The 56,356-nt window shown below is 64.0% G+C and carries 49 protein-coding genes and 10 pseudogenes (2 of these 59 cut by a window edge); 33 read left to right on the plus strand and 26 right to left on the minus strand.

Annotated features, from left to right (window positions below; genetic code table 11):
- Positions 1-1,919, minus strand: partial view of an FAD-binding monooxygenase gene (locus ACTGJ9_RS26720; RefSeq protein ID WP_456678633.1) — the 5' portion only. The gene continues 4 nt to the left of window position 1, outside the view; the window shows 1,919 of its 1,923 coding nt (coding positions 1-1,919); its start codon is at positions 1,917-1,919; its stop codon lies off the left edge, out of view.
- A gap of 95 nt (positions 1,920-2,014) precedes the next feature.
- Between ACTGJ9_RS26720 and ACTGJ9_RS26725 the strand changes: the two are divergent.
- Positions 2,015-2,472 (plus strand): annotated as a pseudogene (locus ACTGJ9_RS26725) (MarR family winged helix-turn-helix transcriptional regulator).
- Positions 2,473-2,656: 184 nt separating this feature from the next.
- Complete coding sequence (locus ACTGJ9_RS26730; RefSeq protein WP_456673520.1) at positions 2,657-3,091, plus strand: COG4315 family predicted lipoprotein; 435 nt, start codon at positions 2,657-2,659, stop codon at positions 3,089-3,091.
- Positions 3,092-3,128: 37 nt separating this feature from the next.
- On the opposite strand, the gene ACTGJ9_RS26735 is transcribed toward ACTGJ9_RS26730, so the two are convergent.
- Together ACTGJ9_RS26735 and ACTGJ9_RS26740 are read right to left on the minus strand one after the other, a co-directional pair.
- The gene (locus ACTGJ9_RS26735; RefSeq protein ID WP_456678634.1) at positions 3,129-3,725 is read right to left on the minus strand and encodes a L,D-transpeptidase; all 597 of its coding nucleotides are present in this window, start codon (positions 3,723-3,725) and stop codon (positions 3,129-3,131) included.
- A gap of 96 nt (positions 3,726-3,821) precedes the next feature.
- On the minus strand, positions 3,822-4,202 hold the full coding sequence (locus tag ACTGJ9_RS26740) for a hypothetical protein (protein WP_456673521.1): 381 nt from the start codon (positions 4,200-4,202) through the stop codon (positions 3,822-3,824).
- 194 nt (positions 4,203-4,396) lie between these two features.
- On the opposite strand from ACTGJ9_RS26740, the gene ACTGJ9_RS26745 reads away from it, so the two are divergent.
- From ACTGJ9_RS26745 to ACTGJ9_RS26760, 4 genes are all read left to right on the plus strand, one after another.
- Entirely contained in the window at positions 4,397-5,254 is an 858-nt protein-coding gene (locus tag ACTGJ9_RS26745) for a hypothetical protein (RefSeq protein WP_456673522.1), read from the plus strand.
- Positions 5,255-5,444: 190 nt separating this feature from the next.
- Positions 5,445-5,690: a DUF6894 family protein gene (locus ACTGJ9_RS26750; protein WP_456673523.1), complete on the plus strand. Its 246-nt coding sequence runs from the start codon at positions 5,445-5,447 to the stop codon at positions 5,688-5,690.
- Between the two features lie 173 nt (positions 5,691-5,863).
- Entirely contained in the window at positions 5,864-6,256 is a 393-nt protein-coding gene (locus ACTGJ9_RS26755; RefSeq protein ID WP_456673524.1) for a hypothetical protein, read from the plus strand.
- Positions 6,257-6,359: 103 nt separating this feature from the next.
- A complete protein-coding gene (locus ACTGJ9_RS26760; protein ID WP_456673525.1) occupies positions 6,360-6,611 on the plus strand; it encodes a hypothetical protein in 252 nt (83 codons plus the stop codon).
- A 49-nt stretch (positions 6,612-6,660) separates the two neighbouring features.
- Here the strand turns inward: ACTGJ9_RS26760 and ACTGJ9_RS26765 are convergent, their stop codons facing one another.
- The 5 genes from ACTGJ9_RS26765 to ACTGJ9_RS26785 form a co-directional block, all read right to left on the minus strand.
- Positions 6,661-6,846, minus strand: coding sequence for a hypothetical protein (locus tag ACTGJ9_RS26765; RefSeq protein WP_456673526.1), 186 nt, complete (start codon positions 6,844-6,846; stop codon positions 6,661-6,663).
- Positions 6,847-7,028: 182 nt separating this feature from the next.
- A complete protein-coding gene (minE, locus tag ACTGJ9_RS26770; protein WP_247388779.1) occupies positions 7,029-7,310 on the minus strand; it encodes a cell division topological specificity factor MinE in 282 nt (93 codons plus the stop codon).
- A complete protein-coding gene (gene minD / locus ACTGJ9_RS26775) occupies positions 7,307-8,122 on the minus strand; it encodes a septum site-determining protein MinD (protein ID WP_456673527.1) in 816 nt (271 codons plus the stop codon). The genes minE and minD overlap by 4 nt, the downstream gene beginning before the upstream one ends.
- Before the next feature lie 21 nt (positions 8,123-8,143).
- The gene (minC, locus tag ACTGJ9_RS26780; protein ID WP_456673528.1) at positions 8,144-8,842 is read right to left on the minus strand and encodes a septum site-determining protein MinC; all 699 of its coding nucleotides are present in this window, start codon (positions 8,840-8,842) and stop codon (positions 8,144-8,146) included.
- 287 nt (positions 8,843-9,129) lie between these two features.
- Complete coding sequence (locus tag ACTGJ9_RS26785; RefSeq protein ID WP_456673529.1) at positions 9,130-10,134, minus strand: ABC transporter substrate-binding protein; 1,005 nt, start codon at positions 10,132-10,134, stop codon at positions 9,130-9,132.
- A gap of 100 nt (positions 10,135-10,234) precedes the next feature.
- Between ACTGJ9_RS26785 and ACTGJ9_RS26790 the strand changes: the two genes are divergently transcribed.
- From ACTGJ9_RS26790 to ACTGJ9_RS26815, 6 genes and pseudogenes are all read left to right on the plus strand, one after another.
- The gene (locus ACTGJ9_RS26790; RefSeq protein WP_456673530.1) at positions 10,235-10,882 is read left to right on the plus strand and encodes a TetR/AcrR family transcriptional regulator; all 648 of its coding nucleotides are present in this window, start codon (positions 10,235-10,237) and stop codon (positions 10,880-10,882) included.
- A 77-nt stretch (positions 10,883-10,959) separates the two neighbouring features.
- A complete protein-coding gene (locus tag ACTGJ9_RS26795; protein WP_456673531.1) occupies positions 10,960-11,733 on the plus strand; it encodes an ABC transporter permease in 774 nt (257 codons plus the stop codon).
- 18 nt (positions 11,734-11,751) lie between these two features.
- Entirely contained in the window at positions 11,752-12,789 is a 1,038-nt protein-coding gene (locus tag ACTGJ9_RS26800) for an NAD-dependent epimerase/dehydratase family protein (protein WP_456673532.1), read from the plus strand.
- The gene (locus ACTGJ9_RS26805) at positions 12,776-13,597 is read left to right on the plus strand and encodes a GNAT family N-acetyltransferase (RefSeq protein ID WP_456673533.1); all 822 of its coding nucleotides are present in this window, start codon (positions 12,776-12,778) and stop codon (positions 13,595-13,597) included. The genes ACTGJ9_RS26800 and ACTGJ9_RS26805 overlap by 14 nt, the downstream gene beginning before the upstream one ends.
- Positions 13,598-13,603: 6 nt before the next feature.
- Positions 13,604-14,659: a dihydrodipicolinate synthase family protein gene (locus tag ACTGJ9_RS26810; RefSeq protein WP_456673534.1), complete on the plus strand. Its 1,056-nt coding sequence runs from the start codon at positions 13,604-13,606 to the stop codon at positions 14,657-14,659.
- 86 nt (positions 14,660-14,745) lie between these two features.
- A pseudogene (locus ACTGJ9_RS26815) lies at positions 14,746-15,428 on the plus strand (ABC transporter ATP-binding protein).
- Positions 15,429-15,613: 185 nt separating this feature from the next.
- Here ACTGJ9_RS26815 and ACTGJ9_RS26820 read toward each other — a convergent pair.
- Positions 15,614-16,132 carry a MarR family winged helix-turn-helix transcriptional regulator gene (locus ACTGJ9_RS26820; protein ID WP_456673535.1) on the minus strand — a complete coding sequence of 173 codons (519 nt, stop codon included), beginning with the start codon at positions 16,130-16,132 and terminating at the stop codon, positions 15,614-15,616.
- Positions 16,133-16,649: 517 nt separating this feature from the next.
- Here ACTGJ9_RS26820 and ACTGJ9_RS26825 point away from each other — a divergent pair.
- The gene (locus tag ACTGJ9_RS26825) at positions 16,650-18,506 is read left to right on the plus strand and encodes a tannase/feruloyl esterase family alpha/beta hydrolase (protein WP_456673536.1); all 1,857 of its coding nucleotides are present in this window, start codon (positions 16,650-16,652) and stop codon (positions 18,504-18,506) included.
- Positions 18,507-18,670: 164 nt separating this feature from the next.
- A complete protein-coding gene (locus ACTGJ9_RS26830; RefSeq protein ID WP_456673537.1) occupies positions 18,671-19,834 on the plus strand; it encodes an IS110 family RNA-guided transposase in 1,164 nt (387 codons plus the stop codon).
- A gap of 581 nt (positions 19,835-20,415) precedes the next feature.
- Here the strand turns inward: ACTGJ9_RS26830 and ACTGJ9_RS26835 are convergent.
- Positions 20,416-20,673 carry a hypothetical protein gene (locus ACTGJ9_RS26835; RefSeq protein ID WP_456673538.1) on the minus strand — a complete coding sequence of 86 codons (258 nt, stop codon included), beginning with the start codon at positions 20,671-20,673 and terminating at the stop codon, positions 20,416-20,418.
- A gap of 64 nt (positions 20,674-20,737) precedes the next feature.
- Positions 20,738-21,688: a DUF2778 domain-containing protein gene (locus ACTGJ9_RS26840; protein ID WP_456673539.1), complete on the minus strand. Its 951-nt coding sequence runs from the start codon at positions 21,686-21,688 to the stop codon at positions 20,738-20,740.
- A 189-nt stretch (positions 21,689-21,877) separates the two neighbouring features.
- Here ACTGJ9_RS26840 and ACTGJ9_RS26845 point away from each other — a divergent pair, with 189 nt between their 5' ends.
- Positions 21,878-22,318, plus strand: a complete 441-nt coding sequence (locus ACTGJ9_RS26845) for a DUF1810 domain-containing protein (protein WP_456673540.1) — start codon at positions 21,878-21,880, stop codon at positions 22,316-22,318.
- 97 nt (positions 22,319-22,415) lie between these two features.
- The gene (locus tag ACTGJ9_RS26850) at positions 22,416-24,497 is read left to right on the plus strand and encodes a methyl-accepting chemotaxis protein (protein ID WP_456673541.1); all 2,082 of its coding nucleotides are present in this window, start codon (positions 22,416-22,418) and stop codon (positions 24,495-24,497) included.
- Positions 24,498-24,506: 9 nt separating this feature from the next.
- Here ACTGJ9_RS26850 and ACTGJ9_RS26855 read toward each other — a convergent pair whose 3' ends face one another.
- Positions 24,507-25,097, minus strand: coding sequence for an NADPH-dependent FMN reductase (locus ACTGJ9_RS26855; RefSeq protein ID WP_456673542.1), 591 nt, complete (start codon positions 25,095-25,097; stop codon positions 24,507-24,509).
- Between the two features lie 51 nt (positions 25,098-25,148).
- Complete coding sequence (locus ACTGJ9_RS26860) at positions 25,149-26,096, minus strand: helix-turn-helix domain-containing protein (RefSeq protein ID WP_456673543.1); 948 nt, start codon at positions 26,094-26,096, stop codon at positions 25,149-25,151.
- A 300-nt stretch (positions 26,097-26,396) separates the two neighbouring features.
- On the opposite strand from ACTGJ9_RS26860, the pseudogene ACTGJ9_RS26865 reads away from it, so the two are divergent.
- From ACTGJ9_RS26865 to ACTGJ9_RS26875, 3 genes and pseudogenes are all read left to right on the plus strand, one after another.
- Positions 26,397-27,506, plus strand: a pseudogene (locus tag ACTGJ9_RS26865) (DUF2336 domain-containing protein).
- Positions 27,503-27,820, plus strand: a complete 318-nt coding sequence (locus ACTGJ9_RS26870) for a PilZ domain-containing protein (RefSeq protein WP_456673544.1) — start codon at positions 27,503-27,505, stop codon at positions 27,818-27,820. Before ACTGJ9_RS26865 ends, ACTGJ9_RS26870 begins: the two are co-directional and overlap by 4 nt.
- 49 nt (positions 27,821-27,869) lie before the next feature.
- Positions 27,870-28,991: an HD-GYP domain-containing protein gene (locus tag ACTGJ9_RS26875; RefSeq protein ID WP_456678635.1), complete on the plus strand. Its 1,122-nt coding sequence runs from the start codon at positions 27,870-27,872 to the stop codon at positions 28,989-28,991.
- 381 nt (positions 28,992-29,372) lie between these two features.
- Here ACTGJ9_RS26875 and ACTGJ9_RS26880 read toward each other — a convergent pair.
- Positions 29,373-30,049, minus strand: a pseudogene (locus ACTGJ9_RS26880) (nitroreductase).
- Positions 30,050-30,193: 144 nt separating this feature from the next.
- On the opposite strand from ACTGJ9_RS26880, the gene ACTGJ9_RS26885 reads away from it, so the two are divergent.
- The 3 genes from ACTGJ9_RS26885 to ACTGJ9_RS26895 all read left to right on the plus strand — a co-directional run bounded on the left by ACTGJ9_RS26885 (position 30,194) and on the right by ACTGJ9_RS26895 (position 33,044).
- Positions 30,194-31,156 (plus strand): alpha/beta hydrolase, encoded by a 963-nt coding sequence (locus ACTGJ9_RS26885; protein WP_456673545.1) that lies wholly within the window; start codon positions 30,194-30,196, stop codon positions 31,154-31,156.
- 249 nt (positions 31,157-31,405) lie between these two features.
- Positions 31,406-31,654 carry a hypothetical protein gene (locus ACTGJ9_RS26890; RefSeq protein ID WP_128952136.1) on the plus strand — a complete coding sequence of 83 codons (249 nt, stop codon included), beginning with the start codon at positions 31,406-31,408 and terminating at the stop codon, positions 31,652-31,654.
- Between the two features lie 298 nt (positions 31,655-31,952).
- Complete coding sequence (locus ACTGJ9_RS26895) at positions 31,953-33,044, plus strand: type II asparaginase (protein ID WP_456673546.1); 1,092 nt, start codon at positions 31,953-31,955, stop codon at positions 33,042-33,044.
- Positions 33,045-33,081: 37 nt separating this feature from the next.
- Here the strand turns inward: ACTGJ9_RS26895 and ACTGJ9_RS26900 are convergent, their stop codons facing one another.
- On the minus strand, positions 33,082-33,957 hold the full coding sequence (locus ACTGJ9_RS26900; RefSeq protein WP_456673547.1) for an MBL fold metallo-hydrolase: 876 nt from the start codon (positions 33,955-33,957) through the stop codon (positions 33,082-33,084).
- A 145-nt stretch (positions 33,958-34,102) separates the two neighbouring features.
- Here ACTGJ9_RS26900 and ACTGJ9_RS26905 point away from each other — a divergent pair.
- Positions 34,103-35,079, plus strand: a pseudogene (locus tag ACTGJ9_RS26905) (glycerophosphodiester phosphodiesterase family protein).
- Here the strand turns inward: ACTGJ9_RS26905 and ACTGJ9_RS26910 are convergent.
- The 9 genes and pseudogenes from ACTGJ9_RS26910 to ACTGJ9_RS26950 form a co-directional block, all read right to left on the minus strand.
- Positions 35,076-36,698: an ABC-F family ATP-binding cassette domain-containing protein gene (locus ACTGJ9_RS26910; RefSeq protein ID WP_456673548.1), complete on the minus strand. Its 1,623-nt coding sequence runs from the start codon at positions 36,696-36,698 to the stop codon at positions 35,076-35,078. The pseudogene ACTGJ9_RS26905 and the gene ACTGJ9_RS26910 sit on opposite strands and share 4 nt — an antisense overlap.
- 119 nt (positions 36,699-36,817) lie before the next feature.
- Positions 36,818-37,841: pseudogene (locus ACTGJ9_RS26915) on the minus strand (SDR family oxidoreductase).
- A 5-nt stretch (positions 37,842-37,846) separates the two neighbouring features.
- Positions 37,847-39,547: pseudogene (locus ACTGJ9_RS26920) on the minus strand (GMC family oxidoreductase).
- Complete coding sequence (locus ACTGJ9_RS26925) at positions 39,537-40,187, minus strand: gluconate 2-dehydrogenase subunit 3 family protein (protein ID WP_456673549.1); 651 nt, start codon at positions 40,185-40,187, stop codon at positions 39,537-39,539. The pseudogene ACTGJ9_RS26920 and the gene ACTGJ9_RS26925 overlap by 11 nt, the downstream one beginning before the upstream one ends.
- Positions 40,180-40,566: a hypothetical protein gene (locus ACTGJ9_RS26930; protein ID WP_456673550.1), complete on the minus strand. Its 387-nt coding sequence runs from the start codon at positions 40,564-40,566 to the stop codon at positions 40,180-40,182. Before ACTGJ9_RS26930 ends, ACTGJ9_RS26925 begins: the two co-directional genes overlap by 8 nt.
- Positions 40,563-40,934, minus strand: a complete 372-nt coding sequence (locus ACTGJ9_RS26935; protein ID WP_456673551.1) for a hypothetical protein — start codon at positions 40,932-40,934, stop codon at positions 40,563-40,565. Before ACTGJ9_RS26935 ends, ACTGJ9_RS26930 begins: the two co-directional genes overlap by 4 nt.
- A gap of 208 nt (positions 40,935-41,142) precedes the next feature.
- On the minus strand, positions 41,143-42,249 hold the full coding sequence (locus ACTGJ9_RS26940) for an enolase C-terminal domain-like protein (RefSeq protein WP_456673552.1): 1,107 nt from the start codon (positions 42,247-42,249) through the stop codon (positions 41,143-41,145).
- Positions 42,249-44,023, minus strand: a pseudogene (locus ACTGJ9_RS26945) (thiamine pyrophosphate-requiring protein). The gene ACTGJ9_RS26940 and the pseudogene ACTGJ9_RS26945 overlap by 1 nt, the downstream one beginning before the upstream one ends.
- A 330-nt stretch (positions 44,024-44,353) precedes the next feature.
- A pseudogene (locus ACTGJ9_RS26950) lies at positions 44,354-44,814 on the minus strand (GlcG/HbpS family heme-binding protein).
- A 59-nt stretch (positions 44,815-44,873) separates the two neighbouring features.
- Here ACTGJ9_RS26950 and ACTGJ9_RS26955 point away from each other — a divergent pair.
- Positions 44,874-45,802: pseudogene (locus tag ACTGJ9_RS26955) on the plus strand (LysR family transcriptional regulator).
- 597 nt (positions 45,803-46,399) lie between these two features.
- Here ACTGJ9_RS26955 and ACTGJ9_RS26960 read toward each other — a convergent pair.
- Complete coding sequence (locus tag ACTGJ9_RS26960) at positions 46,400-47,599, minus strand: IS91 family transposase (protein WP_456673553.1); 1,200 nt, start codon at positions 47,597-47,599, stop codon at positions 46,400-46,402.
- Positions 47,600-47,609: 10 nt separating this feature from the next.
- The gene (locus ACTGJ9_RS26965) at positions 47,610-48,485 is read right to left on the minus strand and encodes a tyrosine-type recombinase/integrase (protein ID WP_456673554.1); all 876 of its coding nucleotides are present in this window, start codon (positions 48,483-48,485) and stop codon (positions 47,610-47,612) included.
- Between the two features lie 440 nt (positions 48,486-48,925).
- On the opposite strand from ACTGJ9_RS26965, the gene ACTGJ9_RS26970 reads away from it, so the two are divergent.
- From ACTGJ9_RS26970 to ACTGJ9_RS27010, 9 genes are all read left to right on the plus strand, one after another.
- On the plus strand, positions 48,926-49,837 hold the full coding sequence (locus tag ACTGJ9_RS26970) for a hypothetical protein (protein ID WP_456673555.1): 912 nt from the start codon (positions 48,926-48,928) through the stop codon (positions 49,835-49,837).
- A gap of 301 nt (positions 49,838-50,138) precedes the next feature.
- On the plus strand, positions 50,139-50,807 hold the full coding sequence (locus ACTGJ9_RS26975) for a lipocalin-like domain-containing protein (RefSeq protein WP_456673556.1): 669 nt from the start codon (positions 50,139-50,141) through the stop codon (positions 50,805-50,807).
- 241 nt (positions 50,808-51,048) lie between these two features.
- Positions 51,049-52,062 carry a SphA family protein gene (locus ACTGJ9_RS26980; RefSeq protein WP_456678636.1) on the plus strand — a complete coding sequence of 338 codons (1,014 nt, stop codon included), beginning with the start codon at positions 51,049-51,051 and terminating at the stop codon, positions 52,060-52,062.
- A gap of 254 nt (positions 52,063-52,316) precedes the next feature.
- Complete coding sequence (locus tag ACTGJ9_RS26985; protein ID WP_456673557.1) at positions 52,317-53,852, plus strand: hypothetical protein; 1,536 nt, start codon at positions 52,317-52,319, stop codon at positions 53,850-53,852.
- Positions 53,783-54,379 (plus strand): hypothetical protein, encoded by a 597-nt coding sequence (locus ACTGJ9_RS26990; protein ID WP_456673558.1) that lies wholly within the window; start codon positions 53,783-53,785, stop codon positions 54,377-54,379. The genes ACTGJ9_RS26985 and ACTGJ9_RS26990 overlap by 70 nt, the downstream gene beginning before the upstream one ends.
- Positions 54,380-54,577: 198 nt before the next feature.
- Entirely contained in the window at positions 54,578-54,916 is a 339-nt protein-coding gene (locus tag ACTGJ9_RS26995) for a DUF3302 domain-containing protein (protein ID WP_456673559.1), read from the plus strand.
- On the plus strand, positions 54,913-55,347 hold the full coding sequence (locus ACTGJ9_RS27000; RefSeq protein WP_456673560.1) for a hypothetical protein: 435 nt from the start codon (positions 54,913-54,915) through the stop codon (positions 55,345-55,347). Before ACTGJ9_RS26995 ends, ACTGJ9_RS27000 begins: the two co-directional genes overlap by 4 nt.
- The gene (locus tag ACTGJ9_RS27005; protein ID WP_456673561.1) at positions 55,310-56,092 is read left to right on the plus strand and encodes an HlyD family secretion protein; all 783 of its coding nucleotides are present in this window, start codon (positions 55,310-55,312) and stop codon (positions 56,090-56,092) included. Before ACTGJ9_RS27000 ends, ACTGJ9_RS27005 begins: the two co-directional genes overlap by 38 nt.
- Before the next feature lie 56 nt (positions 56,093-56,148).
- On the plus strand, positions 56,149-56,356 hold the 5' portion of the coding sequence (locus ACTGJ9_RS27010) for a hypothetical protein (protein ID WP_456673562.1). The gene runs 419 nt beyond the window's last position; only the first 208 of its 627 coding nucleotides appear in the window; its start codon is at positions 56,149-56,151; its stop codon lies beyond the right edge, outside the window.

A 56,356-nucleotide genomic window follows, 5' to 3' on the forward strand; every position in this document is an offset into this window, starting at 1 on the left:
TTCGCCTGCAACATGAAGGCGTCGAAATACGCGGCGAGCGCCGCGAAATCGTTGAGCGGCAGCAGCTGTGCAACGTATTGATCGGGACGCACCACGACCATGCAGCCGACCTTCCGGTCGATGCCGCGCATCTCGAAAACGTCGTGACCGTTTTTGAGGTCCGGACAAAACATCTTTTCGTAGTCGAGCAAGCCGTAGCGCCCTTTGCGCGGCAGCAGCAAGGTCGGCATCGCTTCGATCGCGAGCGCGCGATGGTCCTGCTGAAACACCGCACGAAGATCGATCACGGCATCGATGTCGGCACCGGCTGGCGTATATCGTCTGAGCGGCGATTCCCTCGCCTCGGCCATGAAATTGCACAGCGCCCGAATGGCGGAGCCAGCAGCGGCCGGGTCTTCGGCGCCGGAGAACGCGTAGATGCGAAAACGGCCATCGGCCTGCGCCGCGTGGCCGAGATGAACAGGCTTCGCGTCCCCGAGCCGGATCACTGGCGCCGAATGGAAGCGTTGGCCGATGACGAGGCCCCGCGCGAGATGCTGATGCGAGGCTTCGCCCGTGAGGATCGACGGCGTGTAATGCGTCGCCGTGCCCGCGGTGTAGCGGCCGTGCCTGACAAAATAGTCTTGCGTCTTCGCCGCATCGGCGCCGCCGGTTCTGGCCGCAGAAGCGAGAATGCCCGCCCATTCGCGATCGAAATCGATCAGCTCCTTCGCAACCGCCTGGCGTTCGGCCGAATAGGAATGCAGCAGGCTCGGCGCGCTCTGCTTGCGAAGGACGGCGGCGAGCTTCCAGCCGAGGTTGAAGGCGTCCTGCATCGAAACGTTCATGCCCTGCCCCGCCTTCGGGCTGTGGGTGTGACAAGCATCGCCGGCGATGAAGATGCGCGGCAGACGCGTGTTGATCTCGGTTTCGGGCACGTCGTCGAACTTGTCGGTCAGGCGCTGGCCGATCTCATAGACCGACCACCAGGCGATTTCCTTCACCTCGAGCGTATGCGGCTTCAGGATCCGCTGTGCTTTCGCAATCACGTCGTCAGCCATGATGTTGCGATTGGCGACGCGCTCGCCGACATCGAGCTTTGCCAGTTCGACATAGAGGCGAACCATGTAGCCGCCTTCGCGCGGAATGATGAGAAGGCTGCCGTCCTTCGCCGACTGGACCAGGGACTTGAAACGGATATCAGGAAAATCGGTCACCGCCAGCACGTCCATCACGCCCCAGGCGTGGTTGGCGGAATCGCCATGCAGTTCGCGGCCGATCGACTTGCGCACCGTGCTGCGCGCGCCGTCGCAACCGACGACGTAATGCGCCCTGATGGTTTCGACCTTGCCCTCGTTCGCCGCATCGACGCGTTCGAGGCGCACCGTCACGGCATGGTCGGCAGGCCCCGCGGCCGCATCGACCTGGAGGTCGAGCAGGCGCCTGCAATAATAGGGCTCGAGCTTGGCCGGCGACCTTCGCATGACGTCGAGAAAGCCGTCATGGATGCGCGCCTGGTTGAGGATGACGTGCGGAAATTCCGACAGCCCGTCCTCGACGTCCTGCACCCGGCCGCTGCGGACGATCTTCTCCGGCGCCTGCCCGTCCGGCTTCCAGAACGTGGTCTCGTTGACCCAATAGGCCTCCTTCAGCACGCGCTCGCTGAAACCGTAGGCGTGGAACATCTCCATGGTGCGGCAGGCGATGCCGTCGGCCTGGCCGACCGCGAGCGGGCCCGGCTTCTGCTCGACGATACAGGTCTTGATATCAGGGAATTGCGCGAGCTGGGCCACGAGCGTCAGGCCCGCGGGGCCACAGCCGACGATGAGGACATCGACCTCGTCGGGCACGGCTCCCGCAGCGCCGGAGGCCTGAACGCGTTCGGCGGGATCGGCAATCTCGGGGTCGCCCGGCTGGAATCCATTGAGATGGAATTGCATGAGCACCTCTCCGTTGACGTCTCGTTCGACATTGATCAGTATGCTGACCATCAGTATACTTGTCAATGATCGCCCGCCGTTCCACGGAGAATTCGGTGAAAGACAACAACGATATGCCCGGCCATCTGGCGCGGCGGTTCCAGCAGATCGCGGTCGCCGTGTTTCTGGCCGAGGTCGGCGAGGCCGGGTTCGATCTCACCCCGGTGCAGTACGCGGCCCTCTCGGCCATCAAGGCCAATCCGGGACTCGACCAGGTCACGCTCGCAGGATTGATCGCCTATGACCGGACCACCATCACCGGCGTGATCGATCGCCTCGTGCAAAGGGCCTCACCGAGCGTCGCGCCAGCAGCCGCGACCGCCGCGCCCGCGAGCTCGAGATCACCGACGAGGGCCGCCGCACGTTGCGCAGGATCACGCCCGCGGTCGAATCCGCGCAGCAGAAAATGCTGCGCGGTCTCGGCGCGAAGGAAGGCGAGGACTTGATGCGGCTGCTACGCAAGGCCATCGCCGCCGCCAACGAGCTCAGCCGCGCTCCCCTGCGCGAGGCCTGAAGCACTTTCGAGCGAACTGGGTACCGGTTCGCGTCAAGAAGACGCGACAGGCAAAGAGCCATACCCCGTCGTTTTGTCCATATTTGTCGCGGTGCCGCGAAACCTGGAGCTAACCTTCCGTTGCTACCGTCGCCTCCAATTCTGCGCTTAACGCGCGATTAACTTTACCGATTTGGAGTTTCGGATGTTCAGGTTCGTCATTGCCGCCGCGGTCATCGCGGTGTCCACCGGTCACGCGCTCGCGAATGGGCATGGCGGCGGCGATTCCCCTGCTCCGGCAAAGCCCGAGGCGGCGCCCGCACCTGCGCGCTACGTTCTGACCAAGCAGGGCCCCAAGCTCGTCGATCTCAAGGGCATGACGCTCTATTTCTACGAGCGCGACACCAGCGGCAAGTCGTCGAGCTGTGACGGCAAATGCGCCGAGGCCTGGATTCCGCTGGCTGCACCCGCCGATGCCCGGGCGAACGGCGATTTTACGCCGATTACCCGCAACGACGGCAGCAAGATGTGGGCCTTCCGCTACCGCCCGCTCTACACCTCAGTGGCCGACAAGGCGCCGGGCGAAGCCAATGGCATAGCCACGACGTTGCAATGGCGCATCGCTCGGCCTGAGGATTAACGCCAGAACGGCGCGTCCGTCACCCGAGGCGCCCGCCTCACCCGCGCCAGCTCGGCCCTGCCTCGACCTGCGCGCTTTGTCCGGGTGGCAGCACCACGACCGTTGCGTTGAGCTTCACCCGGTCGAACAGATCGATCACGTCCTCGTTGCGCATCCGGATGCAGCCCGACGAGATCGCCTGCCCGATATATTCCGGCTGATTGGTGCCGTGGATACGGTAGAGCGTGTCCTTGTTGCCGACATAGAGATAGATGCCCCGCGCGCCCAGCGGATTGGCGGGACCACCGGGCACGCGCGCCGGATATGGCCCAAGCCGCGCCTGGATCTCCGGGGTCGGCACCCAGTCCGGCCATTCCGCCAGACGGCCGACGCGCGCGATGCCCGAGAAGGCCATTGCCTCTTCGCCGACCGCGACGCCGTAGCGGATCGCCTTGCGGTCGGGCAGCACGTAGTAGAGGTAGCGCGCATCGGTATCGACCAGGATCGTACCCGGCTGCTCCTTGCGCGGATAATCGACGATATGACGGAGATATTGCTCGGGCACGTTGGCCTGGGCGTAAGGCGTGTGCGCGAGCAACTGGCGGTCGCGCGCAGTCATGCTCGCATCCGTCGATGGCGAGAGAGTCGTCTGCATGCAGCCGCCGAGCGGCAGCAAGGCAAGCACGAACAAAGCGAGTAGAGATTTTGGCACCGCCGGCCCCCGATAGCGGATAGCAGCGCCCCCAGCGCCTTAAGAATGCTGCCCAAATCGTGCTGAAAACAAGGCAGGGCGGAACACGTGGGCGTGTTCGGCACAGCTGGTTCCATAAACATAAAGGCGGAAGACCGTCGCGATGTCTCCACCGCCTCGCCTTGCTTTGGTCAAACCCGGCTGGACTCGTGCGACATCGGGCCGGCCCTGATTGATTTGGGGTGAGCTCACGCAACAGATCGGCTCGCGCCAATGCGAACGACCAGCCTTCAGAGGAGCTGCGATGCTCGCGACGTTGAACAGCCGGCAGATCGTCGATGAGATCGTGAAAGACACGGTCAACAACAACGATCCACACGACGCCGTCCAGATTTCACCGGAAATGGTGCGGGCCTCGCGCGTGAGCAGCGAGGCGCCCACGCTGGCACTCGAGTTCACGGCCCGTCCTGAGCCGAAGTTCGCGCCGGAGCCCAAGATTACTCGAAGATTAATCTCGAGCCGAAATTCATCCCCGTCTCGGAGCCGCAAGCGGCAGCGCCCCGGTCGACACGGCCCTCCGGGTCACGGCCAACGATGCTCTCGGCCGGCCGAAGCGGTCGGCGGCCGGCAAGTGGTTGCGCGGGGCGTTCGTCACGTTCCTGTTTGCAGGTGGCAGCGCCGCGGCCACGATGGCTTGGGAGAAGCACGGCGACACCGCGATGCAGATGCTCGCGGAATGGACACCGGCTCTGACCTCGCTGTTGCCATCCACATCGCAGACAGCGTCGGTCGCAGCCGCGCAGGCAGCCCCGCCCGCGGCACAGGATCAGGCCGCCGACCAGACTGCGGCAACGCCCGCAGCACCGACTGTCGCGGCCGCTGCCGCGCCCGCCGCGACACAAACCGATGCCACGCAAACAGTGGAGTCAATGACGCGCGACATCGCCGCGATGGCGCAGCAGATCGATCAGCTCAAGACCAGCATCGCCGAGTTGAAGGCCGGTCAGGAGCAGATGGTCCGCGAGATGGCGAAGCCGCCGACGCCAAGGCCGATCGCCGAGGCGAAACCGCCGGGCGATCCGCGCGCGCGTGTGTCCGCGCTGCCGCCGCGCGCTCCGGCGCCGACGGTTCGCAAACCGAAGCCGGTCGTCTCGCACACCTACATGCCGACCTATTCGCCGCCGCCGATCGCACCTCCGCCGCCGCCGTCGCAGGCTGCCGCGGTCCGCCGCCGGCGGCACCACCGGTCCCGACAACGCAAGCGGTTGCCGATGATGACGGACCAGTGGTGCGTCCGCCGATGCCGGTGCACTAGGTCCGCGTCGAACGACAAGGCAAGCTGTCCGACTCGATACGATGATGTGAGTCCGTGTAACTACGGTGATGCGTGGATCGGCGCAAAGAGAAAAGGCCGTCGGGATCTATGCCGCCGGCCTTCTCTTGCAGCTGCCGGTTCCCGGAGCCCGGTTCTGCTGCAATTCCATGCCTCATGATCAGGTCGACATATTTAATAAAACCTTAACGCACCTGGATGCTGCACATCATTTCTGCGCCATAAGCACAGAGATTGCGCGCTCCGTTCATCGGATAGATATCGACTCAGTGCTATGATCACTCCTGTCTTCAAGACTACCGTTGAAGGCTTGGTTTAAGGATTTGGGTCGTCACACCGGGGGAATTCGGATGCCGTACTACTCCTTCGATCTCGTGGTTGGTGAAGAGTTCAAGAACCAGGGCGGAATCATCCTCGAGGACATCGAGGTCGCCTCCGATCGCGCCGTTCAATTGGCCACCGAGCTGTCACAGGTGAAGCCTGAGTTGCAGCGAAAAGGTTGCGCGGTGCGCGTCACCGATCGCGATCACAATGAGGTCTACCGCACGCCGCTCGATCCGGTGCCGGCCTGGCGCCGCCAGTTGGGCCGCCGCTAGTTAGGCCTTAGCGTTTTTGAGCGAAGTGGACATGCCGGTTCGCGTGAAGAAAGCGCGGCAAAAGAGGTGTCCGCACGGTCGCTCCGAACCTGCTCGTCAGCGAGAATGCGCCGGCGACCATTGCGCAGCGGCGCGCCGGACGCTAGCCTCCCAAAAAACCTGGAGGACCTAAGGTGCGCACCCCTTTCCTGATAGCAGGACTGTTGCTGATCGCAGCTCCAGCACAAGCGGCTGACGACCATACGCGTTCGACCTATGTGACGCTGGTCTTGCAAGCCTTCGCGGCAAAGGTCCAGTGTCCGGGTACGGACGTCGTCTATCAGGATCTGGTGCAGAAGGCGCAGCAGATGCAGCTGCCCGATGGCACCACCGAGCAGGTGCGCAAGGCGATCGCCTTCATGCATACCGGCGGCAAGATGGGCGAGAAGCAGGCCGACGACATCATGGCCGAGGTCGCGGTGGCGACGCAAGCGACCGATCTCGACCAGCGCCGGCTGGGCATGAGCAATTGGTGCGAAAAGCAGAAGACGAACCTTGCCGGCCTGATCCGCAGCAAGGGCGGCTAGCCGGGGACGTGCCCCGTTAAGCACGCCGCGACGGAACCCTGGCCGCGGCAAATAATTGTCACAATCCTCACCAGCATGCGGCTTCTTCGAACAGGAGATCCCCATGCGAATTGCCCAACTCTTTTTCGCCGGTGCTCTCGCGATCAGCCCCATACTGACCGCCCCGGCCATTGCGAAGAATTCCGATGCCCAGAAGGGCGAGGACAAGGCGACCTCATCGTCCTGCAGCGCCTATCAGCAGGCGGCGGACGGCTCCTGGGAGCAGCTCCCCTGCAAGGAAGCCGGCGGCGAGCGCGCGCAGCCGCAGACGCAGCACAAGCCGATGACCCAAGGCGCCGACCAGGGCGAGCGCTGAGCCTTTGACCGAGCGGGAACCGCCCGGTCTTAACCGGGGTGATCGCGAATTAGCTGTGAGCCGGCCCGCGCATGATCTTCATGGCATCGGCGATATGACGCCACTCCTTGGCCTCGTCGGCTTCGCCGCGCCCCTCGCAAACCTGCGCCTGCTCCGCGGCCTTCGCGATCGCAGCAAAGCCATGCCGCTCCAGCATCTGCCGCGCGACGGTGTGGACCTGGACCTCGGACATCATGAGCGCTCTCCCGTTTGAGGTAGCCCCGGCGCGTCGCCCCCGGATTGCTGACAACGATCGAGCCGCGTGTCGCGTTCCGCTCACGCGGCCCGCAAAAACAAAGGCGGCCCGCCATGCCCAGCGGACCGCCTTCTCACCCACCCCAAATCACCACCGCAAACGAGCAGTTTCAGTCGCGTCCCCTACGCGACCGCCACGCGCTTGCGCTCGAAATCGTTGGGGACTTCGATATCGACCTCGAGGGTCGAGACCTCGTCGCCGCGATCGAGCCGCACGATCACCTTGGTCGGATCCAGCGTGACGTGCCTGGAGACGACGGCGAGAATTTCCTCGCGCAGCACGCCGAGCAGATCGGGCTGGCCGCGCTGGCCGCGTTCATGGGCAAGCAGGATCTGCAACCGTTCGCGAGCGACGGGTGCGGACGCCTTGTTGCCACGGAGAAGCCGGAGCAGACCCATGCTCATGCAGCCCTCCGTCGCAGCAGACGATCCATGAAGCCCTTGCGCTCGGTCGGCACCTGCATCGGCACGGTGTCGCCGCACAGCCGCCGCGCCGCGTCGATATAGGCCCGCGCGGGTGCACCTTCCGCGTTCGACAGCGTCACCGGCGTGCCGACGTTGGAGGCTTTCAACACGTCCTGGCTCTCGGGGATGATGCCGAGCAAGGGCGTCGCGAGGATCTCGAGGATGTCGTCGATGGTCAGCATCTCGCCGCGCGCGGCGCGCGAGGGATCGTAACGGGTGATGAGAATGTGCTTCTCGACGCGCTCGCCCTTCTCGGCCCGCACGGTCTTGGAATCGAGCATGCCGATGATGCGGTCGGAATCGCGCACCGAGGAGACTTCCGGATTGGTGACGATCACGGCCTCATCGGCAAAGCGCATCGCCATGGAGGCGCCGCGCTCGATACCGGCCGGGCTGTCGCAGATCACCCAGTCGAAACGGCTGCGCAGGTCGGCGATGACCTTGCCGACGCCCTCTTCCGTCAACGCATCCTTGTCGCGGGTCTGCGAGGCCGGCAGCAACCAGAGATTCTCCAGCCGCTTGTCCTTGATCAGCGCCTGCGGCAGCTTGGCCACGCCCTGCACCACATTGATGAGGTCGAACACGACCCGGCGTTCGGCGCCCATCACGAGGTCAAGGTTGCGCAAGCCGACGTCGAAATCGACGACGACGACCTTGTCGCCGCGTTGCGCAAGCGCAGCGCCCAGCGCGGCGGTCGTGGTCGTCTTGCCGACGCCGCCCTTGCCTGATGTCACGACCAGTACCTTACTCATCTGAAATGTCTCCTTTGCTGGTCAGTTCAGTGCTGTAATTCGCATGGTATTCCCCTGCAGCCAGGCCTGCGCCGGCTTGCCGCGCAAGGCGGCGTCGATGTCGTCCGCAGTCTGGTAAAACCCATCGATTGCAAGCAGTTCGGCCTCGATCTTCTGGCAATAGATGCGCGCGCTCGTGTGACCGTTCACGCCCGCCATGGCGCGGCCGCGCAGCGCGCCATAGATATGGATGGAACCACCGGCGACGATTTCGGCCCCCGAGCCGACCGAGCCCAGAATGGTGACGTCGCCTTCGGGAAAGATCACGGTCTGGCCGGAGCGCACGGGGGCGTCCAACAGCAGCGAGGTCGGCTTGGTCTCCGCCTTAACTTCGGCCTTCTTCGACGCGGTCGGCTCGACCACACAACTGCGCCCGCCCGAGAGCAGCGGCGGCATCATGGGGGTCAGCCGGCCCTCGTCCACGCCCTCGATCCCGAGCACGCGGATGTTGCGCTCCTGAAGGCTGGTGAGGAGATGCCCGATGCCGGCCTGGCTGAGGTCGACCGAGGACAGGTCGATAACCACAGGCCGGCCGGCAAAGAACCCCGGCGAGCGCGCGATGGTGGCGTCGATCTCCAGCAGCCAGTCCTGGATCGGAACTGTCGGCACGAAGACGAAGGCCACATAGGAGCGCCCGCGCAGGCGCACCATCTGGCGTTGAGGTTTTGCTAAGGCCTCCATGGCGGCCGACTCGTTCCCCGTTATTGAATGGTTAACGATGCGACCGATGTGGTTAACGGCCGGTTAATTTCTCCTGGAGGCTACGTGGTCGGGATGGCTGGGCTGGGCGGGCGCTCGTTCCCAGCACAATGCTGTCGTCGCCCGGCTTGACCGGGCGATCCAGTATTCCAGAGGCCAGCCTTGGAGACCTCGCTCTGACCACATCCGCCGCGGCGTACTGGATGCCCCGCCTGCGCGGTGACGACACCGGTGTACGAGGTGTAAGGCGAGCGCGACGACCGAAGCTCCTACTTCTTCACCTTGCTCGCATCCATCTTGATCGCGGGATCCAGCATCTTCGTCGTGAACGCAGTGGTCACGTCGAACGGCTTCTCCATGCCCAGATAGGTCTGGACCAGATCATAGTCCTTCTTCATCCGCTCGCCGTCGATCCAGCCGAGCGAGTTCGTCGTCGTGAACTCGTCGGTCATCAGGTATTTGATGCGCTCCCACTGGCGCTCCTGGTTCTCCTTGTCGAGACCGGAGACCTGGTCGAGCAGCGCTTTCAGGCACGGCGCGACATCGGCAACGCAGGCCGCAAAGGCTTTCTGCGAGATGCGCACGAACTCCTCGACGAGCTTCGGGTTCTTCTGGAGGTAGGCACCATTGACGATCAGTGAGTTGCCGTAGGGGTTGAGGCCGATATCCTTCCAGTTGACGTAGCCGAGGTCCTGTCCGAACTCGATCACCTTCAGGTCGTGCTCGTTGTAGAAGTCGCTGATGATATCGACGGTGTGGCTCTTCAGCGCGGCGATCTTCGCGGTCGGCCCGATATTGACAAAGCTGACGGAGTCGGGCGCGAGACCGGCGGCCTTCGCAAAGGCCGGCCACATCACGCGCGAGGCGTCGCCGGGCGGATTGCCGATCTTGTGGCCGGCAAAATCCTTCACGCCGTTCACGCCATAGCTCTTCAGCCAATAGAACGTCTGGCCGGTGTTGGCGTAGATGCTCATCAGCGCGACGTCGTCGGCGCCCTTGCTCCTGGCGACCAGCATGGTGGCGAGATCGGCAATGCCGAAGGGCGAGCCGCCGGAGCCGACCTTGGCGGCGGACACGCCGGAGCCCTTGCCGACCTCGATGGTGAGGTCGATGCCGGCCTTCTCGTACCAGCCCTGCGCCTTGGCGTAATAGAACGGCGAATGGTCGGCCGTCGGCGTCCAGTTCAGGATCAGATTGACCGCCTCGCCCGCGCTTGCCGGCATTGCCGGCATTGCCAGCGTCAGAGCCACAATCGCCGCCTGCAAACGCTTCATCGCCTGTCTCCTCATTGCCGCGACCCGGCTTGTCGCTCTCCCCGTGCGAGGCTACCAATGCAACAAGCCCGCCCTCAACTTGTCAACTGTTTGGTTGGAAATGCCCGCAAAGCGATCAGGCGACACCGTGCCGCAGCGCCGCGACCCCGTCGCCACCCGCAAGAAACTGCTCACCGCGGCGCGACTGGAGTTTGCCCGGCACGGTTTTGCGGGCGCCCGCGTCGACGAGATCGCGGAGCGCGCCGGCGTCAACAAGCAGCTGGTCTATCATTACTTCGGCGACAAGGACGCGCTCTACCTCGCCGTGCTCGAATGGGTCTATGAGGACATCCGCGAGCAGGAGCGCAAGCTCAATCTCGAGGGCCTGCCGCCGGACAAGGCGATCCGCCGGCTGATCGAGGCCTCGTTCGACCATCTCGCGGAAAACCCCGATTTCATCGTGCTTCTGAACGACGAGAACCGCGGCGGCGCCCGCCACGTCCGCGGCTCCACGCGGCTGGAGGCGATGCATTCGCCGTTGGTGAAGAGCGTCTCCCACATCCTCCACGAAGGCGTGCGCGCCGGGATATTCCGCAAGGGAATCGACCCCGTCCAGCTCTATATCTCTATCGCGGGCCTCAGCTATTTCTTCTTCTCCAACACGCCGACGCTGTCGGCGATCTTCGGCAAGGACCTGTCGAGCCGCACCGCGCGCCGCGCCCGCCGCCGGCATGTCGCCGATCTGGTGCTGCAGTCGCTCCGGCCATAATCAACCAACTGGTTGAAACTTGGCGCTGGGGCGGTTAGGCTCGACATTTGCGGCAGTGAGGCAACAGGGAGCAGACGGTGGCAGGTAACGGAGCCAACAGTCCGGCGCGCAGCGTTGCGATCATCCTGATCGTGCATCTGGCCGTGCTCGTGCTCTGGCAGGTCCTGGTCGATGCCTTCCACGTGCCGAAATTCATCCTGCCCTCGCCGCTCGCGACCATTCAGACGCTGGGAACCGCGAGCTATGCCTGGGGCGCCAACACGCTGATCACCGCGGTCGAGATCCTCGGCGGCTTCGCGCTCGGCGCCTTCGTCGGCGTGGCACTCGCGGTGATCTTCAGCTGGGCGCCGCTGCTCAGTCTCGTGCTGTTGCCGCTGTTCGTGACCTTGAACATGATTCCGAAAGTCGCGCTCGGGCCGCTCTTCATCGTCTGGTTCTCCTACGGCATCCTGCCGAACATCCTGATCGCCTTCAGCATCTGCTTCTTCCCGATCCTGCTCACGACAGCGCGGGGCCTGCGCGAGGTCGAACCGGATCTGCTCGATCTCGTCAAATCGCTGCGCGGCTCGCGCTGGACGCTGTTCCGCAAGATCCAGCTGCCGGGATCGCTGCCTTACGTGTTCTCCGGCATGAAGGTCGGCGCCATCCTCGCGGTCGCCGGCGCCATCGTCGGCGAGTTCATCGCCTCCGAGCGCGGGCTCGGCTACCTCATGATCCAGGTGCAGTCGTCGCTCGACACGCCCGCGATGGTGATGGCCGTCGTGCTGCTGACCTTGCTCGGCGTCGCCCTCTACGGCCTGGTGCTCGTCCTCGAACGCATGTTCGTCGTGGGCGATGCCAGGCAGACCTGAAGATTAAGGACGAAATTCATGCTGCTCATCCGCCAGACGCTACCGAAGACGATCCCTGATATCGCAGCCCTCGACGATCTGCTCTGCCGTCCGACCCAGGCGCTGATCGACGACCTCGAGAAGGTCGACGGCGACATCATGATCCTCGGCGTCGCCGGCAAGATGGGGCCGACGCTGGCGGGGCTTGCCAAAGCCGCCGCCCCCGAACGCCGCGTCATCGGTGTGGCGCGCTTCAGCGAGCCTGGTGTGAAGGAGTGGCTGCACGCGCGCGGCGTCGAAACCATCAACTGCGACCTGATGGACGAGAGCGCGATTCAGGCGTTGCCGAAGACGCCAAATATCGTTTTCATGGCCGGCCGCAAGTTCGGGGCCGAGGGCGATCTGTCGCTGACCTGGGCCATGAACGCGCATGTACCGGCGCTGGTCGCGCAGGCCTTCTCATCGTCGCGCATCGTGGCGTTCTCGACCGGCTGCGTCTATCCGTTCGTGCCCGTCGACGGCAAGGGCGCGACCGAAGACATGGCGCCGAACCCGCCCGGCGAATACGCCCAATCCTGCGTCGGCCGCGAGCGCATGTTCGAGTATTTCTCGCATAAGTTTTCAACGCCGGGCCGCCTGTTCCGGCTCAATTATGCCATCGACATGCGCTACGGCGTGCTGCACGACATCGCGACCAAGGTGCTCAGCGGCACCCCGATCGACGTCAGCATCAGTCACGTCAATTTCATCTGGCAGGGCGACGCCTCCGCGCAGGCGCTGCGCTGCCTCGCACACGCCACGGCGCCGACCTCACCGATCAATGTCAGCGGCCACGAAATTCTGGCGGTGCGCGATCTCGCACAAAAGTTCGGCGCCCGCTTCGGCCGCGCTCCGGTGCTAACGGGCAAGGAGGAGCCGACGGCATGGCTGACCGACACGTCGAAGGCCGTCGAGCTGTTCGGCCTGCCCGTCGTCGACACCGAGCAGCTGATCGCCTGGACCGCCGACTGGGTCTCCCGCGCCATGCCGAGCCTCGGCAAGCCGACCAAATACGAGGTGCGCGATGGCCGTTACTGACGGGCCTCCCGTCCTCAAGCTCGACCTGGATGATGCCATGGCCGGGCTCGTGCTCTCGACGGAGGCCCACTGGAACCAGACCGAAGAGGACTGGCGCATTTTCCTGCGCGACGGCGTCGTGTTCGGCATCCGCACCGGCGTGCTGCTGGTCGCGACGGCCGCCCTGCTGCCCTACTCCGGCAACAACGCCTGGATCAGCATGGTGCTGGTGACGGCCAGCCATCGCCGGCGCGGCCTCGCCACGCGCCTTGTCGATGCATGCCTGGAGACCGCGCGCAAGAACGGCCTGACCAGTTGGCTCGACGCCACGCCGGAGGGGGTTGCGGTTTACGGGCCGCTCGGCTTCACGCCGACGCTGCAATTGCGGCGGTTGAAGCTGGCCAAGCCGACGCGGGCCGAAGCGCCACCATCGTCATCGGCGAGCATCGATGCGCTTCGCGCGCGCGACCGGCGGTCTACCGGGTTCGATCGCTCCGCCCTGCTCTCCGCCTTCGCACAGCGCGCCGGCTCACGCATCGTCTCCGCGAACGGAGCCATCGCGCTGGTTCGCGACGGCCGGACCGCCCGCCACATCGGCCCGATATTCGCCGACGATGCCGCGGCAGCGCTGGCCCTGGTTCAAACGATCGTACGCTCCGAGACCGGACCGCTGCTGATCGATGCCGTCGCCCCGCAGGCCGCGTTCCTGGAGGGATTGACTGCATCCGGCTGGACCATCGAGCGGCCGTTCCAGCGCATGCGGTTCGGCCCCGCCACCGCCATCGCTGAGGAACTGCCATTCGCCGTCGCCGGCCCCGAATTCGGATAGGACATCATGCACCACAGCCAGATCGACAGCGACATCCGCAAGCTGATTGCCGAGGGCACCGTGCTGCCGGCGCATCCGCTCGCGCTCACCGCCGAGCGCCAGCTCGACAAACAGCATCAGCGCGCACTGACGCGCTATTATATCGACGCTGGCTCCGGCGGCCTTGCGGTCGGCGTGCACACCACGCAATTCGCGATCCGCGAGGTCGGCCTTTACCGACCCGTGCTGGAGCTTGCCGCCGAGACCGCCGCAAACTGGACCAAGCGTCCGCTGGCGATGGTCGCGGGGCTCGCTGGTCCGACGAAGCAGGCAACGGCCGAGGCACGCACCGCGCGCGACATCGGCTATCACGCCGGCCTGCTCAGCCTCGCCGCAATGAAGAGAGCTTCCGAGGACGAGATCATCGCGCACTGCGCTGACGTGGCCGCCGAGATTCCGCTGATCGGGTTCTACCTTCAGCCGGCGGTCGGCGGCGTCATCCTGTCGAGCCGGTTCTGGCAGCGCTTCGCCTCGATCGACAATGTGATCGCGATCAAGATCGCGCCGTTCAACCGTTATCGGACGCTCGATGTACTGCGCGGCGTCGCAGCCGCCGGCGCGCTCGATCGGATCGCGCTCTACACGGGGAATGACGATCACATCCTGCTCGACCTGATGCTCCCGTTCGACTTACGCGACAACGGCCTCACCACGCGCACCTACTTCAGGGGTGGCCTGCTCGGTCACTGGTCGGTGTGGACGGCGAGCGCCATCCAACAGTTCGAGCGCTGCAAGGCGGCCCGGCACAAGGACAGCGTGCCCGCCGATCTGCTCGCGCTCGATGCTCGCGTCACCGACTGCAACAGCGCCTTCTTCGACGTCGCCAACAATTTTCACGGCTGCATCGCCGGCTGCCACGAAGTGCTGCGGCGCCAAGGCCTGATGCAGGGCCTGTGGTGTCTCGATCCGAACGAGGGCCTGAGCCCGGGCCAGAAGGACGAGATCGACCGCGTCACGCGCGAGCACGCCGACCTCAGTGACGATGCCTTCGTCGCAGCCAATCTGGATAAATGGCTGGCATGAGCTCGAACCCCTTCATCAGCCTGCAAGGCGTCCGAAAGGTCTATCGCAGCGGGGGCGCGGAGTTTCTCGCGGTCTCCGACGTCACGATGGATGTGCAGGAAGGTGAGCTGGTGTCGCTGGTCGGCCCGTCCGGCTGCGGCAAGACCACGGTGATGAAGATTCTTGCGGGCCTGCACGGCGCCGACGGCGGCACGGTGACGATCGGCAACGCCAGCAGCCCGTTCGATCCGACCCGCGATATCGGCATGGTGTTCCAGCAGGCGCTGCTTCTGAAATGGCGCACCATCCTGGACAACGTGCTGCTGCCGGCCGAGATCGTGGGACTGCCGATGAAGGCTGCGCGCGAGCGCGCGCGCGACCTGCTCAATCTGGTCGGACTTGCCGGCTACGAGCAGAAATATCCGCAGAGCTGTCCGGCGGCATGCAGCAGCGCACCGCGATCGCGCGCGCCTTCATCCACGATCCAAAACTGATCCTGATGGACGAGCCATTCGGCGCGCTGGATGCGCTGACGCGTGAGCAGATGAATCTGGAGATGCTGCGGATCTGGCGCGAGAGCGGCAAGACCATCATCTTCGTCACCCACTCGATCCAGGAAGCCGTGTTCCTGTCTTCGCACTGTGCCGTGCTGACCGCGGGCCCGGCGAAGATGGCCGACTACTTTGCGATCGACCTGCCCTTCCCGCGCGACCTGCCGCTCAAGACCACGGACGCATTCGGCGTCTATGCGCGGCGGATTTATGCAAAGCTGGGGCTGGGCGCCGCGTGATATTCGATAGCGCCTCCGCCGTCATTCCGGGGCGCGACGAAGTCGCGAGCCCGGAATCCATCGCGGCGGCAAGACGGGCGGTGAAATGAATTCCGGGTTCGCGCAAGGAGGCGCGCCCCGGAATGACGGCGCCCTCGGCCCTATCGCATCTTGCTGAGCAGATAGTTGTCGGCGCCGCGGATTGCTCAGGCGTCCCCGACAAAGACCGACAGCGCCCGCTGCAATTCCTTGTAGGCGCGCGGCCCGATCTTGGCCGCAAGCGCCTTGTCGCTTGCGGCGGCCGCCGGCCTCAGCCGGCCCAGCAGCGCCGAGCCGGCCTCGGTCAAATAAAGCACGTAGTAGCGGCGGTTGATGGCCGAGGCGGTGCGCCGCACCAGGCCACGGCCCTCCAGATGATCCACCAGCCTGCCGAGCCCGGCCCGCTCGATCGACAGAAGCTGCGCGACGGCGAGCTGGTTGACGCCGGGGTTGGCGTCGATCACGCAGAGCACGGAAAATTGGGCAGGACTGATCTCGAAGGCCGCCAACTGCCTGCTGAATTCTTTGAAGATCCAGAGCTGCGCCCGGCGAATGCCGTAGCCCAGCAGCTGCGAGAGGCCCCCGAGGTCAAGCGGTTTCACCTTGGCGGCCTTCGTGCCGGATACCACTCGCGGCGCCGGTCGCGACGGCTTCGTCACACGTACCGCCGGCCGCGGCCGCGCCATCCGTTTCCTGACCCGTGCCTTGCCTGGCTGCATCACCGCGCATCTTTCGCAAAAGCCGGCGTAGGCGCACCCGGCGGAGTCCCTGAGGATTCGGACAGGGAGTCTAACGCAAAGCAGCCGGATCGAGAAGCCGAGTGGATCCCAAGCCGAGTGGCATCCCGCCCTCGCGCGTACAGCTTCTACGACAGGTTGCACGGCCATATCGCGCAATGCGTCATGTTGACACGGCAACATGGCTCGCTTAAGGATCGTGAAAGCCTGCCGTATCGCGAGCAGGTTCAAGGGGAGCGAACGTCCGTGCCGTCATCAGGGGTGGGCGACGATCCGCGTGCCACGGCGCATCGCGGCAGAATGGTTTTGCGCGCAACCGCAACTGCGTCGTGGCTCATTGCCGGCGCACGCGCGTCTCTCCCGACAGCGATTCAGAAAACGTCTCTGACCACGCGACGCCACGTCAGTTTGCGGCGCGTCGGGTGCTTTCGTTCAATCATCAACGTTGAAACCGGGAGGGCATGACATGAAACGATTTTTCCTCGCCTCGACGATCGTCGCCACATGGGCGTCTCTCGGCCCGCAAGCGGCCGCACACGGCCTGCCGCCGGGCGGCGTGGCCCCGCGCTCGTCCTGTACCGCCCTCACCGGGCTCACTCTCCCGAACACGCAGATCCTGAGCGCGACCCAGAAGTCGGGCTATTGCAACGTGGTCGGCATCATCAACAAGCGCGTCTCCACGCAGGATCCCGATCACTTCACCTACGGCATCGGATTTGCGCTCAACCTGCCCAACACCTGGCATGGCCGCTTCGAGATGATGGGCGGCGGCGGCACCGACGGCAGCCTGCAAAGCGATCCGCAAGGCGCGGCCGGCGTCGAGCTCGGCCAGGGCTGGGCGGTGGCCGTCGATGACGGCGGCCACGAGGACAGTGCGACCAACGTCCTCGGCGGTTATCAGGACGACGACGCCAATGCCGGCGGCTCCGCGCATTTCGCCATCGATGCGCAGGCGCGCCGCGACTACGGCTATAACGCCATCGAGAAGACCGCGACGACTGCCAAGCAGATCATCTCCTATTTCTACGGCCTCGACACCGTCTACTCCTACATCATGGGCTGCTCGAACGGCGGCCGCGACGCCATGGTCGCCTCGCAACGATCGCCCTGGCTATTCGACGGCGTGATCTCGCAAAATCCCGGCTTCAACCTGCCGCAGGCGGGCCTTGCGGAGGCCTGGAACGAGCAGGTGCTCGGCACGCTTTCGACCAGCAAGGACGTCAACCACCAACCGTATATTCCCGACACATTCCCGCAGCAGGACCTTCAGGTGGCATCTGCTGCGATCCTGAGCGCCTGCGACGCGCTCGATGGCCTCGTCGACGGCATCATCGACAATTACCACGCCTGCACGGCCAGGAAGGTGTATCCGGCACTCGCGAGCTACACTTGCGGCACCGGCTTGCACGGCAGCACGCCGCATGGCGGCACCTGTCTCACCGGCGCACAGGTCGATGCGCTCAAGAAGATTTACGCCGGACCGGTCAATTCAAAAGGCGAGCGGCTCTATTCGAACTGGTTCTGGGACGCCGGCATCTGGACGCCGCTCGCCGCACCCGGCGCAGGCTGGCAATTCTGGAACGTCGTCACCGCTCCGGTGCCTGGTGTCAACACCGCGATCAACCTGACGCTCGGCGCCGGCGCAATCCCGATGATCTTCCAGACGCCGCCCGTCGTCACGCCGGTCGACGGACCGAACGGCCAGGAAGCCTTCGTGTTCAAGTTCAACTTCGACACCGACGCGCCGAAGATCTTCACGAAGACCGCGGCCTATCCGGAAAGCGCGATGGACTTCATGGCTGCGGTCGCAACCGATTTGCGTCCGTTCAGGTCCCGCGGCGGCAAGCTGATCATCTCGTCCTCGGTTAATGACGGCATCTTCTCGGGCGCCGCGATCGCCCGCTGGTACCGCAAGATGAACCAGCGCATGGACAATCACGCGACCGATTTCGCGCGGTTGTTCATGGTGCCCAACATGGCCCATTGCGGCGGCGGCGCAGCGACCACGAGCTTCGCGACCAACGAGCTCAAGGCGATCACGGACTGGGTCGAGAACGGCGTCGCGCCGGAACGCATCGTCGCGGCCAATACCAACACCGCCTCGCCCTACCCGACCGGCGGCGTGTTCGATCCGCGCATTGCCCAGAACTTCCCGACCGGAGGCACGCGGCCGCTCTGCGTCTATCCCAGGATTCCCGCCTACAAGGGCAGCGGCCTGACCAGCGACGCGGCGAACTTTGCGTGCGTCGATCCCGGCTTCAGTCGAGGCGGCGATCATGACTTCCATGACGATGACGACGGCCACGGCGACGACAGGCATTAAGCCGCCTGCCCTCGTGCCCTAGGCGCCGCGCATCCGGGGCACGAGATTGTTCAAGCCGGCGCTCTAACTTCGTCATTGCGAGCGCAGCGAAGATTCCATGGGGAGTGGATAGCAGCCAAGTCTGAGGCCAGACTGAGGTTGCTGAAACACTCAACCTGGAGACAATGATGTTGCTCGATCATCCTTCCGACGGACTGGCCGCTATCCGCACGCAGTTTGGCGCAATTTTCGTGTCATTGGAACTGAGCCGCTCGACATGGCTGGTGACCTCGCTGTCGCCCGGCAAGGGCGAGAAGATGTCGAAGCGCAGCGTGGAGGCCGGCGATCTTGCGGAACTCTTGAAGCTGTTTGCGGAGCTGAAGCGCAAGGCACAGGCGCGAACGGGTGAGAGCTATCCGATCATCACGATCCAGGAGGCGGGGCTGGACGGGTTCTGGCTGCACCGCGCCTTGCAGCAGGAAGGCATCGAGAGCCACGTGGTCGATCCGGCCTCGATTGCGACGCCGCGCCGGCGCAGGCGGGCCAAGACGGATCGGCTCGATGGCGAGACGCTGTTGCGGGCGCTTCTGGCCTATAAGCGCGGCGAGCCGCGGGTCTGCGCGATGGTGGTGGCGCCCTCTCCGGAAGCGGAGGACCGCCGCAGGCTTTGCCGCGAGCGGCGGACATTGATCGCCGAGCGGATCGAGCATGTGAACCGGATCAAGGGCGTTCTGTTCGCGCAAGGGATATTCGGCTACGTGCCGCTGCGGCGCGATCGACGGGCACGGCTCGAAGCCTTGCGGACCGGAGATGGGCGCATGCTGCCGGCGCATCTGAAGGCCCAGATCAGCCGCGAGCTCGATCGTCTCGAACTGCTGCTCGACCAGATCGCGGCGGTGGAGCGCGAGCAGGAGGCGTTGCTGGTCGTGAGCAAGCCAGCCGGGGAGAAGGCGGATCCCGTCACGATGCTGCTCGCCCTGAAGAGCATGGGCCCGAACTTCGCGGCCGTTCTCTGGACGGAGGCGTTCTGGCGGCAATTCGCCAACCGCCGTCAGGTTGCGTCCTATGCCGGTCTTGCGGCCACGCCATGGCGGAGCGGCGGCATCGAGCGCGAACAAGGGGTGTCGAAGGCCGGCAATCCGCGGCTGAGGACCACGATGATCCAGCTCGCCTGGTTGTGGATACGCCACCAGCCTCAATCGGCACTGACCCAGTGGTTCAAGGCCAACAGCCAGCGCGGCCGCAAGCGCACGATCGTGGCGCTGGCCCGCAAGCTGCTCGTGGCCTTGTGGAAGTACGTGACCGCCGGCGTCGTGATCGAGGGAGCCGTGATGAAGACCGTCGCCTGATGCAACGCTTCCCGCAGCCTTAAAACCAATCAGCCGAGGAACGATCAGCCTCGGCCGATCCGGGGTGGACGAACCGATGGATTGCATGGCTTCAAACGCCGCAACGAAGAATGGTCCCGTCCTCTCGAGCCTGCCCGCCGCAAGCGGAATGTTGGTGCAGTCGCTACCGCGCGACGACCGGATGTGAGTTTGATCTGGCACGCAAAACCAGATTGTCAAAACCGGCTCGACCCTGAGATCGCTGAACCATAAGGAGGAGTTCGCCCGCGGCCTCCCGACCACACAAGCCTGATGGCGTGCTCGATCACGTCAAGGTCAAGCCGCTGCGCGGCGGCTCTAACGAGCCGACCTTGACGCGATCTCCGCGCGCCATCGAAACATCCCGCGGTCGGGACGAAGAGCTGGCCTGCAATCGAACAAAGAGCTGAACAACCGCCTTGACACACCTAATCCCCATGTGAGCAATCCAGAGCCCCTCCGCGGAAAGATTCTGGATTGCTTCGCTGCGCTCGCAATGACGGAGTATGGGCGCCGGCTTACGCCGTCAATTCGCATCTTCGAGCGCGGATGCATAGGCCCGCTCAGAGCAGCTTCGCGCTCACGAACAACGCGCGTACGGCGCTTGTCGCCTGCACCACGAGCATGGCGTTATCGGCGGCGCCCTCCAGCGCATGGACGGCGTCCTCATGCAGCGAGCGGAATTCCATCCACTCGACCGATTTGAAGTTGGTGAGGAATTGATAGGCTTGGCCGACGGTCGCGATCGCCAGCGTGTCACCGTTCAGCTTGATCTTGAACGTCGTGCGCAACGGGGTCTCGGAGCTTGCTGGATCACTCATCGGCTGCTTCTGGAGGACAACGGCTTAACGAAGGGAAAACGGCAGCCCCGCCGTCCGGCGAATATCAGGAATCGGTGCTGGCGCGCTGCGCGACAGTTGCCGGCCTGCTCAGGCTCGGCACCACGACCAGGCGGTTGAACTCGCCATTGTCGTAGGCCTTGAGGAAGCGATCATAGTCCTTGATCGAGACGCAGCCGTTGGAATCGCCGCGCGGCCCGAGCATGTAGGTGTGGGTGAGCAGGCCGACACGACCGAGCGCGCTGGTGCCGTCCGTCGGCGTCATGCGCAGCGCCCGAACGCCGTGGAACAGTTTTTCGCGCGGCTTGAGGTCGTAGGTCGCAGGCGGGGTGGCACCGACCATGCGCTGGTCGACATGGTCGGGATCGTCCATCAGCGCGCCCATGCCCGAATGCGCCTCGATCGTGACGCCGCTCGGCAGATAGAGCGCCTTGGCCTTGATGTCATACACCGCCGTCCGCGAATCGTAGCCGAGCGCGGCGAGATCCGGCGCCTTGCCGAACAGGCCGCTGTCGGGCGTCAGCGAGGCCAGCTTGATCTTGTCGGTGAATTTTTCGAAGAAGTTGCGGTTGTCGACCCTGGGCGTGGTATCGGCATAAGCCTGGCTGGAGGCGATCTGGGCGCTGAAGTCCGCCTGAACCGGCCGCGAGCGCGGCACCGGCACGGCGTCGGCACGTTGCGAGGGACGCCTCTCGTCAACCGCGGTCCGGTCGTCATCGGTCAGGGACGAACGCCAGTCATCGCCCTGAAGCTTTTGGGCGAGCATCGCCTTGGCATCGCGCAGCTTGAGCTGGACCGCACTCAGGGCGGAGCGCTCCATCGCCCGCAGGCCGAGGTCACGGGCCGGCGGGCTGCCGGACAGCGAGGCGAAACGGTCGTCGAACGAGGGAGAATTGGCCGGCGGCAGCGCGGCGGTGACCAGCGGGGTGGAATCGCCGATATCAGCGACCCAGGCGGCGGCGCCCAGCGCCAGCGCGATGGCAGCCATAGACAACAATGTTGTCTCGGCTCGCCCAATTCGGCGGCGCGGCAACAGCCTCTCGGCGCTTACGCGGTCGGAAACCATCAAATCCCCAAATCGACCCCCGGGGGACCCAACCCCCACCCGGAGACTCTCTACCAGCTACCACATTGGGAGCCAAAAGTTAGGCATAATCGCGGCCGGCAATCGCTCCTGAGGTATCCAATGACCGATCCTTTCGATCTAGAGCGCTTCCTCGGGACCCAGGACCCGGTTTTTCGCGACGTTTTGGCGGAGCTGGCCCGCGGCCGGAAGCAATCGCACTGGATGTGGTTCGTCTTCCCGCAGGTCGCCGGCCTCGGCTTCAGCGCTATGTCGCAGCGTTACGCCATCGGTTCGCGGGCGGAGGCCGAGGCCTACCTCGCCCACCCCGTGCTCGGCCGGCGCCTGGTCGAATGCACCCGCCTCGTGCTTGCCGTCAACGGGCGGACCATCAACGCGATCCTTGGCGCGCCTGACGATGCCAAATTCCGCTCGTCGATGACGCTGTTCGACGCGGTCTCCGACGAGGCAGTTTTCGACGAGGCGCTCGCCCGGTATTTCGCCGGCGAGCCGGACGCGGCGACGCTGGAGATCCTCGCTGCGCTTGACCGAAAGGCCAGGTGAGCGCGGCGGCCGGCCGCCAGCAGCGTAAACCCGGGATTAACACCGCCTGCCTATCTTCCGTGCAAATAATTCTCCCGCGCCAATTGCCGGACAGATCATGAAAATCGGTACGCTCCTGACCACCGCCATCGTCTCGCTCTCGACCGTCGGCGGCGGCCTCGCCGTCTACGTCGCCGTCACGAAGTACCAGACCATGGAGCGGATCACCGAAGCACAGGGGCGGCTTGCAATCGTCCGCGCCGTCAGCGACATCCCGCGCTATCTCAACCCCGAGCGCGGTTTTTCCACCAACATTCTCTATGGTCCCGCCACTGTCGACCCGGCGCTGCTCGCCCAGCAGGACAAACTGCGCAAGCAGACCGACGGCGCGCGCGACAAGATGAACGCGCTGCGCAAGGAGCTGCCCGGCTCCTTCGACGACGGCAACGCCATCGGCAGCAACATCGACGGCATCAACTCGAAATTCGCCAGCTTGCGCGACGCCATCGACAAGGCGATTGCGGGACCGGCGGATGCGCGCAAGGACGCCGCCCGGAAGATCGTCGCCGACAATGCGGTACTCAACGCCGGCGTCACCGCGCTGCTCAACGAGCAGGTCCGCCGCATGGCGATCCTCAACGGCGATGCCTATCGCCAGTCCAGTTACGCCAATATCGCGATGACGCTGCGTGACATCGGCGGCCTCAATGCCAGCGTGCACAAGAACCTCGTCGGCGGCAAGAAGCTCGCGACCGATGCCGAGAAGGCCGACGTCGCCCGCATGCAGGGACGCAACGACCAGATCGTGATGTCGCTGATGGAATTGCGCGGCAATCCCGCGACCCCGGCCAATGTCGGCGCCGCGCTCGAGACCCTGAATTCGGGCTACATCGAGGAATTCGGCCGCGAACTCAAGCTCGTCAAGGAAGGCGCCGCCAGCGGCAAGTACGAGCACGACGTCGAGACCTACTACGCAGCCTCGCAGCGCGGCCTCGGAACGATCATCGGCGTCCGCGACGCGCTCTACGACAACGCCGAGCAGATCCTCTCCGGCGCGTCCGCCGCCGCGCGCGCCAGCTTCACGATCGCGCTCGCAGGCCTGCTCGCCGTGCTGATCGCCAGCGCCGGCCTCATCGTAATGGTCCGCCGCCGCGTCTGCGCTCCCATCGTCAGCCTGACGACCCGGATGTCGCGGCTCGCCGACGGTGATGTTGCGGAAGAAATCCCCGGCGCGGAGCGCTCCGACGAGATCGGGGCGATGGCCGCGGCGGTGCAAGTGTTCAAGGACAACATGATCCGGGCCGACCGGCTCGCGGCCGAGAAGCAAGCCGAGAACGACGGCAAGATGCGCCGCGCCCAGGCGCTCGACGGGCTGACCCGCGCCTTCGAGGCCAAGGTCACCGAGCTCGTCGGCGGCCTGTCGCAGGCCTCCTCCACCATGGAGACGACGGCGCAATCGATGACCTCGACGGCCGCCCAGACCAACAGCCAGGCCGCGGTCGTGGCCGCCGCCTCCGAGCAGACCTCGAGCAACGTGCAGACGGTCGCAAGCGCGACGGAAGAGCTGACGTCCTCGATCGCGGAGATCGGCCGCCAGGTTGCGCAATCGACCGAGATCGCGGCCCGCGCGGTCGACAACGCCCGCCGCACCGGCGACACGGCCCGTGCGCTCGCCGACGGCGCGCAGAAGATCGGCGACGTCGTCACGCTGATCCAGAGCATCGCCGAACAGACCAACCTGCTGGCGCTCAATGCCACCATCGAGGCCGCCCGCGCCGGCGACGCCGGCCGCGGCTTTGCCGTCGTCGCATCCGAAGTGAAGTCACTGGCCGGCCAGACCGCCAAGGCGACCACCGAGATTTCCGAGCAGATCACGGCGATCCAGTCCGCCAGCGACGAGACCGTCACCGCGATCCGCAACGTCGCCGACGTTATCGCCGAGATCGACCAGATCGGCACCGCGATTGCGGCCGCGATCGAGCAACAGGGTTCGGCCACCCGGGAGATCTCCCGCAGCGTCCAGGAGGCCGCCCGCGGCACCCAGGAGGTCAACACCAACATATCGGGCGTGCAGCGCGCCGCGGACGACACCGGTGCGGCCGCGCGCGAAGTCCTTGGCGCGGCCGAACAGCTCTCGACGCAGTCACGCGATCTCGCCGGCCAGTTCGACCGCTTCCTCGGCGAAGTCAGGGCGGCGTAAGGAGCGCGTCTAATAAGGCGGCGCCTTGCGCGCGCGCTGCACCTTGGCCGCCTCGATCCACCAATTGAGGTCATCGGCGAAGCGCGGAAAGGAGCGTTCCAGCGCCTTGCCGCCCTCGCCGATCGGCTCGCTCTCGGCTGACAGCGTCTGCGCGATCGGCCCGACGCCGATGGTGCTCGAGATCACCACCATGCCCATTTCCGACAGCGTGCCGTGCCACGCGGTCGAGGCGCGCGCGCCGGACAGCCGGCCGGCGGAATAGCTCACGATCGCGGCCGGCCGCCAGAACCACTCTTCCAGGAAGTGGTCGGTGAGGTTCTTCAGGCCGGGCTGGATGCCCCAATTATACTCGCCGGTGACGAAGACGAAGCCGTCGGCCCCGCGGATCTGTCCGGCCAGCTTCTCCAGCGCCTCCGGCGCGGCGCCCGCAGGATATTCCTTGTACATGCGGTCGAGCATCGGCAGGCCGATCGCCTTGGCGTCGATAAACTCGACTTCTTCGCCGCGACTGCGCAGGCGATCGACGACGAAATTCGCAAGGCGGATGCCCATGCGGTCGGAGCGGTAGGACCCGTAGAGGACGAGGATGCGATTGCGCATGGCCGGCAGGTTAGCACGAAACGGCGGGACGGCCCCAACCGGTTTGCCGCGCTACCGTTTTCGTCCGAATTCCAGCGTCTGCGACGGCGTCTCGCCGAACTGATCGCGATAACCTCGGGAAAAGTCGCTGAGATGCCAGAAGCCGAACGCGAGCGCGACGGCCTTGACGCTGTCGGCACCGGCAAGCAGCCGCCGGCGCACCAGCCACAGGCGGCGCAGGCGCAAATAGCGGTGCAGGCTCATGCCGCGATAGCGGCGCACGACGTCGTGCAAGGTGCGGACGGACAGGCCGAGCTTGCGCGCAATCTCCTCGCTGTAGATCGGCTGCGAGAGATCGTCGGACAACAATGCGCGGATGTCCTGGAACAGCTTGAACTGCCGCTCGTCATTCGGCCGCCGGGTCCAGCGCGCGGGCACGATATTGGCGAAAGTGGCATCGACCGCACCCAGCAGGGACTCCTTCATCGCCGCCGCCTTCAGCGGCACCTCGGCAGGATCGAGCGGCTCGGACGCAGCCGCCAGCACTTCCCTGACCACCTTCCGCAGCCAATGCAGCGCCAGGGGACTGGTCTCGAAGATTTTGAAGCTGGAGTTCGTCTCGGGCCAGCCGCGATCCCTCACCTCGGGCTGGAATACGACTGAGGCGATTTGCCGCTGCACTTCCTCGATCATGTTGTAGGCCGCGCCGCTGCTGCCGATGACGACCGCGGCGCGGTCGCGCTGTGCGCCGTTGAAGCGGATCGGGATCTCGAGGTCGTCCATCGCGAAGCCCACCGCCGTGCAATCGGCAACGAGCTGCGCGTCCACGACGCGCGGGAATGCCCGCGTCATATTCACGTCGCAGCCGGGCAATTGCAGAATGATCTGCTCCGTCGCAATCCTTCGCACAAGCGGCGTGAACTCGAAATTCACGCCGCGGATCGCGTTGCGAAACTCGTCGGCGTCTGCAAACCGAAATATCTTGGGCGCCAGCGCTGGCGCATCATCACTGTTGTTCATGGCAAATGAAAAACCGCGTCAGGAAACGACGCGTGCCCGGCACTACGCCGGTCTGAATTTCCCCTTTCGGTTTCCCCTGAGACCGGGAGACTCATGCGAGCCTGCCTCGATCAGTTGGCGAGCGTCCAATGCAAAGGACAAGGAGGGCGGACGCCCCCTGCCAAATTTCGATAGCGTTTCCAGTAAAACAGGCGGTGCGGTGGTACCCGGAGGTGTGGGGTCTAAACTTGAAATTAACGCGTGTGGTGCGGAATGGAGGGTGTTGCTTAGTCTAATTTTATTTGAGTACAGGCCCCTGCCATGATGGCAAATTCGCCTGCTGATATTCTGGTCGAATTGGAAGAGTCGGTCGCAACGTGTCCGCTGGACCGCTGCGCGCGCATTCTCTCCGGCATCGTGCAGTTGCTCACCGGCAGCCGCGACCGCTCTCAGGAAGTGCTGTCGGAGTGGTCGATGGCGTACTGCTGCGACTGACGGAACGGGTCGAGGCCAGGGTGCTGATTCAACTCAGCGCGACGCTTGCCGACCTTAAGATAGCTCCGCCGGAGACGTTGCGGCGCCTTGCCTCCCACGACAACGCCGACGTGGCGTGCCCTGTGCTGCTCAGATCGCAAGCACTCTCCACGACCGATCTCACGGCAGTCGCGGCCTCGTGCGGCAAGCGGCATCTACGCGCGATCGCGGCGCGCGACTGCATCGAACCTGCTGTGGCCGAGGCGCTGATCAAGCGCGGTAAGGAGATCTGCCTGGCGCTGATCAAGAATCCTGGAACAAAATTCTCCGACGCAGCTTACGCCGCCCTCATCGCTCTGGCCGACCAGGAGAGCGAGATTGCGAAGGCGCTGGCGCTCCGGCCCGGTACTCCTGACCTGATCGTGCGGAAGCTGCTCTCCACCCGACCGGCCTCGACCAAGACCCCGCCGGCCAAGCCCGGCGCCTCCGCCATTCCGCCCCCGCAAGCAGCCGTACCGATTCCGCCAAAGCCGCCCTCCTCGGCCGATTATGCGAGCGCGAGACCCGAGATCGTGGCGCTCAACCGCGTCGGCAAGCTCAACGATTCCACCGTGAACCGCTTCGCGATCCGCGGCGAGACCGCCAATCTGTTCACCGCGCTGTCCGTGCTGTCGGGGACTCCGATCGAGATCATCGAGCATGTCATGCGCGATGACGATTGTGAGGACTGGTGATGGCCTGCCGGGCTTCGCGCCTGAACTGGACGACCACGCTCGCGATCGTCAGCAATCGTGGTGGTACGCGCCTCTCCTTCGCCCAGCGCGAACGCGCGCAACTGATTTTCGAAACGCTGCTGTTGTCGACCAGCCAATGGACGGTGCGCTGGGGGAAATTGCAGCCAGCACAAACACGAGCGATCCGGGAAATCGCGCCGCGAAAATGGGGGTTAGCCGATGAAGTTCGACGGTCGCAAGGCGCTTCGCGTCAGGATGGATCACAAGCAGGCCGTCAACCTGATGGGCTCGGACGGCACCTGGCGGCGCAGCTGCGTGCTGCTCGACGTGTCGCAGACCGGGGCCAAGATCGAGGTCGAAGGCACTCTCGACGTGCTGCAAGCCAAGGAATTCTTCATGCTGCTGTCCGCGACCGGTCTCGCCTACCGGCGCTGCGAGCTGGTCTGGATCGATGGCACCATGGCCGGCATTCATTTCGTCAACGCGGACAGCAAGAAGAAACCGGCCGCGGCGCAGAACACCGCGCAGAGTAAGTAGGCTCGAAATTTCATCAACCAATTCAACTGCAGTAAAGTCCATGTCGACCGTGCAGAATGCGCGAACAATCGCCAGCCCCGTTAAAGGCGACGGCGGCATCCGAGCGGCGCAATCGGCGCGCCCTTTCGTGCATGTGCTGGCGGATACCTCCGACAAATTGTCGGGCATCTGCGCGACGCTCGAACAGCAATTCACCGTCGCGGGCGAACGGCTCGACGCGGAAGCCAGGCTGACGCAGGCACCGTTTGCCATCGTCATCCGTGCGGAGCTGCGGGACGTCGACAACATCGCCGCGATCAAGAGGCGGTCCGCCAGGCTTGCGAAGGCCGCCAAGCGCATCTTCCTCGTCGAGCACGCTTCACACATCTGCATCTCGCAAGCCTATGCGCTCGGCGCGACGCTCGTCCTTCCCGGCCCACTCAACAAGACCAAGCTGCTGGCGGTCCTGGCGGATCCGACCGAGCGGGGATCGGACGCATCGGGCAGTTCGCCTCAGCCGGACAACGCCGTCGAGACGGCAGCCACCGCGATCGCATCGATGTTCACGGCCGTCACGCTTGGCCAGCCCCTTGACGTCGACGGCACCAAGGAGGCCGGACGCCAGATTGCCGACCGCATCACCCAGCATGGCCTGTCGGAATGGCTCACCACGGTGCGGCGCCATCATGAGGGAACATATCAGCACTGCTTGCTCGTGACTGGAGTTGCCATCGGCTTCGGGCTGAGTCTCGGGGTCGGAAGAGCCGATCTAGAGCGCATGTCCTCGGCCGCCATGTTCCACGACATCGGCAAGGCGCGGATCCCGCTCGCGATCCTCGACAAACCCGGCCGTCTCGATCCCGACGAACGCGCCATGATCGAGTCCCATCCGGCGGCGGGTTACGAGTTCTTGAAGAACCACGAGCAGATCACGCCGGAAATTCTCGATGCCGTCCGACATCACCACGAATATCTCGACGGCAGCGGCTATCCGGATGCGCTATGCGGCGAGAGCATCAACGACATCGTGCGCATTCTCACGATTTCGGACATCTTCGCCGCGCTGATCGAGCACCGGCCCTACAAGGCGACGATGCCGCGCACAGAGGCCTATCATGTTCTCTGCGGGATGACCGGAAAGCTGGAGAAGGCGCTGGTCGCATCCTTCAAGGAGGTCGCACTCTCACGCTGAGCGCGCGCCAAACCAACCGGAGGGCAACGACGTCACGGGTGCGCCTAGTGCGTCGCCCGATATTTGATGCGCCGCGGGATCGAGCGACAAGCTAGTCCTTCGGCGAGCAGCTTCATGTCCTCATGCCGGCCGCTGCGGACCAGCCTGCTGAACTCTTCAGGCGTAAAAGGAAGGCTGGGATCATCATCGATCGGACGCCGCATCCGCGGGCCGAAGAACCACCGAACCAGGCTAGCCAGCCGCCGCATGTCAATTCCCTCGCGCCAGCATCAAACCTTCGAGACCGCCTATTGTTCCTCCTGCCCGGTAGAGATTGCAAGAGGCCGTAACGAGTCCGCACGAAAAATTCGCGGAGAAATAATCTCCTCCGGCCCGTCGGCATCAGTCGGCGAAGCCGACGTAGCGGACGAACTCCGCGTTGCCCTCGCGATCGGAGCGAACGGCATTCGCGGCAAAGTTGTCGTCGGGATAGCCCATCGCAACGCAGGTCATGATGACCTCGTCCTCCGGAATCCTTGCGACCTCGCGCACGATGTCGGAGCGCATGATGCCCTGCCCGTTGATGACGGAGCCGAGCCCGCGATCCCAGGCTGCCAGCACGATGCCGTAGCAGAGTGCGCCGAGATCGAAATGGCAGACGGCGCCCGGATCGAGCACGCGATCATAGGTCAGCACCAGCGAAACCGGCGCGTCGAACTGACGGAAGCCGCGCAGCACCCAGTCCTGCCGCATCGGCTTGTCATCACGCGCAATCCCCATCGCGCCGAACAGTTTCTTGGCGACGTCGACCTGACGGGTGCGATGCACCCCTGGTACTCGCCATGGCTGATGATGTCGCGCTTGACCTTGGCGCCGCCGATCATCTCCTCCATGTTGCGGCGTCGCACATCTTCCAGCGGCGCGCCTGTGAGCACGTGAACATGCCAGGGCTGGGTGTTCATCGACGACGGTGCGCGCTTGGCGCTCTCGATGATCGCTTCGACCACGGCGCGCGGCACCGGCTGCTGCTTGAAACCGCGCACGCTGCGGCGCGACTGGACCAGCGTTTCGAACTCCACTTCAGGACCTCCCTGCCCGTTCATTCATCTGCACGACATCCGCAACACGCTCGCCTGTTGCCGATGCGGCGCGCGAAATCTATGCTAACCCGCGAGCAAGACCAAGAACCCCTGTGGCCACGCCACACCGGTAAGGACCCGATCATGGCCGCTCCGCTCGATCCCGTCATCGCCCAGATCATTCCACTGCTGCCGCTGCGCGATCCCGCGACGATGACGCCACAGAGCGCCCGCGATTCCTTGCGCGCACTGGCTGCCTCGCGCGCCGCCGTACCGCCGCCGCCCGTCGATGCCGTACAGGACATCGACGTCAAGGGCGGCGCCGGCCCGCTGAATGCACGCGTTTATCGCGTCGGCAGCGCGCCCGCGCCGACCGTGGTGTTCTTCCACGGCGGCGGCTGGGTCGCGGGTGACCTCGAGACCCACGACCGGCAGGCGCGCAATCTCGCGATCGAGACCGGCGCGGTCGTGGTCTCCGTCGACTATCGCCGCCCGCCGGAAACGCGCTTTCCCGGCGCCTTCGAGGACGCCTTCACGGCTGCGGGCGACGTGTTCAACCGCGTCGCGGAATTTGGCGGCGATGCAAAACGTCTGGGCGTTGCCGGTGACAGCGCCGGCGGCAATCTCGCGGCCGCGACCGCAATCGCCTGCCGCGATGCCGGCATCAAGCTCGCCGCACAGCTGCTGGTCTATCCCGTGACCGACGTCGTGGGCGGTTACGCCGACGCGCGCGAGAACGCGCGCTATCCGTCACGGGCAGAGAATGCGGAAGGTTACTTCCTGTCGCGGGCGGTGATGGAATGGTTTGCCGGTCATTATCTCGCCGATCCCGGCCATGCCGCGGACTGGCGCATCTCGCCGCTGCGCGCGGCTTCGCTCGCCGGCGTTGCGCCCGCCATCGTGACCACCGCCTGGTTCGATCCGCTCCGCGACGAAGGCGCAGCCTATGCGCGGGCGCTGGAGACCGCCGGCGTGCAGGTGAGGCATCACGAGGGCGCCGGCCTGATCCATGGCTATTTCGGCCTCGGGGACGCCTCCGAGGTCGCCCGCGCCGAAGCGCAGCGTGCACGCGCCGACTTCAAGGCGCTGCTCGCGCGCGGGATCTGATCGCTTTGCGGCCCGACGGATTCAAATTGCGACCTCGGCCCGTCCGTACCGTCGGCCCTGATCGCAGCCTTGCTGCTTTCGATGCAGGCCGTCGCGTCCGCGCCACGACCATGCGATGGTCAACCCCGCTGGCATCCTCGACCGCCGGAAAAAATGAAGCGAGGACCGATACCGCGCTGCGATCCTGCTTGATTGCGCCACGATTCCGCGCTCCAATTCCTGCGCCATCTTTGGCTTAGGGAGACACCCATGATGAAGCGAATTTTCCTGGCTGCGATCGTTGCCACCTTCGCAGCAGGCTCGGCGCTTGCAGACGACACCTGCGAGAGCAAGGCGGTCGGCAAGGACGGCAAGGCGCTCGCCGGCGCGGCCAAGACCTCGTTCATGAAGAAGTGCAAGGAAGACGCCTGCACGCCCAAGGCCGTCGGCTCCGACGGCAAGCCGCTCGCCGGTGCCGCCAAGAACAGCTTTATGAAGAAGTGCGAGATGGGCGCGTAAGGCGCTACGAATTCGCCGCTTCTTCAACGAGCAATCGCTCCATCAAATCGTCATGCCCGGGCAGAAGCGCGTCTTCGCGCCAGATGTCCGGGCATCTGCGTTCTTGCTTCCGAACGACATTCTTGCTTCCGAACGACGGAGGCAAAGACCTTTGGCTGCCTCCCCGCGCGCGCCGAGCGCCCAAACATAATCATCCCTGAGCATCACAACCCTAGACAGAGGCCGTCGGCTGATGGATCATGCAGCGCTGAGCGAAATGGGGTGCGTCGACGAGGCCTTCCAGGAAAGGGACGTCAAGATGCGGCAACTTCGAGTGCGTCATGAGATATTGGCGACAGTGAGCTTGCTGTTCGCGCTGCTCATCAGTTTTGACGTCGCGAACGCGAGGGGCGTCGGTCTGCCCAACGTCATGGTTCTGGCAACAGGCGGCACGATCGCCGGCTCCGGGACGAGCAGCACCACGGTGGTCGGGTACACCGCGGCGACGGTGGGCATCGAGACCCTCCTGAATGCAGTCCCCGAGCTGAAGACGGTGGCCAACGTCAAGGGCGAGCAGGTCTTCCAGATCGCCAGCGAAAACATGAACAATGACTACTGGCTCAAGCTCGCCAAGCGCGTCAACACGCTCCTTGCGCAGGACGACGTCGACGGGATCGTGATCACGCACGGCACCGATACGATCGAGGAAACCAGCTATTTCCTGAACCTGGTGGTCAAGAGCAAAAAGCCTGTCGTCGTCGTGGGCGCGATGCGGCCGTCGACAGCGATCAGCGCGGACGGGCCGATCAACCTCTTCAATGCGGTGATCCTCGCAGGCAGTGAGGAAGCGGTCGGCAAGGGCGTGCTCGTCTCTCTCAACGATCAGATCAACGCGGCGCGCGACGTCACCAAGAACAACACCTCGACAGCAGACACCTTCCGCACACCTGAGCTCGGCTTTCTCGGCTACATGCAGGGAAATAAGCCGTACTTCTATCGTCAATCGACCCGCCGGCACACGGCGGACTCCGAGTTTGACGTCTCCAACCTCGATACCCTGCCGCAGGTCGATATCGTCTACGGATACGCCAACATGAACCGGGTCGCAGTCGACGCTTTTGTCGCCGCCGGCGCCAAGGGCATCGTGCATGCCGGCACGGGTGACGGCAGCCTTGCCCGGCCCGCGGTCGAGCCGGCTCTCGACGAGGCGCACAAGAAGGGTGTCGCGATCGTTCGTAGCAGCCGGGTCGGCAATGGCATCGTCGCGCGCAACGGCGAAGCCAAGGACGACGAGCACGACTTCATCGTCTCGGATACGCTCAATCCGCAAAAGGCGCGCATTCTTCTGATGCTGGCGCTGACCAAGACGACCGACAGCAAGGAAATCCAGCGGATGTTCTATACTTACTAGAGCATCCGAAGCTTAGACCATCCGACGTGCGGTCGGCCTAGTCCCGCCTGAAGCGGTAATCAAAGGCGGCGCCGAGTGGCTTGATCAGGCCGACCGTCGGCGCCGGAAAATGGATCGGCAGGATCAGCGTGTCGGTGTCTGCGACGGAGGCGAAGAACTTCCGCCGCGACACCGCCGACTGCTTCGCATCCCAATCAGGCTTCGCCGACCAGTCCGGCTCGCGGCACTGGATCTGGTGATGCATGAGGTCGCCGGCGACCACCGCGCGTTGTCCCCTGGAGAGAATGTTCACGCAACAATGACAGGGCGAATGCCCCGGCGTCGGTGCCAGCGTCACGGTGTCATCCAGCGCGTAGTCGTCGTCGACCAGCAGCGCCTGTCCCGCCTCGACAATCGGCAGGCAATTGTCACGAAAGACCGTACCTGGCGGATTTTTGCCTTTCGCGTTCTCGCCCTCCCAGGCCGCGTACTCGCCCTTGTGAAAGACGTATTTTGCATTCGGGAACGTCGGCACCCAACGGCCGTCGCGCAAGGTCGTGTTCCAGCCGGTATGGTCGATGTGCAGATGCGTGCAGAACACGTAGTCGATCTGCTCGAAGCCGATGCCGAGCGCGAACAGCTCGTTGCGCCAGCGTTCCTTGCCGGGAAAGTCGAACGGCGGCGGATGCCCCTTGTCCTCGCCGGTGCAGGTGTCGACCAGGATGGTGTAGCGCGGCGTGCGCACCACGAAGGTCTGATAGGTGATGACTATCATGCCGCGCTCGGCATCGAACACCTCGGGCTCCATAGTCGGCAGATGTCGGGCAAACACGTCCTCGTCATAAGCCGGGAAAAAGTCCTGCGGCCGTCGCCATGGACCCTCCCGCTCGATCACCGCGTCGATGGTGATGTCGCCGATCCGGAGTTGTTTCATGATTACTCGCTCCCTTTTCGAGGGAACCGTAGCGGCCAGCATTGGAGGGTTCAAGCCGCGACGCGCGTCCACCTCCCATGCCTGGCGATTGCCGCAAATCGACCCCAAACGCGGATGACGATGTACGTGAAATGGGAAGGAACCGGTGGGCAGGAGACTCAAATTCGCGACGACAGCTATGCTTGTCGTGGCTGCGGGCATCTACCTCAACAACACGAATCTGCTGGCGCCGCATCGGGACGGCAAGCCGGTACTGCTCGCCCATCGCGGCATGGCGCAGCGCTTCGATGAGCGCGATCTGAAAAGCGATACCTGCACGGGCCGCGCGGATGTTGCCACCGTTGCACGGAGAACACTATTCCTTCGATGCGCGCGAGCTTTGAGGCCGGCGCCGATGTGGTCGAGCTCGACGTGCACCCGACCACCGATGGCGAGTTCGCCGTATTCCATGACTGGACACTCGACTGCCGCACCGACGGCCAGGGCGTCACGCGCGAGCAGAGCATGGCAAAGCTGAAGATGCTCGACATCGGCTATGGCTATACCGCCGACGGCGGCAAGACCTTTCCGTTTCGCGGCAACGGCATCGGAATGATGCCAACACTGTCGGAGGTATTCGCTGCGTTTCCGGACAAGAACCTCCTCATCAATGTGAAGAGCCGGGACGCTGGCGAAGGCGAGAAACTCGCCGCCGTGCTGAACGCTCTCACGGCCGATCGCCGCCGGACGATCATGGTTTATGGCGGCGATGAGCCCATCGAGGTGATCCGCCGCCTCACCCCGGATGTCCGCACGATTTCACGCGCGGCCATTCGAAGCTGCCTGATCCGCTATATCGGCTATGGCTGGACCGGCCTGGTCCCGGCAGCCTGCCACAACGCGATGGTGCTGGTCCCGATCAACGTCGCACCCTGGCTTTGGGGCTGGCCCGATCGCTTCCTCAATCGCATGAACGACGCCGACAGCGCCGTCTTCGTGCTCGGGCCCTACAGCGGCGGAGAGTTCTCGACCGGCATCGATACGCCAGAATTGTTCGCCCGGCTCCCGCGAGGTTATTCCGGTGGGATCTGGACCAACGAGATCGAGACGATCGCCGCGATGTCCGGCAAAAGCAAAGATTAGCTCCGCAACCCCGGCGCTTCCTGGCCAGTGCGCGCGACGTACTCCGTGTAGCCGCCGCCATACTGATGGATGCCGTCCGGCGTCAGCTCGAGCACGCGGTTCGACAGGACGCTGAGGAAGTGGCGATCATGCGAAACGAACAGCATGGTGCCTTCGAAATCCGACAGCGCCGTGATCAGCATCTCCTTGGTGGCGAGGTCGAGATGGTTGGTCGGCTCGTCCAGCACCAGAAAATTCGGCGGATCGAACAGCATTTTCGCCATCACGAGCCGCGCCTTCTCGCCGCCTGAGAGCACCCGGCAGCGTTTCTCGACGTCGTCGCCGGAGAAGCCGAAGCAGCCGGCCAGCGCGCGCAAGGAGCCCTGCCCCGCGGTCGGAAACTGGTCTTCCAGCGACTGAAATACGGTGCGCTCGCCGTCGAGCAGATCCATCGCGTGCTGGGCGAAATAGCCCATCTTGACGCTGCCGCCCAAGGCCACCGTGCCCTCGTCCGGCTCGCTCGCGCCCGCGACGAGCTTGAGCAGTGTCGACTTGCCGGCGCCATTGACGCCCATCACGCACCAGCGCTCCCTGCGGCGGATCATGAAATCCAGCCCGTCATAGATCCGCTTGCTGCCATAGCCCTTAAACACCTTCTTCAAGGCGACGACGTCCTCGCCCGAGCGCGGCGCCGGCAAGAAGTCGAAGGCGACCGTCTGACGGCGGCGCGGCGGCTCGACCCGCTCGATCTTGTCGAGCTTCTTGACCCGGCTCTGCACCTGGGCAGCATGCGAGGCGCGCGCCTTGAAACGCTCGATGAACTTGATCTCCTTGGCGAGCATCGCCTGCTGGCGCTCGAACTGCGCCTGCTGCTGCTTCTCGTTCAGCGCACGCTGCTGCTCGTAGAATTCGTAATTGCCGGTGTAGGTCGTCAGCGAGCCGGAATCGATCTCGACCACCTTGGAGATGACGCGGTTGATGAACTCGCGGTCATGCGAGGTCATCAGCAGCGTGCCCTCGTAATCGTGCAGGAACTTCTCGAGCCAGATCAGGCTTTCGAGATCGAGATGGTTGCTCGGCTCGTCGAGCAGCATCACATCGGGACGCATCAGGAGAATGCGGGCCAGCGCCACGCGCATCTTCCAGCCGCCGGAGAGTTTGCCGACGTCGCCGTCCATCATCTCCTGGGTGAAGCCGAGGCCGGACAGGGCCTCGCGCGCACGACCGTCCAGCGCATAGCCGTCGAGCTCCTCGAACGCGTGCTGCACCTCGCCATAACGCGCGATGATCTCGTCCATCTGGTCGGCCTTGTCAGGATCGGCCATGTCGGCCTCGAGCTGGCGCAACTCGGCCGCGACCTCGCTGACGGGACCGGCGCCATTCATCACCTCGGCCACGGCGCTGCGGCCAGACATCTCGCCGACGTCCTGGTTGAAATAGCCGATGGTGATGCCGCGATCGGTCGAGACCTGCCCTTCGTCGGGCAGCTCCTCGCCGGCGATCATCCGGAACAGAGTGGTCTTTCCCGCGCCGTTCGGGCCGACAAGGCCGATCTTCTCGCCCTTGTTCAGGGCGGCGGAGGCTTCGATGAACAGGATCTGGTGGCCGGCTTGCTTGCTGACGTTGTCGAGGCGGATCATGAGGTCTTTTTGGGGGAATTGTTGCGTTGCGGCGTAATAGGCCATGCCCACGCCCAAGGGAAGCCCGGCGGGGTACGGATTCCGTCCGCGCCGGGCGCGAATCCGCAACGGGTCGCTGTCTAGGACGAATCTCTGGAAATGCGACCGGTCCGCGCGCCGACCAGAACGCCGGCCGCGAAAGCCGCGATAGCGCCGAGGGCCAGTGGCACAACGCGAGCCATGGGTCCATCGACGACGAGCGCATGATCGTCCGCCTCTGCGCCGAAGCGCCCGCGGGTACGATGCAAAGACGGGACTGAACTCATCAAATTGTCGGCGCGTTCGGATCCCACCGGCTTGACCGTCTCCTGCGCCGAGAACGCCACTTTTGCGAGATAGTGATCGAGCCAGGCCGGGAGCACGGCATTGCCCAGGATGACCTTGAGCGTACTGAGGCCGATCCAGTATTCGCGGCGGGGATGGCGGACAGCCTGGTAGACCGCATTCGCGATGACTTCGGGCTGCACCACCGGCGCGACCGGACGCGGCTGCCGAGGCATGTGGGTTCGGGCCCAATCGAATTGCGGCGTGTTGACCGCCGGCAGCTCCATCATGGTGAGCCGGATGCGGCTCCGGTCATGGATCAGCTCGGTGCGCAGCGAGTCGGTGAAGCCGCGGATGGCATGCTTGGCACCGCAATAGGCTGATTGCAGCGGAATGCCGCGATAGGGCAAGCGCGGACCCGATCTGGATGATGTGCCCGCGATCGGCTGATCGCATGTGACGCAGGGCCGCCATGGTGCCGTGCACGAATCCGAGATAGGTGACCTCGGTGACGCGGCGAAACTCCTCGGCAGTCAATTTCCACACCGGCGAGAACACCGTGACCATGGCATCGTTGATCCAGACATCGATCGTCCCGAAAGTCGTGACGACCCGGTCCGCCGCCGCGAATATGGCATCCGCATCGGCGACGTCAGCCGGCAGGGCGAGCGCCGTACCGCCCATCTGCTCGACCTCGCGACCGGTCTGCTCCAGCGCCTCGGCATCGCGGGCAATCAGGCCGATGCGCCAGCCGTCGCGGGCGAAGCGATGCGCGATGGCGCGTCCAACGCCGGCCGAAGCGCCGGTGATGACGACAACTCGACCTGAATGAAGCGGCACCACGCTCATGATCTGTGCACCTCGATTGAACGCTGATGGTTGGACCGCCGTGGCGAGCCGGCGACGAGTTCGCCGCGCCGCGCCAGGGTACGAATGCGGTCCGCAGTCCGGCAGGCGATCGCCTGGATCGTCAGCGACGGATTGGCGCCTCCGACCGTCGGAAAAACCGAGCCGTCGCAGATCCATAAGTTTGGAATGTCCCAGCTGCGGCAGTCCGCATCGACGACGCTGGTGCGGGCATCGCTGCCCATGCGCGCGGTTCCGTTGAGGTGACAGGTGTCGTCGTCCTGGATCCAGATGTCGGTCGCGTCGACCGCCTCCAGCGCGCGGCTCATGAATTTGAGCGAGTGATCGATCAGACGCTTGTCGTTGTCGCACCAGGAATAGGTGACTCTGGGAATCCGCAGCCCGTACTGGTCGACCTCCTCGGCGAGGGTCACCCGATTGGATTCCTGCGGCAGCATCTCGCCCACGATCTTGAGACCGACCACGTGATTGTAGTCCTTCATGGCCTCCACCAGGCGCGTCCCCCATAAGCCGCGGGCGCTGAACAGCGTGTTGGCCCAGAGCTGCGGCAACGGGCCCTGGCTCATATAGGAATAGCCGCCGAAGAAGTCCTTGCCCCTGTCTTCGTAATTCCAGTGCTCGGTGATGGCGAGCGACGGCGGTCCCTTGTAAGAGCGCACCTCCTGCTCCAGCCGCCCCCACACAGCCTGATTGGACTGCGCCATCAGGTTCTTTCCGAGCAGGCCCGAGCTGTTGGCGAGGCCGTCCGGAAAGCGAGCCGTCGCGGAGTTCAACAGAAGCCGCGGCGTCTCGATGGCGTAGCCGGCAACAACGACGTTCCGCGCGCGTTGAAAGCGCCACGCGCCGTCCCGATGATAGTGAATCCCGGACACCAGGCCGGACGGCGCGACCTCGACCCGACCGACCATCGCAAGATCGCGGATTTCCGCGCCCGCGCCGATCGCGCGCGGGATCCATGTGACCAGCGCGCTCTGCTTGGCATTGGTCGAACAGCCGGTGACGCAGAAGCCGCGATACACACAAGGATGGGCCAGCCCCCGCGGGGCCGACAGCGTGGCGAGCGGCGTCTCCGTCCATTTTATGCCCAGCGCCTCGCAACCTTTGGCCAGCGCGCGCCGCGCCATTCAATGGGTGGGCACGATACGGATATCGCGGACGGGCGGGGCCCCAGGGATAAGTCACCGGACCCGCTATTTTCAGGGCCTGCTCGACTTCTGCGTAGTAGTCCCACATCTCGCGCCAATCGAGTGGCCAGTCGACGCCGTAACCGAGCACGCTGCGCGACTTGAACCATTCGGGGCGGAAGCGCAGTGACACCATCGCGAAGTGCACCGTCGAGCCGCCCACCGCCTTGCCGCTGTTGTTGCTGCCGAGTTGCAACGGATTGGCGCCGTCGACGATGCGGTCATCGGTCCAATAGAGCTTGGTCTGCTCGGATCGTCGGAGGCGAAATCCTCCAGCGGCCTGAAATAGGGACCCGCGTCAAACGCGACGACCGAGAAGCCGTATTCGGCAAGCTTGCAGGCGAGCGTGCCGCCGCCCGCGCCCGTCCCGACGATGGCGAAATCGACCGGCTCGCTCTCGCGGTATTGCCGCATCGGGACCCAGCCGCCCGGGCGAAAGACGTCCGGGGCCTGTCCATCGCACGCTCGCGGCATATGCAGGGGATCATCGGACACGGCGATTGCTCCGGCGTGCTGTAGCGTCATTGCCGTCCTTCGCCTCGGCGGCTTCCCAGGGATCGCGCTCGTCGATGTCGAGCCGCACGTAACCGCGCGGACTGGCGGGGCCGCCCCAGCCGATCTCGCTCCAGGCGGTCGGATGCGCGTAATAGGCGAGCACGATGTCCCGCCCCAGGCGCGCCTTGAAGAAGACCTCACAGGGCAAGCCGCCCCATTCGGCCGTTTTCAGCTCACCGGATTGGGCAGCGCACAGCAGCTTGTCCTGCAAGGCCTGCGGCAACTCGGCAAAGCGCCTGCCATACGCTGCGGATGCCTCGGCGTTCAGCGCCTTCAGGCCGCGACGCCACGCCTCGCCGTCCCTGGGCACCCTGGGCCCGCGAAACCCGTCCATGATCTGGTCCTGCAGCTTGCGATCGACCAGTGCGGCGATCGGCACGGGCGGACGATCCGGCGGCTGCGGAACGATGCGGTCCGCGATCGCCACGACCGCCTCGTATTCGTCCTGTGTGAAGAAGCGCGCCTCGGGCGCAATCGACAAGCGCCGCGTGATGACTTCGCGTGTCTTGTCATTCCACGATGGTCCCGACCATTTGGCGAGAACGTCATATCCGGGATAGCGGTCGCGGCGTTCATGCATCGGGATGCGCCCTCATGAGAGCGAGTGCAGCGAGACCGGCAAGCGCGAGGCCAGTGAAGCTCGGCGGCGCGGGAAGCGGCGGTCCGTTCAAAATGTTCTGGCTCCAGTTGCGCCAGCCTCCCATGTTTCGCGACACGCCATAGGCATGGAAACCGACACCGGCAAAACCCATCGCGGTCAGCATACGCATCCACCATCGGGTGAACCGATGCGTCCTGCCGGATCCGTTCCCGGCCGCCGACATCAGCAGCGCTGCACCGATCGGCGGCAGCGTCACCGGGAGAAGCATGAACGGGTTGTGGTAGGCTCCCCGGAAATGGAGCAGGCCGGCCTCGCCGCTCGTGCCGAGAAGGCCTGCGCCCGCAACCGCGGCGATCATGCGTCCCGCCGGCAGACCGACAATGCGCGGGCGATCCGGTTCGCTTCCCGCACCCGTTCCGAACAGAAGCCGAGCAGGCCCGAGAGCAGGATCGCCATCGGTGCGCCGATCGGCGCGCCATAAAACACGTTCTGCCAGCCGAAGCCGCCCACGCGCTTGCCGACATTGTAGAGGTGGAAACCCGATCCGGCCAGTCCGGTCGCGGCAGCAAGCAGGTAGGTCGCATCGCGCGCCTTGTGCGCGAGCGGGCGCATATCGGCCGTTCCGTGCAAGCTCGTTGCCAATGTGAGCGCCGAAACCAGCAGGGTGTACATCGCCTTGTTCTTGAACGAGCCGCGGTAGTGCTCGAGTCCAGAGTCGGCGAGCACCGAGGCTGCGAGGGTTCCTGCAGCCCGGTTCAGCCTTCGCGCGGTTTTGATTGTTTCCGCGTTGCTGGAGCGATCGCCTCTCCTCGCGCGGCAAGCCGCAAGGAAGAGGTCCGCGCGCGCGCCGAACTTGTCGAGACCAGTGAGGCCAGCGCAACGCCCGATGCAGCAATCCCGGCCGCGGCAAGCAGATCGGGTACGCCGGGACGGTTCATGCTGCCTCCGAGACTGCGTAAGCGGCGGCATCGGTCCGCTTGAACACCAACCCGTTACCTGGCGAGGTCAGATCGGGCGCGATCCGGCCCTCGCGCGCCTGCGGCGCACCATCGAAGAACATGCGTTCGATGCGGACATGGTCGTGAAACCATTCCAGATGGCGCAGGCCGGGTGCCGCGCAGGCGACCGCCAGATGCAGTGCCGGCGCACAATGACCGGAGAGGTCGATGTGAAAGGCGTCGCACAGCGTCGCGATCTCCAGAAATCCGGTGAAGCCGCCGCACCGCGTCACGTCCGCCTGCTGCACATCGATCGCGCGGGCCTCGAGCATGGTGCGCACGTAATCGACGGTGTAGGCGTATTCGCCGGCGGCCACCTCCATGCCGGCCGGTGCGTGCCGCCGCACCAATCCCAATCCCGGCAGGTCGTCGGACGACACCGGCTCTTCGAACCACCTGACGTCCTGCTCGGCGAAGATGTGAGCCAGCCGGATCGCTTGCTTGGGGTCACAGGCGCCGTTCGCATCGACGAACAGGGCCGCATCGCCGATCGCGCGTTTGGCCACCGCGACGCGATGTGGATCCCGCTCAGGGTCGGAGCCGATCTTCATCTTGACGTAAGCGCAGCCCTGCCCCGTAACCCAGCCGCCCAGTTGCTCCTCCAGCTCGGCGTCGGAGTAGGTGGTGAATCCACCGCTGCCATAGATCGGAACGGAGCCACGGCGCGCACCGAGAACGACGACCAGCGGCAGGTCGAGCAGACGCGCCTTGAGGTCATGCAGGGCTGCATCGACGGCGGAGATCGCTGTCGCCGCGAGGCCCTCACGTCCGAGATTGCGGACCGCCCGCTGCATCGCGTCGAAACAGGCCTGTGGCGCAAAGGCGTCCTTGCCTGCGATCACCGTGGCAAGTTTTTCCCGGATCAGCCCGACGATGCTGGCGCTCGCATAGGTGTAGCCGAGGCCGACCCGTCCTCCGCCTTCGACCTCGACGAGCACGATCGTCGTTGAATTCCAGGTGATGGTGCCGTCCGCTTCGGGGCGATCCGTCGGCACCTTGTAGGCCTGCGCTCGGACGCTCCGGATGGGGACCGCGGACAACATCAGTGTTTCCCAGGCAGAACGCTCGTCAGCAACTCCTTAGCGCTGTTCTTTAGCACGCTCCCCAGCTCCGGCTCGGACGGGATCATGCTGACGAAGTTCTTGGCGTCCTTTAGAGGATGTGCGGCGGCAGCGGCGGCACGTTGGGATCGGTATAGGCCTCGAGGATGACCGGCCGGTCCGCCGCGAGCGCCTCGTCCCATGCCGCGCCGACCCGATCGGGATTGTCGACGAAGATACCCTTCAGGCCGATCAGCTCGGCGTATCGGTGATAGGGGAAATCAGGAATGCTTTGGGTCGACTCGGTCTTGCCGGCGCCAAGCTGGATGCGCTCCTCCCACGTCACCTGGTTGAGGTCGCGGTTGTTGAGCACCAGCACGATCAGCCGCGGATTCGACCAACGCTTCCAGTACTTGGAAATGGTGATCATGACGTTGAGACCGTTCATCTGCATCGCGCCGTCGCCCATGCAGGCGATCACGGTGCGATCGGGATAGGCCATCTTGCCCGCAAGCGCGTAGGGCGTGCCGGCCCCGAGCGAGGCAAGGCCACCCGACAGTGACGCCTTCATGCCGCGCCTCATCCTTAGATCCCGTGCGTACCAGTTGGCAACCGAGCCGGAATCGGCGGTGATGATGGCGTTGTCCGGCAGCCGCGGCGACAGTTCCCAGAACACCCGCTGCGGATTGAGCGGCTCGGCGGAATCCATCGCTCTTTCCTTCAGCGTCTCCCACCAATCGGCCATGCCTCGCTCGATGTCACGGCGCCAGGAGGAGTCCTGTTTTTGCGTGAGCAGCGGCAACAAGGCGCGCAATGTCGTCGCACTGTCGCCGACCATGTTCACTTCCATGGGATAGCGCAGGCTGAGCCGGCTGCCGTCGATGTCGATCTGCACGCCGCGCGCGGCACCCGGCTTCGGCAGAAACTCGCTGTAGGGAAAGGCGGAGCCGACCATCAGGAACGTGTCGCAGCTCTTCATGAGGTCCCAGCTTGGCCGCGTCCCCAACAGGCCGATCGAACCGGTGACGAACGGCAGATCGTCCGGCACGGCGGCTTTGCCGAGCAGCGCCTTGGCGACACCGGCCTGGAGGCGCTGGGCAACTTCGATCACCTCGTCGGTTGCGCCGAGCGCGCCGGCGCCGACGAGCATGGCAACCTTGCTGCCAGCGTTGAGAACCTCCGCGGCGGCCCGAAGCGAGGCGTCGTCCGGCAGCTTCGCCGGTCCGGCATAGCCCATGCCGGTGTGGGTGGCGCCATGGGCCAGCGGAGGATCCTTGTACTCGAGCTCCTGCAGATCGTTCGGCAGGATCACGCAGGTGACGGCGCGCTTGGTGTGCGCGATGCGGACCGCACGGTCGATCAAATGGCGTACTTGCTCGGGGACGCTGGCCATCGCGACGTATTCGGTCACGCCCTGGAACAGGGTCTGGAGATCGACCTCCTGCTGATAGCTCGCTCCGATCGCGCTTCGTGCCTGCTGACCAACGAGGGCGACCACCGGAACGTGATCCATGTTGGCGTCGTAGAGACCGTTGAGGAGGTGAATGGCGCCGGGACCGGAGGTGGCATAGCAAAGGCCGACTTCGCCGGTAAACTTCGCATGGGCCGAGGCCATGAAGGCCGCCATCTCCTCATGACGGACCTGGACGTATTCCATCTTATCCTTGGCGCCTTCGAGGGCGACATCGAGGCCACCGACACCGTCGCCGGGATAACCGTAGACGCGCTTCAAACCCCATTCGGACAGGCGATGCCAAACATATTCGCTAACATTCATCGGAAGCGTCCCGTGTGTCGATCGTGGGCGATGAGCGGTTGGTATGGAATCCCAACAGGAAACAACGTCGAATGTTGCAGGATTAATGATTGTTTAGGTTGGGCGCGCAGCGCGAGTAGCGGCCAAAGGCGGCCCGTGAACCGCGCGCGGTGGCGGGACCGTTTGCAAGGCAAGGCGAAGCGAAAACATCGTTTGCTTCGTCCTACGCATACCGCCCAGGTGCCCGAATGTTCCTATGAACCAAGGGAAACCCGGCGAGGCCCGGGCTTCGTTCCCTCCGGCGCGCTGATGGAAAGTTGGGCAAGGCAGCCGCCTCGGGATTAGGACCGGTCAGGATCCGAAAGCGGCAAGACCCGCCGCCGCGACCTGTGCGTCCTGGCTTGATTGCATGCCTGATACGCCGATCGCACCGATCACCCTGCCCTCGCGCACGATCGGAAGGCCACCTTCCAGGGGCGTCAGATTGGTCATGCCCAGAAGTCGCAGATGAAGGCCGCCGTCGGCAAGCGCGGATTCAAACGCCCCCGTCGACCGCCTGAAATCGACCGCCGTCTTCGCCTTTGCTGAGCAACGAGCACGCTGCCGTGCTGCGCCTGATCCAGACGGTAGAGCAGAACGAGATGTCCGCCGCTGTCGGTGACGGCGATCACCATAGGCCATCCATGACGCCGCGCTTCGGCGCGCGCCGCATTGGCGACGAGCACTGCCTGATCGAGCGTGATGGGGGCACCATAAAGAGGCGTCAGGGCGGCGAGAGGTGCGTCTGCCGTAGAAGGGTCAATTTTCGTCATCGAGAGCTCCAGGTTGGCGAGAGCTCATCAACAACATGTCGCGCATCTGATGATAATACGTGATACTGAGGATACATTATCTCACTTTGCGAGAGAAAAGCCCTGACCTCGCTTGCGGACTACACCACGTTCTCGCCATTGTCGATGAGGGCAGCCTGACGTCGGCAGCTGTTCGTCTGGGCAGATCGCTTCAGGCGGTGAGCCGGTCGCTGGCGCGGCTCGAGCAGGACCTCGGCGTGGAGCTCGTGTCGCGGACGACCCGGCGCCTGCGTCCCACGACGGCAGGGCTCGATTTTGCCGACCGCATCCGTCTGGCGCTCACGACCATCGACGGTGCGCGCGAAGATCTGATTGCCAGAGACCGGCGCCTCGCCGGCACCATCCGCATCGGCACATCGAGCCTGTTCGGCCCCGAATATGTGACCCCTGCCCTGAGCCAGTTTCTAACGCGGAATCCGGAAGTCGACATCGAACTTGTCTTGTCTGATGAGCATGTCGACCTGATCGCCGAGAAGCTGGATTTCGTCGTCCGCATCGGCAACCTCCAGGACTCGAACTTGCGGGTTCGCCCCTCGGCGGATTGAATTGGGCCGTCTTCGCGTCGCCGGCCTATCTCGCCGCACACGGTCGTCCGGAGCATCCGCGGGAGCTATCCCATCATGCGTGCGTATTGCGGGCCAGCGACGACGACAGATGGGTATTCGATGACGACAAGAGGCGCATCGAAGTGCATGGCCGCTTTCGATCGGAAAATGCCGCCGCGCGCAATGCGGCCGTGGCGTCAGGCCTTGGCATCGGACTGGCGCCGCTCTGGCAGGTGCGCAGGCTCATCGAGCAAGGAATCGTGGAGCAAATCCTTGTCGGCCACGAGCCGCCGCCCATTCCACTCCAGATCGTTTGGGTCAGGCGGGGCGTCGGCGCCTTGCCCCGGCGTGTCCGTGCCGCGATGGAATTCCTCGTGGCGCAGCTCTCCGCCCTGCGGATATGAGTTGCTGCTTTCGCCGCTGTCACCACAATTCTTGTGACCCACAGCAGAGAGCGCTGAGCTGGCAATCTGTGTTCTGCTCCGCCCGCGTCAATGAGGCATGAAGCAAGAACGGGGACTTCCCGGACTCGATCACTCTTCCTGTTGCGAAGAGGCCAATGAATTTGCGAATGATTTTTGCCGCGTGCACCATCGCGGCCTGATGGAGACGTAGTCGACGTGATTGGAAGCGAGCGAATTGATCGAGCGGCTTGTCAGCTTGTGTGAAGGTTTTCGGATGCCGGCCCCATGACGGTGTTGCCGCGCACACGAGGGCCGGCGTCCGAAAGCCTCCAAGGGAGGAAACCGCGGGTGAGGCATGTGGGTGGCGCGGCGTGGGCTATGGGGATTTGCGTGCCGCGGATGATGTGTTTGATTGGAATTGAGCCGGTTCGGCGAGCTGGCCGAGGGCGGAGCAGCTCATGAATGAGGGGCCTGCCGCGTTGAACGGGGTGGATTGGCGGACGATTTGCGGCGGCTGGCGGATATCTGGGCGCGCTCTGCCATGGCCGGTCGAGAGGCAGCGCGCGCGATAAGCCGTTTTGCGGGATTGTGACGCGGTCATGAGGTGTCGATCCTGATGCGGTTCGTTGGAGCTGTTGGCCGATGTCGTGGCGTAGCACCGCGCTCGAAGACCTCGATGACGACCATGCGACCGCCGCAGCATGGGCAGCTCGGCTTGGTTTGATCGGCGGCGGCAGTGATGGGCTGACCTTCAGAATTTGCAGCGGCGAGCAGCTCACGCGCGCGAGCGATGTTATCGGCGCGGGTGCCACTGGCGAGCAGGCCGTAGTGACGGATGCGGTGGAAGCCTTGCGGCAGGACGTGGATGAGGAAGCGGCGGATGAACTCGCTGCTTGAGAGTGTCATGAGCTTCTGGCGGTCGCGACCCTCGGCGCGATAGTCCTTCCATCGGAAGGTGACGCCGGTGCGGTCGCAGGCGATCAGCCGGCTGTTTGCGATGGCGACGCGGTGGGTATAGCGCGATAGATAGGCCAGCACAGCCTGTGGCCCGCCGAACGGGCGCTTGGCATAGACCACCCATTCGGCTCGGCGCAGCGGCGCCAGATAGGCTGCGAACGCCTGCGGGTCGGCGAGAGCAGCATGGTTGCCGAAGAATTGGAGGCGGCCGGCGTTGTGGGCGGCGATCAGCTTCTCCAGCAACAACCGGCGGAACAGGCGCGAGAGCACGCGCACGGGGAGGAAGAAGCCCACCCGGCACGCCACCCAACGCTCGCCGTCGAGCGAGATGCCGCCGCCCGGCACGATCATGTGGACGTGCGGGTGATGGGTCATGGCCGAGCCCCAGGTATGGAGAACCGAGGTGACGCCGATGCGGGCGCCGAGGTGTTTTGGGTCGGCCGCGATCGTGGTCAAGGTCTCGGCCGAGGCTTTGAACAGCAGGTCGTAGATGGCGGCCTTGTTGTGATAGGCGATGTCGGCGATCGACGCCGGGAGCGTGAACACCACGTGATAGTACGGCACCGGCAACAGCTCCGCCTCGCGGTCGGTGAGCCAGTCCTTCGCGGCGGCGCCCTGGCACTTTGGGCAATGGCGGTTGCGACAGGAGTTGTAGGCGATGGTGGTATAGGCGCAGTCCGCACAGCGCGCGACATGGCCGCCGAGAGCGGCCGTGCGGCAGCGCTCGATTGCTGACATCACCTTCAATTGCTGGAGGCCGACATGACCGGCATGGGCTTTGCGCCATGCCGGGCCATGGTCGCGGAAGATATCCGCAACCTCCAAGGCCGGGCGCGACATGCGCGCCAGGTCAGCCGGGCGGCCGGTCCTCCTTCAGTTTGATCGCGATGTGCTCCAGCGGGCTCATGACCTCGCTGATCGTCTTGGTGGCGACGCGGGTATAGAGCGCCGTGGTGTCGAGCTTGGCGTGACCGAGCAGCACCTGGATCACGCGGACGTCGATGTTCTGCTCCAAGAGGTGGGTGGCGAAGCTGTGCCTCAGGGTATGCAGCGACACGCGCTTGTGGATCTCGGCCATTTGGGCGGCGGCATGACAGGCGCGATTGAGCTGCCGTGTCGTCATCGGCTGGGCCGGATCGCGGCCTGGAAATAGCCAACCCCGGGGCCGCGCCGCCCGCCACCAGGTGCGCAGCAGATCGAGCAGCAGTGGTGAGAGCATGACGTTACGGTCCTTGCCGCCTTTGCCCTGCTCGACGCGAATGATCATTTGCTTGCTGTCGATGTCGGCGACCTTGAGCGAGATGACCTCGGTGGCGCGCAGGCCGGCGCCGTAGGCCACGCTCAGCGCCGCCTTGTATTTGAGCCCGGGTGCGGCATCGAGCAGCCGCGCCACTTCCTCGGGGCTCAGCACCACCGGCAGCTTGCGAGGCTCGTGAATGACATGCGTATGCTCAACGATCTCGTGGCGCCTCAGCGTGACCCGGAAGAAGAACCGCAGTGTCGAAACCGTCTGATTGATGGTCGGCACACCAACGCCGCTCGCGGCCAGGTGCAGCTGATAGCGGCGCACGTCTTCGAAGCTCGCCGTATCCGGCGAGCGCTCGAGAAATGCGGCGAAGTTCTTGACCCTTTGCACGTAGTCATGTTGGGTCTTCGGGGCCAGCCTGCGGATCGTCATGTCTTCGATCATGCGCCGGCGCAACGGGCTCATTGCCTCGTCGGTCATGGGGATGCTCCTGTCTTGAGTGAGGTTGTTGCAACCCCTCATCTCAAGACAGGACGCCTCGTTGCGCTATCCCTCAGCCGTGCTGCCGGCCGTCGTGCCCTACCGCGCGAGCGGTTTAGTCCTTTGACCCAACTCGGACTTCGCCGGGATTTTCCGTGAACCTCTGCGGTCGCTCGCAGACTTAACCATGGGGCGACTGTGCTCTCGGAAGCATTAGGTCATCGCCACTGCCATGAAGACGTCCCAAGAACACACCCGCTGACCACTTCAGTTTTGAGCGCGCCGAGGTTCGCAGATACCAGGACGCCCCTGCTTCGTCGTCGCGTAGGCCCGTTTTGCTAACGGGATTTTTGAAAGCAGACCGATTTTCAGATTTTGCGCGGAGCACGATGGGGCCGCGCTTCCCTAATTTACACCCATCGCACCACAGGAGCAGCACAATGAACGTCAAGCGACGAACTCTTTCCTGTTCGATCGGCGCTCTCGTTACCCTGGTGAGCCTCCCGGCCTTTGCGGATTGCTCCGCTCTGCCCGATTTTTCGCAACTTCGTTCGGCACTTGCCGGCGCCATCACGCCCGCTTCCGGTGCAAATGGTGGCCTCGGCTTCCACATGTGGGGCACACTGGTTGCCAACGACGGCACCGTCTGCGCGGTCGCCTTCTCCGGCGCTCAAGGCACCTCGCAATGGCTAGGCAGCCGCGTCATTTCCGCCCAGAAGGCGAACACCGCGAACGATTTCAGCGTGGGTAAAAACGCGACGCCCGCCGGCAGTCTGTTTCCGGCCGGGCTTGCCTTGTCGACGGCCAACCTGTTCACCGCCGTGCAGCCGGGTGGCAGCCTCTATGGGCTGCAGCACAGCAATCCGGTCGATACGGCAGCTGCCTACGGCAACCGGCCTACGCCCTCGGGCAACGGCATCACCACGGCAAATTTCAACCCGGGCCCATCCAGCGGCTCCTCGTTCGGCACGCCGAATGATCCGATGGTTGGCCAGCGCATCGGCGGCGTGAACGTGTTCGGCGGGGGCCTCGCGCTCTATCGCAACGGAGCCAAGGTTGGCGGCGTCGGCGTCAGCGGCGACACCTCCTGCACCGATCACATGGTGGCGTGGCGGGTCCGAAATGCGCTCGGGCTCGATCAGTTGCAGGGCGTCAAGGGCGTGTCCGGAGATGCGAGCCACCCCGACAACATCGTCTTCGACATCACAGCGAACGCCGATGGTACCGGCGGTACGGGCCAGGCCCCCAACGGACAGGGCGGCGTCGGCCATAGTGCCAACGGCTTTGGCCATCCGAAGTGCCTGAACAATCCTTCCGACACTGCCGTGGCCGGTCTTCCGCCCGTGAAGTGACAGTCGCCTTCCGCGCGGGGAGCACATCCGTTTCCCGCGCTGGAGGCAGAGTTGGTTTGTGACGTTTCCGCCATTTACCTCGCTGCCGCTGTCCTGCGCGAACTGGCGGATAGCCTTCAACTTGTAAGTCGTCGGAAACCGACGCTTCTTTCCTCGTCCTTGCCATAGGTCATCCTCGAAATGCCTGTCACTGTAATTACCGTGTCTCACTCGAGGAGTGCATCCAGTGCTCAATTTCGCTCCGAGTAAAGCGCGCTGCCGCCGTAATACACGTAATTGGGAGAGACCAACGAATTTGCGAGTGATTTTTGCCGCGTGTACCATCGCGGCTTTTGGATCATCCATGATGCCATCCGATGCGCTTGCACAGAAGCAATCGTTGAAAGAGCAATTGGTCGGTACATGGATGCTGCTGTCATGGGAGCAGAAGAAAGATGACGGTACCAAGGTCGAACGCTACGGGACCAGCCCGAAGGGCATGGCATTCTTCGATGCGGACGGAAGATACTTCATCACGGTGATGCGATCAGATCGCGCCAAATACGCGAGTAATGCTCTGTGGCAGGGTACTCCTGAAGAGAACAAAGAAACGGCAGACGGCACGATTACTTACTTTGGATCTTATGCGCCGGCGGAGGCAGAGAGCAGCATCGCGATACATGTCGAAGGCAGCTCCTTTCCAAACTGGAACGGCACGGACCAGAAGCGCTTCGTTGCGATGGCCGGAGACCAGCTGACACTGACCGTTCGTCCACCCGGTGGAGACGTAGTCGATGTGATTTGGAAGCGAGCGAAATTGACTGAATGGTTTGTCAGGTTGGGCCACATGCAGAATCATCGGCCGAACGTCAGCTCCCGACACCAACGCGGACTCGACAACTTGTGGGCAGACGGCCTACGCCCGCCGCATCAGGCTGAGCGAGGCCGCCAACCGCAAGCTGCGTTTCCCTGCGAGCGCGATTCCCTCTAGCGCCTGTTGCCCCTTGGTCGCACTATTCATCTTTCCTCGGGCAACTTAGTCCTGAATGAATTTTGCGTGCTGGCCGCGCTCGATTCAGGGTTACAGTGTCACCGAGTTGTATTCGGAGGCGACACAGCTTACGGGGATAATTATGAGAGCGAGAATTGCACCTGCGACGGCGAAAAGCGGGCGGCCGATCTCAACACATCGACGCAGATTTGGCGTTGCAGCAATCGCGGCGACCGCGATCATGTTGTTTTCCCAATCTGCGTTGGCCGATGAAAGCGGCGTCAGTTTCTGGATCCCCGGCCTTTTTGGAAGCCTCGCGGCGACTCCGCAGCAGCCGGGTTGGTCGCTGGCAAACATCTACTATCACACGTCCGTATCCGCCGGCGCCGAGGTCGCGCGGGCGCGTGAATTCACGCTCGGCAGGGTTCCGGCCAACCTCAACGTCAACGCAAATCTGAATTTGAACGTCAACGCCACCGGCGACCTTGGCCTTGTGCTCCCGAGTTATGTATTTGCAACGCCGGTGCTCGGCGGTCAGGCGTCGGTGTCCCTCCTGGCAGCCTATGGCGTCGTCGGCACCAGCCTGGCAGGGACCTTGTCCGGCGTTCTCACGACGCCCTTCGGCAGTGTTCCCTTCGCGCGGTCCGACACCATCAGCGATACCACGTGGGGCTTTGGGGATCTGGCGCCGCAATTCGCATTGCGCTGGAACGCCGGCGTCCACAACTACATGGCCTATATCACGGGCGACATCCCGGTTGGCGCTTACCAATCCGATCGCTTGTCGAATCTCGGCATCGGACACGGAGCGATCGACGCCGGCGGCGGCTACACCTATTTCAATCCGCAGACCGGACACGAGTTGTCCGGCGTGCTCGGCTTCACCTATAATTTCAAAAACACCGCCACGCAGTATCAAAGCGGCGTCGATATGCACTTCGACTGGGGCGCGTCGCAATTCCTGTCGAAGCAGGTCATGGTGGGCCTCGTGGGCTATGTCTACAAGGAGCTGGGCTGCGACAGCGGCTCCGGTGACCGTGTCGGCTGCTTCCAGTCCCAGGTGGCAGGCATCGGGCCCCAGATCGGTTTCCTTTTTCCGGTCGGCGACATGCAGGGCTATCTGAATTTCAAAGCCTATGGAGAGTTCGCTGCGGAAAACCGGCCATCAGGCTGGAATACCTGGGTGACCTTCTCTATCTCGCCGGCCGCCCCCGGAGCGCCTCCGACAACAAAACCCATCGTCAGAAAATACTAGGAGCAAGCAAGCTGCGGCCTGTCAGTTGGTCAAAAAGGCATTGCCGCAACGCGCCAACCGGAAATACCTATTTGCAACTTTTGCAACCATAACGCATATTGGCCCTTGGGCCACCTATGAACCTGGATGTTTTCTGCCGAAATTGCATAGCGGCCGGGCGGCCCCGCTGGTGAACTGGGTCTACCCTGACGATAAATCGCCAGGCCATCCGAAGACAGCACATTTCGGCAAACACTCAGATCTGGGAGGCCGCAATGATCGTGAACAATGAGATCAGCCTTAAAACCAGAGCCCTGGCGGGCAGTCTGTTGGTCTGGCTAGCTGGCGCTGCTTCGGCAAACGCCTTTGAAGGGAAGGTTCTCGGCGGCGGCCAACCGATCACCAATTCGACCGTCACGCTTTGGGCGGCAGGCGACGGCGCGCCACAGCAACTCGGACAGGTCCGCACCGGAGTGGATGGTGGCTTCACGCTCAATGCACCTGCGCCGGGAGGCGCTGCAACACTTTACCTGACAGCGAAAGGAGGCCAGCCCGCCGCTAATGCGCAAGGCGGTGATAATCCCGCCATCGCGCTGATGACGGTGATAGGCAGCAATCCGCCGGCCGCTGTCACAATTAACGAGATGACTACCGTGGCTTCGGTATGGACCCACGCGCAATTTCTCGACGGCGCAGCAATCAAGGGCCCCGCGCTGGGCTTGCGCATTGCGGCGGGCAATGTCCTGAACTTCGTCGATCTTCAAACGGGAGGCTGGGGAACAACAATTCTCGACCCGCTCAACAGCACCCAGACGCCGACGATGGCCAATTTTGCAACGCTTGCGAATGCCTTGGCCGGGTGCGTTACGCGCGTAACAGGCGACGCCTGCCCCAAGCTCTACACAGCGACAATCCCGCCGAAAGGGGATGCACCCAATGACACCTTGGCTGCGGCCCAGTCTCTGGCGCGCTATCCAGCCCACCAGCCCTCAAGGTTGTTCGCCTTATTGGATCAATTTTATCCCGTCCCGCCAAGCAAGACGCTGCGCAAGACGCCAGTCATGCCGTATTTAAGTGTTGCGCCCAGCGCTTGGGTATTGCCGCTCAAGTTTACTGGCGGAGGTCTGACTGCGCCCGGCAAACTGATGTTCGATAGCGAAGGCAATCTCTGGACGGGGGCTAATTTCATTGTCGGTTCGCAGGGATCGGATAAATTGTGGGACGGCAATCTGGCCAAGTTCGCGCCCAATGGCCGTGCGCTCTCGCCGGCGCCGACCGGATTCGCCGGAGGTGGCCTCGAAGGCCCGGGGTTTGGCACCGCGGTCGATGCAAACGACCGGGTTTGGATAACAAGCACCACGGGCAAGACGATCTCGCTGTTCGACAAGAACGGCAAGGCCCTGTCGCCTGCCGAGGGATACAACTTCGGCGGCAAGCTCGGGATCATGCAGTCGGTTATCGTGACGCCAAACGGCGATGTGTGGGCTCTGGACTTCGGCGACGACAAGGTCGTCTATATGCCCCAGGGTGATCCCGCGAAGGCGAAGTTTTACTGTCAATCGACCGATGGCAAGCCCAACAAGGATAGCCCCTGCAAGTTGAGCGGCCCCTTTCACCTCGCGATCGATCAACAGGACCGGATTTGGATCACAAATGCAGTAGGCGACACAGTTACGCGTTTTCCGGCAGGTGATCAAGCAAGATCGAAGTGTTGCCGACGGGAGGTCACAGCGGGAAGGGAATGGCGATCGACAGCCAAGGCAACGCCTGGATCACAAACACGGTGGGCGACGGCCTGGATATCGCCGTGAAGCTGAAAATACTCGAATTGAAGGTGACTGGCCGCATGGGCGAAGTTCATCGCGTCGTGTTCGACTATTTGAAGGCGAAGCCCGGACGCGGCAGCGTTTCCATGTTGCGACCAGACGGAAGCCCGGGACTGGGCTCGCCGTTCAACGGCGGCGGCAGCACATGGGGTTCATGGGGCGTGGTGATCGACGGCAACGATCAAGTCTGGATTTCAAACTTCATCGGACACACGGTCACGCATCTTTGCGGAGCACGTACTGAAACCTGTCCTCCGGGAATGAAGACCGGTGATCCCATCTCGCCACCGAAGGGGTATGTCGGCGGAGGCATGCAGCCGATGACCGACATTGCCATCGATCCGGCTGGAGACGTCTGGGTTGCCGATAACTGGCAAAACCCGGATAGCTGCTTCGATCCGTCGACCGACGAAGCCAAATCGACGCTGTGTGGCGGTGATGGAGTAACCGTCTTTTACGGAATGGCAAAGCCGGTTCGCGCGCCGCAGATAGGGCCAGCGCGACCGTTTTAAGCAGGCTGGCGGCTCTCGCGGTTGCCACGACCGCGCTGGGAAGCATGCGCGCGGAACTTCCTACCTAGTTCGTGATCTTAGCGTCAGCATCTCTCGATCAAGTTCTGGTCTCCGTTACCAAAATTACGCCAGCACGGCGCACTGTTGACCTGCAGTTGCGCCGAATCTGACGTCGCAGCCCTGAATGGAGTACTGCCGGTGGATTCATCGTTCGGTGCATTGGACGCATTCGCGTTTGTCGTGTTCGCCGTTCTGATTTTTGTTGGCGTCATTATCGTCGTCAATCTGGGCAAACTTCCAGGTCAACTCGCTCGCAAATGGAATCATCCGCAGGCGGGCGCGATCAATGCCATGAGCTGGATCGGGATCGCGACGGGAGGGTTGCTTTGGCCGGTGGCCTTCATATGGGCGTTCACAACGCCCTTCGGCGTTAAATCGGCAAAGGACGAAGTTCGGCCGCATCAAACGGTGCCCGGCACCGGCGACAGCGTGACGGCATCGCCTCAGCTTTCAGAGGTGAAGGAGACGCGGCCGTGATCGCCATCCTTGTCATCCTCTACGTTGCGCTCGTTCTCGTGCTCTTCAAGGTCCTGCGCCTCAAGCCCACGGCCTATCTGATCGCGGGCCTGATCGTCGCAGGCGTATTCATGATCGGCGGCGTGGTGGTGCTCTGGACCCAGTCGGCGCCGATGACAGACAAGATGGTCACCAGCCAGTACGTGGTGCAGCTCGTCCCTTACGTCAAAGGGCAGGTCAAGATGATCCACGCCCAGGCAAATCAACGCGTGAAGAAGGGTGACTTGCTGTTGGAAATCGATCCAGCGCCCTATCAGTACACGGTGAACCAGGTCGAGGCGCAGTTGGCTGCGTCGAAGGCTAACGTCCAGCAAGCCGAAGCCGCGCTCGCGACCACGAGAACGGCTGTACCGAATGCGCAGGCCACTCGCGAAGTCGAAGGCCGCGGATGAACTAGCCAAGACGCAGGAGCAAATCGCTCTCAACATTCAGCGAGCGGACAAAGCTGCCATTAGTCAGCTTAACGTGGCTAAGGCAGCGCAAGAGCGCGAGGAGGCGGACGCCGCCGTTCAACAGGCCGAAGCCGCCCTGGAACAGGCAGAGGCTTCCGTGCAGCAGGCCGAAGCCGCGGTACGAACGGCCCAAAGCAACGTTCCGGCCGTTGAGGCGCAACTGGACGACGCGCGATTCAACCTTACGCAATGCAAGATGACCGCGCCCGGCGATGGATACGTTACCAACTGGCAGGTGCAAATCGGCACCATGCTTGTGCCGATGCCGCTGGCGGCGGCCGGGACATTCGTCAACGTGTCCGATACCGCCGTCGCCGCCGTGTTTCCGCAGAACTGGCTCTCGAACGTCGAGCCAGGCGATGACGTGGAAATGGTGCTCAACCCGTATCCGGGACGGCTGTTCCTTGGCAAGGTGGACTACGTGATTCCGGCGACGGGTGGCGGTCAATTCACAACCAGCGGCACAATCCCCAACGCGGCCCGGATCGGATCTGACGGGCTATATGCAGTGCGGATCAATTTCAGCGATGATGCCGTCGCCCGCAAACTGTCGCTGGGGTCAGGTGGTTCGGCGGCGATCTACACGCAGAAGGGCAAGGCCACGCATGTCATTTCAAAGGTCACGATCCGAATGAAGAAGTGGCTGCTCTACGTCATGCCCTCGGTGGAAAAGCCGTCATCGTAGCGTGCACATCAATAAGGATCTATCAGTTGGATTCACCTGCGTTGGGAGCGAGAGCCTTGGGGACGCAGTACCAGTCACGGTCCGGGCGGCGCAATGCCGGTGCTGTTCTCGGCTGCTCAATTCGTGGGTTGCTTGTGGCTGCGCTTCTCCTTCCCAGCGTGGCGTGTACGATTGGGCCGGACTTCACACCGCCCGTCGCTCCGCTTGCCGAAAAATTTCGTGGAGCAGACAATCGCTCTGTTAAATCCGGGCCGCTTGAATACG

Source organism: Bradyrhizobium sp. RDM12 (assembly GCF_051917485.1).
Taxonomy (GTDB): domain Bacteria; phylum Pseudomonadota; class Alphaproteobacteria; order Rhizobiales; family Xanthobacteraceae; genus Bradyrhizobium.

Excerpts from the sequence above, each read along its gene's own strand:
- ACTGJ9_RS26730 (WP_456673520.1), top strand. The coding sequence starts at position 2,657 with ATGTTCAGGTTCGTCATTGCCGCCGCGGTCATCGCGGTGTCCACCGGT.
- ACTGJ9_RS26735 (WP_456678634.1), bottom strand. The coding sequence starts at position 3,725 with ATGCAGACGACTCTCTCGCCATCGACGGATGCGAGCATGACTGCGCGC.
- ACTGJ9_RS26750 (WP_456673523.1), top strand. The coding sequence starts at position 5,445 with ATGCCGTACTACTCCTTCGATCTCGTGGTTGGTGAAGAGTTCAAGAAC.
- ACTGJ9_RS26760 (WP_456673525.1), top strand. The coding sequence starts at position 6,360 with ATGCGAATTGCCCAACTCTTTTTCGCCGGTGCTCTCGCGATCAGCCCC.
- ACTGJ9_RS26765 (WP_456673526.1), bottom strand. The coding sequence starts at position 6,846 with ATGATGTCCGAGGTCCAGGTCCACACCGTCGCGCGGCAGATGCTGGAG.
- minE (WP_247388779.1), bottom strand. The coding sequence starts at position 7,310 with ATGAGCATGGGTCTGCTCCGGCTTCTCCGTGGCAACAAGGCGTCCGCA.
- minD (WP_456673527.1), bottom strand. The coding sequence starts at position 8,122 with ATGAGTAAGGTACTGGTCGTGACATCAGGCAAGGGCGGCGTCGGCAAG.
- minC (WP_456673528.1), bottom strand. The coding sequence starts at position 8,842 with ATGGAGGCCTTAGCAAAACCTCAACGCCAGATGGTGCGCCTGCGCGGG.
- ACTGJ9_RS26785 (WP_456673529.1), bottom strand. The coding sequence starts at position 10,134 with ATGAAGCGTTTGCAGGCGGCGATTGTGGCTCTGACGCTGGCAATGCCG.
- ACTGJ9_RS26790 (WP_456673530.1), top strand. The coding sequence starts at position 10,235 with ATGCCCGCAAAGCGATCAGGCGACACCGTGCCGCAGCGCCGCGACCCC.
- ACTGJ9_RS26800 (WP_456673532.1), top strand. The coding sequence starts at position 11,752 with ATGCTGCTCATCCGCCAGACGCTACCGAAGACGATCCCTGATATCGCA.
- ACTGJ9_RS26805 (WP_456673533.1), top strand. The coding sequence starts at position 12,776 with ATGGCCGTTACTGACGGGCCTCCCGTCCTCAAGCTCGACCTGGATGAT.
- ACTGJ9_RS26810 (WP_456673534.1), top strand. The coding sequence starts at position 13,604 with ATGCACCACAGCCAGATCGACAGCGACATCCGCAAGCTGATTGCCGAG.
- ACTGJ9_RS26820 (WP_456673535.1), bottom strand. The coding sequence starts at position 16,132 with ATGGCGCGGCCGCGGCCGGCGGTACGTGTGACGAAGCCGTCGCGACCG.
- ACTGJ9_RS26825 (WP_456673536.1), top strand. The coding sequence starts at position 16,650 with ATGAAACGATTTTTCCTCGCCTCGACGATCGTCGCCACATGGGCGTCT.
- ACTGJ9_RS26830 (WP_456673537.1), top strand. The coding sequence starts at position 18,671 with ATGATGTTGCTCGATCATCCTTCCGACGGACTGGCCGCTATCCGCACG.
- ACTGJ9_RS26835 (WP_456673538.1), bottom strand. The coding sequence starts at position 20,673 with ATGAGTGATCCAGCAAGCTCCGAGACCCCGTTGCGCACGACGTTCAAG.
- ACTGJ9_RS26845 (WP_456673540.1), top strand. The coding sequence starts at position 21,878 with ATGACCGATCCTTTCGATCTAGAGCGCTTCCTCGGGACCCAGGACCCG.
- ACTGJ9_RS26850 (WP_456673541.1), top strand. The coding sequence starts at position 22,416 with ATGAAAATCGGTACGCTCCTGACCACCGCCATCGTCTCGCTCTCGACC.
- ACTGJ9_RS26855 (WP_456673542.1), bottom strand. The coding sequence starts at position 25,097 with ATGCGCAATCGCATCCTCGTCCTCTACGGGTCCTACCGCTCCGACCGC.
- ACTGJ9_RS26860 (WP_456673543.1), bottom strand. The coding sequence starts at position 26,096 with ATGAACAACAGTGATGATGCGCCAGCGCTGGCGCCCAAGATATTTCGG.
- ACTGJ9_RS26870 (WP_456673544.1), top strand. The coding sequence starts at position 27,503 with ATGAAGTTCGACGGTCGCAAGGCGCTTCGCGTCAGGATGGATCACAAG.
- ACTGJ9_RS26885 (WP_456673545.1), top strand. The coding sequence starts at position 30,194 with ATGGCCGCTCCGCTCGATCCCGTCATCGCCCAGATCATTCCACTGCTG.
- ACTGJ9_RS26890 (WP_128952136.1), top strand. The coding sequence starts at position 31,406 with ATGATGAAGCGAATTTTCCTGGCTGCGATCGTTGCCACCTTCGCAGCA.
- ACTGJ9_RS26895 (WP_456673546.1), top strand. The coding sequence starts at position 31,953 with ATGCGGCAACTTCGAGTGCGTCATGAGATATTGGCGACAGTGAGCTTG.
- ACTGJ9_RS26900 (WP_456673547.1), bottom strand. The coding sequence starts at position 33,957 with ATGAAACAACTCCGGATCGGCGACATCACCATCGACGCGGTGATCGAG.
- ACTGJ9_RS26910 (WP_456673548.1), bottom strand. The coding sequence starts at position 36,698 with ATGATCCGCCTCGACAACGTCAGCAAGCAAGCCGGCCACCAGATCCTG.
- ACTGJ9_RS26925 (WP_456673549.1), bottom strand. The coding sequence starts at position 40,187 with ATGCATGAACGCCGCGACCGCTATCCCGGATATGACGTTCTCGCCAAA.
- ACTGJ9_RS26930 (WP_456673550.1), bottom strand. The coding sequence starts at position 40,566 with ATGATCGCCGCGGTTGCGGGCGCAGGCCTTCTCGGCACGAGCGGCGAG.
- ACTGJ9_RS26940 (WP_456673552.1), bottom strand. The coding sequence starts at position 42,249 with ATGTTGTCCGCGGTCCCCATCCGGAGCGTCCGAGCGCAGGCCTACAAG.
- ACTGJ9_RS26960 (WP_456673553.1), bottom strand. The coding sequence starts at position 47,599 with ATGTCGCGCCCGGCCTTGGAGGTTGCGGATATCTTCCGCGACCATGGC.
- ACTGJ9_RS26965 (WP_456673554.1), bottom strand. The coding sequence starts at position 48,485 with ATGACCGACGAGGCAATGAGCCCGTTGCGCCGGCGCATGATCGAAGAC.
- ACTGJ9_RS26970 (WP_456673555.1), top strand. The coding sequence starts at position 48,926 with ATGAACGTCAAGCGACGAACTCTTTCCTGTTCGATCGGCGCTCTCGTT.
- ACTGJ9_RS26980 (WP_456678636.1), top strand. The coding sequence starts at position 51,049 with ATGTTGTTTTCCCAATCTGCGTTGGCCGATGAAAGCGGCGTCAGTTTC.
- ACTGJ9_RS26985 (WP_456673557.1), top strand. The coding sequence starts at position 52,317 with ATGATCGTGAACAATGAGATCAGCCTTAAAACCAGAGCCCTGGCGGGC.
- ACTGJ9_RS26990 (WP_456673558.1), top strand. The coding sequence starts at position 53,783 with ATGGCGATCGACAGCCAAGGCAACGCCTGGATCACAAACACGGTGGGC.
- ACTGJ9_RS27005 (WP_456673561.1), top strand. The coding sequence starts at position 55,310 with ATGCGCAGGCCACTCGCGAAGTCGAAGGCCGCGGATGAACTAGCCAAG.